Origin of the sequence: Paracoccus sp. MC1854 (assembly GCF_014164635.1) — a bacterium.
Taxonomy (GTDB): Bacteria; Pseudomonadota; Alphaproteobacteria; order Rhodobacterales; family Rhodobacteraceae; genus Paracoccus.
Map to the genome: position 1 here is coordinate 167,718 of NZ_JACJFU010000002.1, position 54,693 is coordinate 222,410.

56 protein-coding genes and 2 tRNA genes (2 of these 58 running past the window's edge) are annotated in these 54,693 nt (G+C 68.3%); 21 read left to right on the top strand and 37 right to left on the bottom strand.

Annotated features, from left to right (window positions below; all coding sequences use genetic code 11):
- A protein-coding gene (gene betC, locus H5395_RS02835) for a choline-sulfatase (protein WP_182791017.1) crosses the window boundary here: on the top strand, positions 1-271 show its end. It extends 1,232 nt beyond the left edge of the window; 271 of the gene's 1,503 nt are visible here — the last part of the coding sequence; its start codon lies off the left edge, out of view; the stop codon is at positions 269-271.
- A gap of 140 nt (positions 272-411) precedes the next feature.
- Here betC and H5395_RS02840 read toward each other — a convergent pair whose 3' ends face one another.
- The 15 genes from H5395_RS02840 to H5395_RS02910 form a co-directional block, all read right to left on the bottom strand.
- The gene (locus tag H5395_RS02840) at positions 412-693 is read right to left on the bottom strand and encodes a hypothetical protein (protein WP_182791018.1); all 282 of its coding nucleotides are present in this window, start codon (positions 691-693) and stop codon (positions 412-414) included.
- Positions 694-697: 4 nt separating this feature from the next.
- A complete protein-coding gene (murC, locus tag H5395_RS02845) occupies positions 698-2,122 on the bottom strand; it encodes a UDP-N-acetylmuramate--L-alanine ligase (RefSeq protein WP_182791019.1) in 1,425 nt (474 codons plus the stop codon).
- Complete coding sequence (murG, locus tag H5395_RS02850; protein ID WP_182791020.1) at positions 2,119-3,204, bottom strand: undecaprenyldiphospho-muramoylpentapeptide beta-N-acetylglucosaminyltransferase; 1,086 nt, start codon at positions 3,202-3,204, stop codon at positions 2,119-2,121. The genes murC and murG overlap by 4 nt, the downstream gene beginning before the upstream one ends.
- Positions 3,201-4,367: a putative peptidoglycan glycosyltransferase FtsW gene (locus H5395_RS02855; RefSeq protein ID WP_182791021.1), complete on the bottom strand. Its 1,167-nt coding sequence runs from the start codon at positions 4,365-4,367 to the stop codon at positions 3,201-3,203. The genes murG and H5395_RS02855 overlap by 4 nt, the downstream gene beginning before the upstream one ends.
- A 125-nt stretch (positions 4,368-4,492) precedes the next feature.
- Positions 4,493-4,966, bottom strand: coding sequence for a GFA family protein (locus tag H5395_RS02860; RefSeq protein WP_182791022.1), 474 nt, complete (start codon positions 4,964-4,966; stop codon positions 4,493-4,495).
- A gap of 105 nt (positions 4,967-5,071) precedes the next feature.
- Complete coding sequence (gene murD / locus H5395_RS02865) at positions 5,072-6,475, bottom strand: UDP-N-acetylmuramoyl-L-alanine--D-glutamate ligase (RefSeq protein ID WP_182791023.1); 1,404 nt, start codon at positions 6,473-6,475, stop codon at positions 5,072-5,074.
- Positions 6,472-6,846, bottom strand: coding sequence for a hypothetical protein (locus H5395_RS02870; protein WP_182791024.1), 375 nt, complete (start codon positions 6,844-6,846; stop codon positions 6,472-6,474). Before H5395_RS02870 ends, murD begins: the two co-directional genes overlap by 4 nt.
- Position 6,847: 1 nt before the next feature.
- Positions 6,848-7,927: a phospho-N-acetylmuramoyl-pentapeptide-transferase gene (gene mraY / locus H5395_RS02875; protein ID WP_182791025.1), complete on the bottom strand. Its 1,080-nt coding sequence runs from the start codon at positions 7,925-7,927 to the stop codon at positions 6,848-6,850.
- Between the two features lie 5 nt (positions 7,928-7,932).
- Complete coding sequence (gene murF, locus H5395_RS02880) at positions 7,933-9,318, bottom strand: UDP-N-acetylmuramoyl-tripeptide--D-alanyl-D-alanine ligase (RefSeq protein ID WP_182791026.1); 1,386 nt, start codon at positions 9,316-9,318, stop codon at positions 7,933-7,935.
- Complete coding sequence (locus H5395_RS02885) at positions 9,315-10,802, bottom strand: UDP-N-acetylmuramoyl-L-alanyl-D-glutamate--2,6-diaminopimelate ligase (protein WP_255440475.1); 1,488 nt, start codon at positions 10,800-10,802, stop codon at positions 9,315-9,317. The genes murF and H5395_RS02885 overlap by 4 nt, the downstream gene beginning before the upstream one ends.
- Positions 10,803-10,816: 14 nt before the next feature.
- Positions 10,817-12,619: a penicillin-binding protein 2 gene (locus H5395_RS02890; protein WP_182791027.1), complete on the bottom strand. Its 1,803-nt coding sequence runs from the start codon at positions 12,617-12,619 to the stop codon at positions 10,817-10,819.
- A gap of 5 nt (positions 12,620-12,624) precedes the next feature.
- Positions 12,625-13,065: a cell division protein FtsL gene (locus H5395_RS02895; protein WP_234450781.1), complete on the bottom strand. Its 441-nt coding sequence runs from the start codon at positions 13,063-13,065 to the stop codon at positions 12,625-12,627.
- Positions 13,065-14,027 carry a 16S rRNA (cytosine(1402)-N(4))-methyltransferase RsmH gene (gene rsmH / locus H5395_RS02900; protein ID WP_182791028.1) on the bottom strand — a complete coding sequence of 321 codons (963 nt, stop codon included), beginning with the start codon at positions 14,025-14,027 and terminating at the stop codon, positions 13,065-13,067. Before rsmH ends, H5395_RS02895 begins: the two co-directional genes overlap by 1 nt.
- A complete protein-coding gene (mraZ, locus tag H5395_RS02905) occupies positions 14,027-14,524 on the bottom strand; it encodes a division/cell wall cluster transcriptional repressor MraZ (protein WP_182791029.1) in 498 nt (165 codons plus the stop codon). The genes rsmH and mraZ overlap by 1 nt, the downstream gene beginning before the upstream one ends.
- A gap of 631 nt (positions 14,525-15,155) precedes the next feature.
- On the bottom strand, positions 15,156-16,262 hold the full coding sequence (locus H5395_RS02910) for an Mrp/NBP35 family ATP-binding protein (protein WP_182791030.1): 1,107 nt from the start codon (positions 16,260-16,262) through the stop codon (positions 15,156-15,158).
- A gap of 437 nt (positions 16,263-16,699) precedes the next feature.
- On the opposite strand from H5395_RS02910, the gene rlmJ reads away from it, so the two are divergent.
- The gene (rlmJ, locus tag H5395_RS02915; protein ID WP_182791031.1) at positions 16,700-17,476 is read left to right on the top strand and encodes a 23S rRNA (adenine(2030)-N(6))-methyltransferase RlmJ; all 777 of its coding nucleotides are present in this window, start codon (positions 16,700-16,702) and stop codon (positions 17,474-17,476) included.
- Here the strand turns inward: rlmJ and H5395_RS02920 are convergent.
- The 3 genes from H5395_RS02920 to H5395_RS02930 are packed head-to-tail and all read right to left on the bottom strand — an operon-like array spanning position 17,461 to position 19,185.
- Positions 17,461-17,910 (bottom strand): GFA family protein, encoded by a 450-nt coding sequence (locus H5395_RS02920; protein ID WP_370576356.1) that lies wholly within the window; start codon positions 17,908-17,910, stop codon positions 17,461-17,463. The two genes, rlmJ and H5395_RS02920, sit on opposite strands and share 16 nt — an antisense overlap.
- Positions 17,903-18,259 (bottom strand): chaperone modulator CbpM, encoded by a 357-nt coding sequence (locus tag H5395_RS02925; protein WP_182791032.1) that lies wholly within the window; start codon positions 18,257-18,259, stop codon positions 17,903-17,905. The genes H5395_RS02920 and H5395_RS02925 overlap by 8 nt, the downstream gene beginning before the upstream one ends.
- A complete protein-coding gene (locus H5395_RS02930) occupies positions 18,256-19,185 on the bottom strand; it encodes a DnaJ C-terminal domain-containing protein (protein WP_182791033.1) in 930 nt (309 codons plus the stop codon). The genes H5395_RS02925 and H5395_RS02930 overlap by 4 nt, the downstream gene beginning before the upstream one ends.
- 163 nt (positions 19,186-19,348) lie before the next feature.
- Between H5395_RS02930 and H5395_RS02935 the strand changes: the two genes are divergently transcribed.
- Both H5395_RS02935 and H5395_RS02940 read left to right on the top strand, forming a co-directional pair.
- A tRNA-Met gene (locus H5395_RS02935) sits at positions 19,349-19,425 on the top strand.
- A 58-nt stretch (positions 19,426-19,483) separates the two neighbouring features.
- Entirely contained in the window at positions 19,484-20,425 is a 942-nt protein-coding gene (locus H5395_RS02940) for a glycosyltransferase family 2 protein (protein ID WP_182791034.1), read from the top strand.
- A gap of 60 nt (positions 20,426-20,485) precedes the next feature.
- On the opposite strand, the gene bfr is transcribed toward H5395_RS02940, so the two are convergent.
- From bfr to H5395_RS02955, 3 genes are all read right to left on the bottom strand, one after another.
- A complete protein-coding gene (gene bfr, locus H5395_RS02945; protein WP_182791035.1) occupies positions 20,486-20,971 on the bottom strand; it encodes a bacterioferritin in 486 nt (161 codons plus the stop codon).
- A 17-nt stretch (positions 20,972-20,988) separates the two neighbouring features.
- The gene (locus H5395_RS02950; protein ID WP_182791036.1) at positions 20,989-21,243 is read right to left on the bottom strand and encodes a bacterioferritin-associated ferredoxin; all 255 of its coding nucleotides are present in this window, start codon (positions 21,241-21,243) and stop codon (positions 20,989-20,991) included.
- Positions 21,244-21,358: 115 nt separating this feature from the next.
- Positions 21,359-21,535, bottom strand: coding sequence for a hemin uptake protein HemP (locus H5395_RS02955; protein WP_182791037.1), 177 nt, complete (start codon positions 21,533-21,535; stop codon positions 21,359-21,361).
- A 214-nt stretch (positions 21,536-21,749) separates the two neighbouring features.
- On the opposite strand from H5395_RS02955, the gene exbB reads away from it, so the two are divergent.
- Genes exbB through H5395_RS02970 form a run of 3 tightly spaced genes read left to right on the top strand, consistent with a single transcriptional unit; the run spans position 21,750 to position 24,135 of the window.
- Entirely contained in the window at positions 21,750-22,733 is a 984-nt protein-coding gene (gene exbB, locus H5395_RS02960; RefSeq protein ID WP_182791038.1) for a tonB-system energizer ExbB, read from the top strand.
- Complete coding sequence (exbD, locus tag H5395_RS02965) at positions 22,733-23,191, top strand: TonB system transport protein ExbD (protein ID WP_182791039.1); 459 nt, start codon at positions 22,733-22,735, stop codon at positions 23,189-23,191. Before exbB ends, exbD begins: the two co-directional genes overlap by 1 nt.
- Positions 23,188-24,135 carry an energy transducer TonB gene (locus H5395_RS02970; protein ID WP_182791040.1) on the top strand — a complete coding sequence of 316 codons (948 nt, stop codon included), beginning with the start codon at positions 23,188-23,190 and terminating at the stop codon, positions 24,133-24,135. Before exbD ends, H5395_RS02970 begins: the two co-directional genes overlap by 4 nt.
- Positions 24,136-24,256: 121 nt before the next feature.
- Here the strand turns inward: H5395_RS02970 and gltX are convergent, their stop codons facing one another.
- Positions 24,257-25,585, bottom strand: coding sequence for a glutamate--tRNA ligase (gltX, locus tag H5395_RS02975; RefSeq protein ID WP_182791041.1), 1,329 nt, complete (start codon positions 25,583-25,585; stop codon positions 24,257-24,259).
- 84 nt (positions 25,586-25,669) lie between these two features.
- Here gltX and H5395_RS02980 point away from each other — a divergent pair, with 84 nt between their 5' ends.
- From H5395_RS02980 to yihA, 5 genes are all read left to right on the top strand, one after another.
- On the top strand, positions 25,670-26,077 hold the full coding sequence (locus tag H5395_RS02980; protein WP_182791042.1) for a metallopeptidase family protein: 408 nt from the start codon (positions 25,670-25,672) through the stop codon (positions 26,075-26,077).
- Entirely contained in the window at positions 26,074-27,045 is a 972-nt protein-coding gene (locus H5395_RS02985) for a 1-phosphofructokinase family hexose kinase (protein WP_182791043.1), read from the top strand. Before H5395_RS02980 ends, H5395_RS02985 begins: the two co-directional genes overlap by 4 nt.
- Before the next feature lie 99 nt (positions 27,046-27,144).
- Positions 27,145-29,001 (top strand): membrane protein insertase YidC, encoded by a 1,857-nt coding sequence (gene yidC / locus H5395_RS02990; protein WP_182791044.1) that lies wholly within the window; start codon positions 27,145-27,147, stop codon positions 28,999-29,001.
- On the top strand, positions 28,998-29,756 hold the full coding sequence (locus tag H5395_RS02995) for an MOSC domain-containing protein (RefSeq protein WP_182791045.1): 759 nt from the start codon (positions 28,998-29,000) through the stop codon (positions 29,754-29,756). Before yidC ends, H5395_RS02995 begins: the two co-directional genes overlap by 4 nt.
- Complete coding sequence (yihA, locus tag H5395_RS03000; RefSeq protein WP_182791046.1) at positions 29,753-30,403, top strand: ribosome biogenesis GTP-binding protein YihA/YsxC; 651 nt, start codon at positions 29,753-29,755, stop codon at positions 30,401-30,403. Before H5395_RS02995 ends, yihA begins: the two co-directional genes overlap by 4 nt.
- A 3-nt stretch (positions 30,404-30,406) precedes the next feature.
- On the opposite strand, the gene H5395_RS03005 is transcribed toward yihA, so the two are convergent.
- Positions 30,407-31,168, bottom strand: coding sequence for an ABC transporter permease (locus tag H5395_RS03005; RefSeq protein ID WP_182791047.1), 762 nt, complete (start codon positions 31,166-31,168; stop codon positions 30,407-30,409).
- Between the two features lie 156 nt (positions 31,169-31,324).
- On the opposite strand from H5395_RS03005, the gene H5395_RS03010 reads away from it, so the two are divergent.
- Both H5395_RS03010 and H5395_RS03015 read left to right on the top strand, forming a co-directional pair.
- Entirely contained in the window at positions 31,325-33,103 is a 1,779-nt protein-coding gene (locus H5395_RS03010) for a capsule biosynthesis protein (protein ID WP_182791048.1), read from the top strand.
- Between the two features lie 9 nt (positions 33,104-33,112).
- A complete protein-coding gene (locus H5395_RS03015) occupies positions 33,113-33,787 on the top strand; it encodes an ABC transporter ATP-binding protein (protein WP_182791049.1) in 675 nt (224 codons plus the stop codon).
- On the opposite strand, the gene H5395_RS03020 is transcribed toward H5395_RS03015, so the two are convergent.
- Positions 33,784-35,154 carry a phosphomannomutase gene (locus H5395_RS03020; RefSeq protein ID WP_182791050.1) on the bottom strand — a complete coding sequence of 457 codons (1,371 nt, stop codon included), beginning with the start codon at positions 35,152-35,154 and terminating at the stop codon, positions 33,784-33,786. The genes H5395_RS03015 and H5395_RS03020 overlap by 4 nt on opposite strands.
- Before the next feature lie 128 nt (positions 35,155-35,282).
- Between H5395_RS03020 and H5395_RS03025 the strand changes: the two genes are divergently transcribed.
- Genes H5395_RS03025 through H5395_RS03035 form a run of 3 tightly spaced genes read left to right on the top strand, consistent with a single transcriptional unit; the run spans position 35,283 to position 37,140 of the window.
- Positions 35,283-35,690, top strand: a complete 408-nt coding sequence (locus H5395_RS03025) for a ketosteroid isomerase-related protein (RefSeq protein ID WP_182791051.1) — start codon at positions 35,283-35,285, stop codon at positions 35,688-35,690.
- On the top strand, positions 35,687-36,268 hold the full coding sequence (locus tag H5395_RS03030) for a GNAT family N-acetyltransferase (protein WP_182791052.1): 582 nt from the start codon (positions 35,687-35,689) through the stop codon (positions 36,266-36,268). Before H5395_RS03025 ends, H5395_RS03030 begins: the two co-directional genes overlap by 4 nt.
- The gene (locus H5395_RS03035; RefSeq protein WP_182791053.1) at positions 36,265-37,140 is read left to right on the top strand and encodes a carbon-nitrogen hydrolase family protein; all 876 of its coding nucleotides are present in this window, start codon (positions 36,265-36,267) and stop codon (positions 37,138-37,140) included. Before H5395_RS03030 ends, H5395_RS03035 begins: the two co-directional genes overlap by 4 nt.
- Here H5395_RS03035 and ttcA read toward each other — a convergent pair.
- From ttcA to rpmH, 4 genes are all read right to left on the bottom strand, one after another.
- Complete coding sequence (gene ttcA, locus H5395_RS03040; protein WP_182791054.1) at positions 37,131-38,015, bottom strand: tRNA 2-thiocytidine(32) synthetase TtcA; 885 nt, start codon at positions 38,013-38,015, stop codon at positions 37,131-37,133. The genes H5395_RS03035 and ttcA overlap by 10 nt on opposite strands.
- 109 nt (positions 38,016-38,124) lie before the next feature.
- Complete coding sequence (gene yidD, locus H5395_RS03045; protein WP_182791055.1) at positions 38,125-38,364, bottom strand: membrane protein insertion efficiency factor YidD; 240 nt, start codon at positions 38,362-38,364, stop codon at positions 38,125-38,127.
- Positions 38,361-38,753, bottom strand: coding sequence for a ribonuclease P protein component (rnpA, locus tag H5395_RS03050; protein ID WP_182791056.1), 393 nt, complete (start codon positions 38,751-38,753; stop codon positions 38,361-38,363). The genes yidD and rnpA overlap by 4 nt, the downstream gene beginning before the upstream one ends.
- A gap of 83 nt (positions 38,754-38,836) precedes the next feature.
- Positions 38,837-38,971 (bottom strand): 50S ribosomal protein L34, encoded by a 135-nt coding sequence (gene rpmH, locus H5395_RS03055; protein WP_073061402.1) that lies wholly within the window; start codon positions 38,969-38,971, stop codon positions 38,837-38,839.
- Positions 38,972-39,229: 258 nt separating this feature from the next.
- Here rpmH and H5395_RS03060 point away from each other — a divergent pair, with 258 nt between their 5' ends.
- Both H5395_RS03060 and H5395_RS03065 read left to right on the top strand, forming a co-directional pair.
- Positions 39,230-40,630 carry a HAMP domain-containing sensor histidine kinase gene (locus H5395_RS03060; RefSeq protein ID WP_182791057.1) on the top strand — a complete coding sequence of 467 codons (1,401 nt, stop codon included), beginning with the start codon at positions 39,230-39,232 and terminating at the stop codon, positions 40,628-40,630.
- Between the two features lie 77 nt (positions 40,631-40,707).
- Positions 40,708-40,784: transfer RNA gene (locus H5395_RS03065), tRNA-Arg, on the top strand.
- 120 nt (positions 40,785-40,904) lie between these two features.
- Here H5395_RS03065 and adh read toward each other — a convergent pair.
- The 5 genes from adh to H5395_RS03090 all read right to left on the bottom strand — a co-directional run bounded on the left by adh (position 40,905) and on the right by H5395_RS03090 (position 45,576).
- Entirely contained in the window at positions 40,905-42,431 is a 1,527-nt protein-coding gene (adh, locus tag H5395_RS03070) for an aldehyde dehydrogenase (RefSeq protein ID WP_182791058.1), read from the bottom strand.
- Positions 42,432-42,508: 77 nt separating this feature from the next.
- Positions 42,509-43,507: a GAF domain-containing protein gene (locus H5395_RS03075; protein ID WP_182791059.1), complete on the bottom strand. Its 999-nt coding sequence runs from the start codon at positions 43,505-43,507 to the stop codon at positions 42,509-42,511.
- A gap of 49 nt (positions 43,508-43,556) precedes the next feature.
- The gene (locus H5395_RS03080; protein ID WP_182791060.1) at positions 43,557-44,366 is read right to left on the bottom strand and encodes a metal ABC transporter permease; all 810 of its coding nucleotides are present in this window, start codon (positions 44,364-44,366) and stop codon (positions 43,557-43,559) included.
- Positions 44,366-45,076, bottom strand: a complete 711-nt coding sequence (locus tag H5395_RS03085) for a metal ABC transporter ATP-binding protein (protein ID WP_182791113.1) — start codon at positions 45,074-45,076, stop codon at positions 44,366-44,368. Before H5395_RS03085 ends, H5395_RS03080 begins: the two co-directional genes overlap by 1 nt.
- A gap of 44 nt (positions 45,077-45,120) precedes the next feature.
- Positions 45,121-45,576 carry a Fur family transcriptional regulator gene (locus H5395_RS03090; RefSeq protein WP_182791061.1) on the bottom strand — a complete coding sequence of 152 codons (456 nt, stop codon included), beginning with the start codon at positions 45,574-45,576 and terminating at the stop codon, positions 45,121-45,123.
- A gap of 77 nt (positions 45,577-45,653) precedes the next feature.
- On the opposite strand from H5395_RS03090, the gene H5395_RS03095 reads away from it, so the two are divergent.
- Positions 45,654-46,568 carry a zinc ABC transporter substrate-binding protein gene (locus H5395_RS03095; RefSeq protein WP_182791062.1) on the top strand — a complete coding sequence of 305 codons (915 nt, stop codon included), beginning with the start codon at positions 45,654-45,656 and terminating at the stop codon, positions 46,566-46,568.
- Here H5395_RS03095 and ptsP read toward each other — a convergent pair.
- Positions 46,565-48,802 (bottom strand): phosphoenolpyruvate--protein phosphotransferase, encoded by a 2,238-nt coding sequence (gene ptsP / locus H5395_RS03100; RefSeq protein WP_182791063.1) that lies wholly within the window; start codon positions 48,800-48,802, stop codon positions 46,565-46,567. The genes H5395_RS03095 and ptsP overlap by 4 nt on opposite strands.
- A gap of 54 nt (positions 48,803-48,856) precedes the next feature.
- A complete protein-coding gene (locus tag H5395_RS03105) occupies positions 48,857-50,113 on the bottom strand; it encodes an aspartate kinase (RefSeq protein WP_182791114.1) in 1,257 nt (418 codons plus the stop codon).
- Positions 50,114-50,591: 478 nt separating this feature from the next.
- Here H5395_RS03105 and H5395_RS19315 point away from each other — a divergent pair, with 478 nt between their 5' ends.
- Positions 50,592-53,093: a Hint domain-containing protein gene (locus H5395_RS19315; RefSeq protein WP_182791064.1), complete on the top strand. Its 2,502-nt coding sequence runs from the start codon at positions 50,592-50,594 to the stop codon at positions 53,091-53,093.
- 64 nt (positions 53,094-53,157) lie between these two features.
- Here H5395_RS19315 and H5395_RS03115 read toward each other — a convergent pair whose 3' ends face one another.
- Complete coding sequence (locus H5395_RS03115; protein ID WP_182791065.1) at positions 53,158-53,580, bottom strand: DUF1178 family protein; 423 nt, start codon at positions 53,578-53,580, stop codon at positions 53,158-53,160.
- Positions 53,581-53,639: 59 nt separating this feature from the next.
- Positions 53,640-54,693, bottom strand: partial view of a 3-deoxy-D-manno-octulosonic acid transferase gene (locus H5395_RS03120; RefSeq protein WP_182791066.1) — the 3' portion only. It continues 152 nt past the right edge of the window; only the last 1,054 of its 1,206 coding nucleotides appear in the window; its start codon lies off the right edge, out of view; the stop codon is at positions 53,640-53,642.

A 54,693-nucleotide genomic window follows, 5' to 3' on the forward strand; every position in this document is an offset into this window, starting at 1 on the left:
CGAGCGGGCGAACCTTGCGGCCGATCCTGCCCATGCCGGAACGCTGGCGCGCCTGCGCGCGCGGGCCGAGGCGCAGTGGGACCTTGCCGCCTATGACGCCGAGGTGCGCCAGTCCCAGGCCCGCCGCTTGATTGTCTACGAGGCGCTGCGGAACGGCGCCTATTTTCCCTGGGATTACCAGCCGCTCATGGACGCATCCGAGCGCTACATGAGGAACCACATGAACCTGGACATCCTTGAAGAAAGCAAACGCTTCCCGCGCGGGGAGTAGGACTTTAGGCGGCCCTGAACATTCTCGGGGCCGTCTTGATCGAGGCAGCCGAAGGCAATGAGAGCCCCTCCCTACGCCTTTCTGACGGTCTCAGATATCGCGGCAGGCGATGGGGGCGGAAAGCCCCCCTGCTGCGGTGGTCACAAGCGCCGCCGGTGCGCCTCCCAGAACCCGGCGATGGCGCCAAGCACGACCGAGACGATCCCCGGCACCACCACGAAGAAGATGATCGACGACCGGCGCAGCTGGTCGTCGCCCGTCAGCACGTCGCGGGTCAGGTTCCAGCCGATGACCGCGATCACGCCGATGAGGATCATCACGGCGAGCAGCCCCGCCAGGCCGAAGCGCCTGCCGGCGAGCCAGGCAAGCACTCCCGGCAGAGTCACTGCCAAGGCCGCCGGCAGGGCATAGTCCCCGATCATGCCCTCAGGCCGCCTTCAGCGTCAGCCGTTCGGGCAACCCGTTGGCCCAGGCGCTGATCGTCCCGGCGCCGAGGCAGACCACCATGTCGCCCGGCCGCGCCTGTTCGCGGACGAGCCGTTCAAGGTCCGATTCGTCCATCACCGCGCGGGCGTGGCGGTGGCCGTGGGCGATCAGCCCGGCCACGAGATCGTCGCGCGAGGCGCCGGGGATCGGGTCCTCGCCGGCCGAATAGACCTCGGCGATGGCGACGACGTCGGCCTCGTTGAAGCAGGTGCAGAAATCGTCGAACAGGCTCGACAGCCGCGAATAGCGGTGCGGCTGGTGGACCGCGATCACCCGGCCCTTGGTCGCCTGCCGTGCGGCCTTCAGGACGGCGGCGATTTCCACCGGGTGGTGGCCGTAGTCGTCGATGATGGTGACGCCATTCACCTCGCCCACCTTGGTGAAGCGCCGCCCCACCCCGGCGAAAGCCGCCAGGGCATCCCGGATTTGCGCGCGTTTCAGCCCGAGGTGCCGCGCCACGGCAATCGCAGACAGCGCGTTCGAGACGTTGTGGTCGCCCGGCATCGGCAGGGTGCAGCCCTCGATCATGGGGACCTCGCCGGTCTCGTCGCGCTCGCCCTGCAGGGCCACGTCGAAATGGGCGATTCCGTCCTCATAGCGCAGGTTCACGGCGCGCACGTCGGCCTGGGCGTTGAAGCCGAAGGTCACGACGCGGCGGTCGGTGACGCGGCCGACGAGGCTCTGTACCTCGGGGTGGTCGGTGCAGCAGACGGCGAGGCCATAGAAGGGGATGTTCGACACGAAGTCGGTGAAGCCCTTGCGCAGCGCGTCGAAGGACCCCCAGTGCTCCATGTGCTCGGGGTCGATGTTGGTGACGATGGCGATGGTCGCGGGCAGGCGGTTGAAGCTGCCGTCCGATTCGTCGGCCTCGACCACCATCCACTCGCCCGCGCCCGCCCGCGCGTTGGACCCATAGGCGTGGATCACGCCGCCGTTGATGACCGTGGGGTCCAGCCCGCCCGCATCCAGCAGAGTCGCCACCATCGTCGTGGTGGTCGTCTTGCCGTGGGTGCCCGCGATGGCGATGTTGGATTTCAGCCGCATCAGTTCCGCCAGCATCTCGGCCCGGCGGACGACGGGCAGGCCGCGGCGTCGCGCCTCCTCAAGCTCGGGGTTGCCCTTCCTGATGGCGGTCGAGATCACGACCACGCCCGCGTCCCCGATGTTCTCGGCCCGCTGACCCTCGAAGACGGTGGCGCCCAGCTTTTCCAGCCGGTCGGTGATCTTGGACCGTTTCGCGTCCGAACCCTGAACCGTGTAGCCCAGCGTCATCAGCACCTCGGCGATCCCGGACATGCCGATGCCGCCGATGCCCACGAAATGGATCCGCCCGAGTTCTCCGGGAAGCTTGGTGGCTGCGTTCATGGGGTCAGTTCCGTCACAAGGTCATGCAGGCGGGCCGCCGCGTCGGGGCGGCCCAAGGAGAGCGCGGCTTCCGCCATCCGGCGGGCGCGGGATGCGTCCGTCAGGATCGCCCGCAGATCGCGCGTCAGGCTGTCCGCGTCCAGCACGGATTCGGGCAAGACGACCGCTGCGCCGGTTTCCGCCAATGCGCGGGCGTTGGCGGTCTGGTGGTCGCCCGCAGCCGCCGCATAGGGAATCAGGATCGCGGGCCGCCCGATCACGGTGATGTCGGCGATGGACGACGCCCCGGCCCGGCTGACGACAAGCTGGCAGGCCGCAAGCCGTTCCGGCACGTCGGTGAAGAAGGGCTGCACCTCGGCCCGTATCCCCGCGTCCGCATAGGCGCGGGTGACGCGCCCGGCATCCTCGGCGCGGGCCTGATGGCTGACCTGCAGCCGCGCACGCAACTCGTCCGGCAGGGCGGCCACGGCGGCGGGCACGGTCTGCGACAGTACCCGGGCGCCCTGACTGCCGCCGATCACCAGCAGCTTCAGCGCGCCGTCGCCAGGCGGCTGATAGGGGGCGCCTGCCCGGTCCAGCACGGCCTGCCGCACCGGGTTGCCGACATGCAGGCCCCTGACCCCCTTCGGCAGGTCGGTCGGCCATGTGCCGCAGGCGACCCGGTCCACCCGGCGGGCGAAGATGCGGTTCACCCGGCCCATGATGCCGTTCTGCTCATGGATCATCCGCGGCAGGCCCAGCGCCAGCGCCGCCCCCATCGCGGGAATCGTCGGATAGCCGCCGAAGCCCACCACCACCGCAGGACGATCGCGGCGCATGACGCGGACGGCCCCCGCAAGCCCCTGCCCGATCCGCAGCGGCGCGGACAGCTTGCCCAGAAGCCCGCCCCGCGCCGTGGTGGCGGAACGCAGGATCTCTCGCGTGACCTCGGGCGGGAAGCCCCCGGCATAGCGCGCGCCCCGTTCGTCAGTGGACAGCTTCACCCGCCAGCCCGCGGCCAGCAGCCGTTCGGCCAGCGCCTGCGCGGGGAACATATGCCCGCCAGTTCCCCCCGCTGCGATCAGGGCGAGCCTTCCGCTCATCGGCCCGGCCGCCCCAGCACGTCCGCCAGGGCGTTCTGCGGCCGCGTCCGGGTCAGCGCCAGCAGCATCCCCAGCGTGATCCCCGAGGCGATCACCGACGAGCCGCCATAGCTGACGAAGGGCAGCGTCATCCCCTTGGCCGGCAGCAGCCGCACCGCCACGCCCATGTTGATCAGCGCCTGCACGCCGAAGGCGCAGGCAAGCCCGGTGCCGGCGATGCGGGCAAAGGGGTCGCGTTCCTCCAGCAGCCGCCACAGCGAGCGCACGACGATGGCGCAGTAAAGCGCGATGATCGCCATGACCATGACGAAGCCGTATTCCTCGGCCGCGACGGCGATGATGAAGTCGGTATGCGCGTCCGGCAGCGACCATTTGACCGTGCCCTCGCCGACGCCGACGCCGAAGAAGCCGCCCTCCTGGATGGCGTTGGTGGCATAGCCGATCTGAGTGCGGGGATCGACGTCATTCGACAGGAAGCCGTTGATGCGACGGGCGAAATGCTCGCTGTTGGCATAGGCGAACATGCCCCCGATCCCGGCCAGCCCGACCGTGCCCGCGATCAGCACCACCGGCGCACCGGCGACGAAATACATCACCAGCCAGGAAAACAGCACCAGCGATGCCTGGCCGAAGTCCGGCTGCAGCGCCAGCATGACGATGACGGCGCCCGCGATGAAGAACGAATAAAGCTTGCCCGGCGGCCCGCCCACCGCCTGGGCCGAGGCCATGAACCAGCCGCAGATCGCGATGAAGCCGGGCTTGAGGAACTCGGACGGCTGGACGGAGGCAAAGCCGAGCGACAGCCAGCGCGTCGCGCCCTTACCGAAATCGGTGCCGATCGCCGGCAGCGCGGCGACGGTCAGGAACGCCCCGATGAACAGCAGCACGCCAAGGCGGCGCACCTGCACCGGCGACAGCATCGAGATGACCAGCATCACCCCCAGCGCCATGCCCCCGAAGGCGGCTTGGCGGGTGACATAGTAGAAGGCGGGCAGGTTGTTGCGTTCCGCCAGTGGCACGGATGCGGCGAGGCCCAGCAGCAACCCCAGCGCGAACAGCGCCAGCACGCTGGCCAGCGCCCACTTGTCCACCGTCCGCCACCAGCGTGGAAGAATGGGGTCGCCCACGCGCACGGGCGTGGCGCCGTAGACCATCTCGGTCATGGGTTCACCGCTGTCACTGCCTCTGCCTGCGTCCGGTTCGGCCCGGATCTGGGCAGGAAGATAGCGCGGAAGGCGCGGTGAAGCCAGAAATGTTTGCGCGATCAGCCGCCCTGCCCGCCCGGCCGTCAGGAACCGGAGGGCTGCGCCTGCCGCATCGCATCGCGGCGTGCCAGCGCCGCCGCGGGCCAGTGTTCCGAGGCGCGGTAATAGCCGGGCATGGCCGGCACGCCCTCGGGCAGGATCACCCAGGGCCGTCGGGTGGTCACATAGATGTGGATGTCGGGCGGCACCGCGCCGGGATCGTCCAGCGTACCGGTGCGGACAAAGGCGACTGCCCGCCGCATCCCACCATAATGGCTGAGGATCGTCGTGCGGCAATTGGCGCATGCCACGAGGATCTGCCCCTTGCCCGAGGCCGAGGGGATCGTCCGCTCCTCGACCGGCCCGGACAGATGGACATGCGCGGTCTCGATCAGCGCATTGACGGCGAATGCGCTGCCGGTCTCTCGCTGGCACCAGCTGCAATGGCAGCAGTGGGTGAACAGCGGCGGCTGGTCGAGCCGGTAGCTCACCGCGCCGCAGACGCATCTTCCGTTCATCGGCCCCTCCAGTTTGCCGCCGCCAGCCTGCATCCGGCGATGACGCCCGGCAAGCCGCAAGGGCTTCTTTCTGGCCCAAATACCTCTGGGGGAGGCCGAAGCCCCCTAACGCGGCAAGGCCTGAACCAGCGCCGTGAAATGCTCGCCGCGTTTCTCGAAGTTCGGATACTGATCGAAGCTGGCCGATGCCGGGGCGAGCAGCACCGTGTCCCCGGGCTCGGCCTCCGCGGCCGCCCGGGCGACGGCGGCCTCCATCGTCTCGACGACCTCGTGAGGGGTGTCCGAAAGTTGCAGCGCGAAGTCGCGGGCCGAATGGCCGATCAGGTAGGCCTTGCGGATATGCCCGAACAGCGGCGCCAGAGCGGCGATGCCGCCGTCCTTCCCCATGCCGCCCGCGATCCAGCGGATGTTGTCGAAGGCCATCAGCGCCTTTTCCGCGGAATCGACGTTGGTGGCCTTGGAATCGTTCACCCAGCGCACGCCGCCGATCTCGGCCACCGTCTGGCTGCGGTGCGGCAGGCCCGCGAAGCTGTGGAAGGCGGTCTCGATGTCGCGCGGGGCAAGGCCGATGCTGCGGCAGGCGGCATAGGCGGCGCAGGCGTTCTGGTGGTTGTGGGCGCCGGGCAGGCCCGTGATCCCGCGCAGGTCGATGGAGGCCACCTGCCGCCCCTTGCGCCATTCCGACAGGAAGCCCTTGCGCGCCGACACCGACCAGCCGAAGCCGTCGAGCTTGTCCTCGACCGAGACGCGGATCACCCGGTCGTCCTGCGGCCCCTGCCCCATCTGGTTGGCGAGGTAGCGCCCCTCGTCCTCGTCCACGCCGATCACGCAGCGGTCGGGGCCGCCTTCCGAGAACAGCCTCCGCTTGGCCGCGAAATAGCCGCCAAAGCCGGAATGTCGGTCCATGTGGTCGGGCGACAGGTTGGTGAACACCGCCACGTCCGGCGTCAGCGCGCGGGCAAGGTCGGTCTGGTAGGAGGACAGTTCCAGCACCACCACCTCGCCATCCACCGGCAGTTCCAGCGAGAGGGCCCCGGTGCCGATATTGCCGCCCATCTGGGTGGGCCGGCCCGCGGCCTGCAGGATATGGTGGATCAGGGCGGTCGTCGTGGACTTGCCGTTCGAGCCGGTGACGCAGATCACCCGCGGGGCCACATCGAACGCATCCCAGTCGAGCGCGCCGAAGCTGCGGAAGAACAGGCCGATGTCGTTGTCTACCGGCACGCCTCGGCGCAACGCCTGCGTGATGGCCGGATGCGGGCGGGGGTAGAGATGCGGGATGCCGGGCGAGGTGATGAGCGCGTCGATCCGGTCCCGCCAGCCAGCATCGCGGGTCAGGTCAGTGAGCGTTAGCCCTTCGGCCTCGGCCTGCGCCCGCGTCTCGGCGCTGTCGTCCCAGGCGACGACATTTGCGCCGCCCTCGCGCAAGGCGGCGGCGGTGGCCCGGCCGGAGCGGCCGAGGCCAAGGACGGCGACGGTCTGGTTCTGAACGCCTTGCACGGGGATCATGGTGACATACTCATGGCGAGTTCGCGGACTTCAGTGATGACGATCCCCATGACGAGGCAGATAGCGAAAAGGAATGGCAGGGCAAGCAACTTGGCCAAGCGTCCCCAGCGCCTTACGGGCGGGCCGATCTTCTCGCCTATCAGCACTATAACGGCGAAACTTTGGGCAAGCGCCAAGAGGATAAGGACAAGAGCGGCCAAGGCGGCGACTGCACCGTCCAGCCCGATGGTAGCGAGACCAAACTCGCCGGCCATCTCATCCCAATTTAGCCCATCCCTGCTGGCCACCAAGCCGGCAGCGGCACTTACACCGATCAACCGTGTCAATCGTGCGCAGACTTCATCGACAGCGTTGAGAGAATTCGATGCCATTCTAGCGCAGCTTCAACGTGCTGAGCCCGATCAGCGCCAAGATCACCGCGATGATCCAGAAACGGATGACGATCTGCGGCTCGGCCCAGCCCTTCTTCTCGAAATGGTGGTGGATCGGGGCCATCAGGAAGACGCGGCGGCCCGTGCGCTTGAAATGGGCGACCTGGATGATGACCGACAGCGCCTCGACCACGAACAACCCGCCGACGATGGCAAGGACGATCTCGTGCTTGATGCAGACCGCGATGGCGCCAAGCGCCCCGCCAAGGGCGAGCGAGCCGGTGTCGCCCATGAAGACGGCGGCGGGGGGGGCGTTGTACCACAGGAACCCCAGGCCGCCGCCAATCAGGGCGGCGACGAAGACCGCGATCTCTCCGGTGCCGGGGACGAAGTGGACGCCGAGGTAGTTGGCAAAATTCGCGTTGCCGACGAGATAGGCGATGATCCCGAAGGTGCAGGCGGCGATCATCACCGGGCCGATCGCCAGCCCGTCCAGCCCGTCGGTCAGGTTCACCGCGTTGGCCGCGCCCACGATCACCAGCATGGCGAAGGGGATGAAGAAGATACCGAGGTCGATCAGCACGTTCTTGAGGAAGGGCAGCGCCAGTTGCCCCGACAGCGGGTCCGGGTTCAGCCAGGCGACCGCGATCCCGGCCAGCGCGCCGATCGCAAGGCCGATCGCCATGCGGATACGGCCCGAAAGTCCCGCGTGGTGCTGCTTGGTCACCTTGGCATAGTCGTCCGCGAAGCCGATGGCCGCGAAACCCGCCGTCACCAGCAGCACGACCCAGACATAACCGTTGTCGAGCCTCGCCCAAAGCAGGGTCGAGATGAACAGCGCCGACAGGATCAGAATGCCACCCATCGTGGGCGTGCCGCCCTTGTGGACGTGGTCCGGGCCGATCTCGCGCAGGGGCTGGCCCTTCTTCTGCTTGACGCGCAGCCAGTCGATCAGCGGGCGGCCGAAGATGAAGCCGAAGATCAGCGCGGTGAAGAAGGCCGCGCCCGAGCGGAAGGTGATATAGCGGAACAGGTTGAAGACGCCGCCATTGTCGGACAGATCCGCCAGCCAGTAGAGCATCGGGTTTACCCCTTGTTGTTATCTGATGCGGGCGTCTGCCGCGCCCGGCGGATCGCGTCAACCACGCTTGCCACGCGCGAGCCCTTCGATCCCTTCACGAAGACCACGTCTCCGTCGCGGACCAGTTCGCTCGCGCGGGCGCAGAGGTCGGCGGCGTCCTCGGACCAGATGCCGCGCCTGTCCTCGGGCAGCGCGTCCATCAGGTGGCGCATCCGGGGACCGCAGGCATGGACCAGCGCAACCCCCTGCATTTGCGGATAATCGGCGATGCCACAGTGCAGGGCAGTCTCGTCCTCGCCCAGTTCCAGCATGTCGCCGAGGATGGCAACCCGACGACCGGGCGGCATCGCATCCAACGTAGCGAGGCCCGCCGCGAGGCTGGTCGGGTTGGCGTTGTAGCTGTCGTCGATCAGCATGATCCCGCCGATCCGTTCGACTCCGCCCCGGCCCTTGTAGGGGCGCCAGTCGGATAGATTCTTGGCGGCGGCCCTGGGGTCAGCACCCAGCGCGGTGACAGCGGCCAGCACGCCCACCGCGTTCATGGCGAAATGCGCGCCTGCGGTGGCGATGGTGAAGTCCAGCGTCTCGCCCAACACGCGGGCGCGGACGTGGGTTTCTCCTTCCGTGACCGCCGAGGACAGGGGCTGCGCTACGCCGCCCTGGCCAAAGCCGACGACGATGGCGCCGGCACGGTCGGCAGCGTCGCGCAGGATCTGCGTCACGGGCAGGTCCTCGGGGAGGATGGCGTGGCCCGCAGGTTCAAGCCCCTCGAAGATCGAGGCCTTTTCCACCGCGATGCCTTCAAGGCTGCCGAAGGCCTCCATGTGGGCGGGGGCGACGGTGGTGATCATCGCCACATGGGGGCGGGCCATGCGCGACAGGGGCGCGATTTCCCCCGGATGGTTCATGCCGAGTTCGAGGATCGCCCAGTCAGTATCTGCCGGCATCCGCGCCAGGGTCAGTGGCACACCCCAGTGGTTGTTCAGGCTTGCCTCGGCGGCATGGACCCGGCCCTGCCCGGCAAGCGCGGCGGCGGCCATGTCCTTGGTCGAGGTCTTGCCGACCGAGCCGGTGATCGCCAGCACCTTCGCGGCGCTGCGGACCCGCGCGGCGCGGCCCAAGGCTTCCAGAGCGGGCAGGACATCGGGGACGATGAGCAGCGGCGCATCCGGGGGAACGCTCTCTGGGATGCGGCTGACCAGCGCGGCGGCGGCCCCCTTTTCCAGCGCCTGCGCCACAAAGTCGTGGCCGTCGCGGGCATCCTTCAGGGCCACGAACAGATCGCCCCGACGAATCGTTCGGGTGTCGATGGAAATACCCTCGGCCACCCAGTCGGCAGTCGCGCGGCCGCCGGTCGCGGCGGCGGCATCCTGCGAAGTCCAGAGGCTCATATCATGCCGTCCAGCGCAGCGACGGCGACCGAGGCCTGTTCGGCGTCGTCGAAGGGGAAGACGTCCGAGCCGATGATCTGCCCCGTCTCGTGCCCCTTGCCCATGATGAGCAGCGCATCGCCCGGTTCCAGCGCGTCCACGGCGCGCAGGATCGCCTCGGCGCGGTCGCCGACCTCGGTCGCATCCGGGCCCGCGCCCGCCATGACCTCGGCGCGGATGGCGGCGGGGTCCTCGGTCCGGGGGTTGTCGTCGGTGACATAGACCACGTCGGCGTGCTGCCGGGCGGCCTCGCCCATCAGAGGGCGCTTGCCCCGGTCGCGGTCGCCGCCCGCGCCGATCACGGCGATGATGCGGCCCATCACATGAGGACGCAGGGATTGCAGCGCCGCGATCACGGCGCCGGGCTTGTGGGCGTAGTCCACGAAAACCGCCGCACCGTTCTGGCGCTGGGCGGCAAGTTCCATCCGGCCGCGCACGGTGGTCAGGCAGGGAAGCGCGGCGATGACGCGGGATTCGTCAGACCCGGTGGCAAGGCACAGGCCCGCCGCGCACAGGACGTTTTCCGCCTGGAAGCCGCCGATCAGGTTCAGGCGGATCAGGTGGGTCCGGCCTTTCACGGAAAACCGCAGCTCCTGCCCCGTCGCGTCATAGCGCTGGGCAAGGATGCGCAGGTCGCAGCCCTCAGCCCGGCCGTAGGTCATAAGCCTCAAGCCACGGTCGCGGGCGATCTGCGCGGCCTCGCGCCCGCGCGCGTCGTCGGTGCAGATGACCGCCGCCGCGCCGGGTTCGAGGATGTGGTTGAACAGCAGCGCTTTGGCGGCGAAGTAGCTGTCGAAGTCATGGTGATAGTCCAGGTGGTCCTGGCTGAAGTTGGTGAAGGCCCCCGCCGCGACCCGCACTCCGTCCAGACGGCGCTGGTCGAGGCCGTGCGAGGATGCCTCCATCGCCGCATAAGTCACTCCGGCGTCAGCCGCTTCGGACAGCACGCGGTGCAGTGTTACCGGCTCGGGCGTCGTGTGGGCCAACTTCGCCGTATAATCCCCTTCCACGCCCATGGTCCCGAGGCTGATCGCTTTCAGCCCCAGCGCCTGCCAGATCTGGCGGGTGAAGTTCGTGACCGAAGTCTTGCCAGAGGTCCCCGTGACCGCCACGACCGTCTCGGGCTGCGTCTCGAACCACAGTGCAGCCGCGCCGGCCAGCGCCGCGCGAGGGTCTTCGGCCACGACCAGCGCGGCAGGAAATGCAGCAAGCTCGGCCGCCGCGATCCCGGCGCCCTGCCTGTCGGTCAGGATTGCCGCCGCTCCCTGCCGCAGGGCATACTGGATGAACTCGCCCCCGTGCAGCGCCGATCCGGGCAGCGCCGCGAACAGATGCCCGTCTCGGACATGGCGCGAATCCACCGAAAGGCCGGTGATCCGGGGATTGCTTCCATCTCCTGCCCGCAGCCCCAACCGGGACAGGCTCATGGCCTTGTCGTTCTCCATGGTCCCCTCGGTCCTTATTTCGCCGAGACCCTTACGGCATCGGCCGGACGGGGTTCAATGACGGGCAGGTCCACCCCGTCGGGCTGCAGGCCCAGCGTGGGTGACAGCCGCTGGATCAGGGCGGCCGCGACCGGCGCGGCGGTGGCGCCGGCGGTCCGCATCTCGCCCCCGCCCGCGGCGGACACCTTGGGCTCGTCCAGAGTCACCACCAGCACATAGGCCGGATCGTCGGTCGGATACATGGATGCAAAGGTCGAAACGTTGCGGTTCTTGTAGTAGCCGCCATTGGGGCGGGGCTTGTCGGCGGTGCCGGTCTTGCCGCCGACCTGATAGCCCGCGACCTCGGCCTGCCGCGCGGTGCCGTTGGTCACGACATGGCGCAGCAGATCCCGCGCCTGCTTCGCCGCAGCCGGCGACAGGACCTGTTCGCCCTGCACGGGCTCCTTGCGGTGCACCAGCGTCGGGCGCACCCGGCGGCCGTCGTTGGCGATGGTGGCGAAGGCGGATGCCAGATGCAGCGGGCTCGCCGCCAGCCCGTGGCCGAAGGACACGGTGGCCGCCGTCACCGCCGGCCAGCGCGATGGCACGATGGGTTTGCCCGTCGGTGCCTCGGTCATCTCGACGGTGGTCGGCTCGAAGAAGCCCAGGTCCTTGAGGAACTTCTGCTGCCGTTCCGCCCCCAGCATCTGCGCGATCCGTACGGTGCCCACGTTCGAGGACTTGCCCAGCACGTCGCGCACCGACAACTGGCCGCCATAGTTGTGAAAGTCGTGGATCAGGTATTTCCCGATCTTCATGGGCGAGGAGGCGTTGATCATGGTGTTGCCGTTGACCAGCCCCTCGTCGATCGCCTGAGCAATGGGGAAGATCTTGAAGGTCGAGCCAAGCTCATAGACCCCCTGCACTGCCCGGTTGAACAGCGGGCTGTCCGAGGGGTCGCCCTGGGTCAGTGGCCGCGGCCGGTCGTTGGGATCGAAGTCGGGCAGGCTTGCCATGGCGACGATCTCGCCCGACTTCACCTCCATCAGGATGCCGGTCGCGCCCTTGGCGTTCATGACCTTGATGCTGTTGCCCAGCACTTCCTCCATCGCCGCCTGCGCGGTCAGGTCGATGGACAGCTGCAGGGGGGCGCCCGCATTGGCCGGGTCGCGCAACCAGCGGTCGAAGGCCTTTTCGACGCCCGCCATGCCCAGCACCTCGGCGGAACTGACGCCTTCCGCCCCGAACTGGGAACCTCCGAGGATATGGCTGGCGAGCCGCCCGTTCGGGTAAAGCCGCATCTCGCGCGGGCCGAAGACGAGGCCCGGCTCGCCGATGTCATGGACGGCCTGCATCTGTTCGGGGGACAGCTTCTTCTTGATCCAGACGAACTTGCGCTCGCCGGTCAGGTCACGCTTGAGCCTCTCGGCATTCAGGTCGGGAAAGATGCGGGCCAGCTTCTCGGCAGCCGTCTCGGGGTCCACGAGGTCGTGGGGGTGGGCGTAAAGCGCGTGGGTGGACAGGTTCGTGGCCAGCACCCGCCCGCGCCGGTCCACGATGTCGGCTCGCTGCGAGATGATCTGCGCCCCCGAGGCATGGGCGCGGGGTTCCACCGGCTGGCTGCTGGCCAGAGCCCCCATCCGCAGGCCCACCGTGCCGAAGGCGACCATGAAGCCCAGCACCATCAGCTTGATCCGCCCCTCGGCCCGGCGGCGGGCGCGGCCCTGGATCTCGGCATGGCGGCGGGCGCGCTGCTCGGCCTCGATCTCGTCGGGGTCCTGTCCGGCCTGCCGGGCGCTGAGGATGCGGGCCAGCGGGCGCAAGGGGGTGCGGATCATGGCGGTCACTCCTGTTCCGGGGCGGGATCGGCGGACGGCTCGAAGCCGGGGGGCGCGGGGCGCGGCATCGGCGCCCCGCGGTTGTTCGACGGCGTGCGGGGCACCCAGCCGGCCATCGATTCGCCGGGCGTGAGTTCCGTGGGCGGCGCGACCGGCTCGGGCGGCGGATAGTCGATGTTGCGGGCAGAGCCGAACTGGTTGGCCTGCACGGGCGCCAGCCGCAGCCGGTCAAAATTCATGTCCACAAGCTGGCTGAGGCGGTCGGGACGGTTGAGATAGGCCCATTCGGCGCGCAGGACGCCCAGGTTCTCGCGCAGGCTCGCGATCTCGCGCTGGACCACCTGCATCCGGTCGATCTGCGCCTGGGTGCGATAGTTCTCGCGGTAGGCCCAGAAGGCGAGGCCCATGACGGCCATCATGGCCAGAAGATACAGCAGCGGCCGCATCAGCCGTTCCCCGGCAGGCGCGGCAGGCCCAGCGCATCCGCATCGGTGCGGCCTGTAGGCGCGTCGGTGCGGATCGCGACGCGCAGGAAGGCGGAACGGGCGCGGGGGTTCGCGGCCAGTTCGGCCGCGTCGGCGCCCACCGCGCGGCGGAAGGGCAGCGTGAAGGCGGGGGCGTCCTGCCGCACCTCGGGCGCGTAGCGGCTGCCGCCGCCCGCCGCGTTGGCGCGGACCTGCATGAAGCGCTTGACCACGCGGTCTTCCAGCGAATGAAAGCTGACCACCGCCAGCCTGCCGCCGGGCTTAAGCGCGCGTTCTGCAGCCTCAAGCCCGGAAAGAAGCTGGCCGAACTCGTCGTTCACCCAGATGCGGATGGCCTGGAAGCTGCGGGTGGCCGGGTGGCTCTGCCCGGGCTTGGGGCGCGGCAGGCAGGACTGGACGACCTCGGCCAGTTGCGCGGTCGTCGTTAGCGGCCGCGCGGCGACAATGGCGCGGGCGATGCGGCGGGCGGCGCGTTCCTCGCCATAGTGGTAAAGGACGTCGGCGATGCGGGACTCCTCGGCGCGGTTCAGCAGGTCGGCGGCAGTGGGACCGTCCTGCGCCATCCGCATGTCCAGCGGCCCGTCGCGCAGGAAGGAGAATCCGCGCTCGGGCTGGTCGAGCTGCATGGAACTGACGCCGAGGTCCAGCACCACGCCATCGACCGGCGCGCCCGCCAGTTCGTCGAGATCCGAGAAGGTGCCCTGCACCAGCCGCAGCCTTTCGCCATAGCCGCTCGCCCATGCGCGGGCCATGTCGAACACCGCCGGGTCGCGGTCGATGCCGATGACGCGCTCGGCCCCGGCCTCAAGCAGCCCGCGCGCATAGCCGCCCGCGCCGAAGGTGCCGTCCACCCATGTGCCACGGACAGGGGCGACCGCCGCCAGCAGGGGGTCGAGCAGGACAGGGACATGCGGCGCGCTCATCAGCTTTCAGCGGGAGGCAACAGCGACAGCGGGTCAGCGCCGGGTTCCAGCGCGGGCATCCCGGCCTCGATCTTGCGCAGGTCGGCCTCATGCGTCTCGGGCGTCGTGACCTTGAGGTAGTCGCCCTGCGCCATGAAGAAGGCGCGGTCGCCCAGTCCGATCTTCTCGCGCAGGCGCTGGGGCAGGACGAGGCGGCCGTCCGAATCGATCTCGGCCTCGTCCGACAAGCCGTTCATCAGGGTTTCCAGATAGCTGCGCTCGGCCGAGCCGCGGGCCATGCGGCTGATGCCCTCGTCAATCTCTTCAATCGCTTCCATGGTATAAAGTCGAAGATGCGTCCAGTCGGCGAAGCCATAGACGATGACCATCTGCGCGCGCTGGCGGGATTCAAAATCGGGGTCGGCGGCTTCGAAGACGCGCCGGAAGCGGGCGGGGATCGAGATGCGCCCCTTGGCGTCGATCCTGACCTCTTCCGAGCCTCTGAACCTGCGCGCCAAGCCCTGCCACCTTCCACTGTCCCTCGCCGGAACCGCAAGGCCCTGAAACGAGAAAGGGCGGATCGGGCCGCTGCCACTGCCCGATCCGCCGCCCTCGTCCCATCTCTGGGCCCCGAAGTTTCGGGGATCGCCCGGTCTCATGCGCCACCTCGGGGGAAGGTGCTGCTCGCGCGCGGCCAGGTCGTTTTTCGGAAGGCGGGGTGCCTGTATGAAGCCTGCCTATGGCTTGGGGTCTTGGTGCCCCTTCACTGCCCGTCATCCGTGATGAAGGGATGCCATGGGAAAGCATGGGAAGCAATGGGCTTCTGGGGGGAAAGATGAGGTGCCGGATCAGGCCCATTAGAACGTGAAGCGAACACAAATTCGAAGCCATTGATTCGTGGTCAGCTTTTAGTTGAGCGGAAAGATTCCTACACAAGATGTTGTGGCGGCCGGGGTGTGGCAGGATAGCTGCAGATTAGCCCGTGCAAGGGAAAAACAGCCGCGACTCACTTTGAAATGCTCGTTACGGCCCTTGTGATCACAGCTTTTCACGGGTGCGAGATTCGGATTTGGTGTGCCGGGCGAAAGGCGTCCCGTGCTTTCCCGGGCCGTGTCCGCGCGGCTTTCCCGCGCTTTCCCAGAAGGCCGCTCAGGCCATCCCGCCCCGGACCAGCCGTTGCGCGAGATCGGCATAGGCATCAGCAATCGGCCCCTGCCCCAGGGCCACCGGCTGGCCCGAGTCGCCCCCGAGTCGCACCGACAGGTCCAGCGGCACCGAACCGAGGAAGGGCAAGCCGCGCGCCTGCGCCTCGGCGGCGACCCCGCCATGGCCGAACAGATGCGCCTCGTGCCCGCAGTTCGGGCAGACATAGGACGACATGTTCTCGACCAGCCCCAGAATTGGGGTCTTCAGCTTGTCGAACATGTCGATGGCGCGGCGGGCGTCGATCAGCGCCACGTCCTGCGGGGTGGACACGATGATGGCACCCGTCACCGGCGCCTTCTGGCACAGGCTCAGCTGGACGTCGCCGGTGCCGGGGGGCAGGTCCACCAGCAGCGCGTCAAGCTCGCCCCATTCCACCTGGTTCAGCATCTGCTGCAGTGCGCCCATCAGCATCGGGCCGCGCCAGACGACGGCCTCGCCTTCCTTCATCATCAAGCCCAGCGACATCATGGTGACGCCATGGGCGCGGATGGGAATGATGCGGTCGTTCTCGCTGCGGGGGCGGTCGGTCACGCCCAGCATCCGGGGCTGGCTGGGGCCGTAGATGTCGGCATCCAGCACCCCCACCCGCCGCCCGGCGCGGGCCAGCGCGACGGCGAGGTTCGTCGTCAGCGTGGACTTGCCGACCCCGCCCTTGCCCGAGCCGATGGCAAGGATGCGGTCCACGCCGGGAATTGCCTCCGGGCCGGCCTGCGGTGTGGGGTGACGGCCGAGCTTCAGGCTGGGGGGGGCGCCTGCGCCGGGGTCCGCCCCCTGACCAGAGCGGGCGGTGACCTGCGGCGCGCGGCCGGCCTGCGCGGTGGTGACGATGCGGACCCTTGAAAACCCGAGAGCGCGCAACCGCGCCTCGGCATCCTTGCTTGCGCTGTCCAGCGCACGGGCAAGGACCGCATCCGGGGCCTCGATGACGAAGCTCACCTCATCATCCGTGATGGTCAGGGCGCGCACAAGGTCGGCATCGACGAGATTGCTGCCGCCCGGAACGGGGATGGCCGAAAGTTCCTGCATGACCCTGTCGCGATTCGCCGTCATCCTGCCGCCCATCCTTCTTGCTGTCCTTGGGGCGATATAGGCGCTGGCATCTGCGGGAACCAGACGCCGGGAAAATGCTGCTTTGCAGCATTAAGAAAAAAGTTCCTGATTTCCGTTGCGTCACACACATAGGTGATACATCTTCCGATTGTATGATAACAAGTTTCTGCGAACTTCTAGGAAGCGAACAACCCTGAGGCGGTTCAACCATGCGTCTGCAGCATAACAGATAGGCGGAAAAAGCCGTTGTGCATTTGCAGCAACCGGGCCATCTTACGGACATGGATCGCAGCCGACCTCCTCCCCGGTAGCGATCCGATTGCAACGCCGCCCTCTCCTCCTCCCTGGGCGCGTTGTCGGCGGCGACCCCTCTCCTCCTCCCCGGGGTCGCCGCTTCCTCTCTTTCCATCGGTGACAGCGGCGGCTAGGCACGCGCCATGTTGTCCTATCAGCACGCCTTTCATGCCGGGAACCTGGCGGATGTGCACAAGCACGCGCTGCTTGCGACCGCATTGGCGCGGCTGACCGGGAAGCCCAAGCCCCTCAGCTATATCGAGACCCATGCCGGCCGCGGGCTTTACAACCTGCGTGCCGAAGCCGCACTGAAGACCGGCGAGGCGGAAGTGGGCATCGTCAGGGCGCTGTCCTCGGGCTGGCTGCCGCAGGACCACCCCTTGCGCGAGGCGCTGGCAGCCATCCGTGCGCAGCATGGCCCCGATTCCTATCCCGGTTCTCCGCTGATCGCAGCGCATTTCCTGCGGCCGCAGGATGCCGCCCATCTGGCGGAACTGCACCCGGCCGAACAAGCCGCGCTGGCCGAGGTCGCCGGTTTCGCGCGCCTTCACCATCAGGACGGCTTCGCCATGGCCAACGCCCTGATTCCGCCGACGCCCCGGCGCGGGATGCTGCTGGTGGACCCGAGCTACGAGGTCAAGCCCGACTATGACCGCATGTCCGACTGGATCACCCGCATGGCGCGCAAGTGGAACGTCGGCGTGATCGCCCTGTGGTATCCGGTCCTGACCGACGACCGCCACCGCCCCATGGTCGGGGCGCTGGCCGCCACCCATCCGCAGGCGCTGCGGTCCGAGGTGCGCTTTCCCCCGGCCCGTCCGGGGCATGGCATGGTCGGATCGGGGATGTTCGTCATCAACCCGCCCTATGGGCTGGATACCGAGGCGGACCGTCTTGCCGCCCTTTACGCGGGACTGTAGCGCAGCATACCGGCCCGTCCGCCGCCCCCGTCCGAGGGGTGATGCACCCCGTCAGAAACCGGCAGTTCAAGGAAATCGAAGGGACTCACCACGTCCAGGCAGGCGGCGCTGACGGCAACCTGCCCCGGCACCGATCGGCGCTCGTGATGGGTGTTGATGCCGCAGCACCGGCAGAAGTGATGCGCCGCGACCCCGGTGTTGAAGCGATAGGTCGCAAGGCGATCAGCGCCCGAGAGCAGTTCGAACCCGCCCTCGGCAACAGTGACCGAGATGCTGCCCCGCATCCGGCAATAGGAGCAGTCGCAGCACCGGGCCGAGGCGAGGCCCTCGGCCAGCCTCACCCGGAAACGCACCGCCCCGCAATGGCAGCCGCCCTCGGCCGCGGCGAGGTCCAGAGGCGGGCCGCCGGGACGCAGGCGGACGCCGTCACTCACCCTGCACCCGCAGGATGCGGGTTTTCCGGATCACGCGGCGCAGCCGGGCACGGGTCTCGGGCGGCTCTTCGGCCAGGGCACCCAGCATTGCCTGCATCTCTCCCTTCAACCCGTTCAACTGGTCGATGAGCGACAGCACCAGCGCAAGCCCATCAGGGTCGAGCCGGAAGATCTCTTCAAGGTCCACGGCAAGCTGCAGGCGGGCCGCGTCGATCTCGCGGAAGCGCGGCTCGGCCGCGCCCAGGACGGGCTGGACGATCCCCGCCTCGGTCAGCACCGCAAGCGCCTCGTCCGAGAGTTCGGGGATCAGCGCGAGGATCTCGTCCCGGGTCATCGAACGGCGGGTCATCGTGCCTTCCCTCCCTGCGCGCGGGGATCATAGGCGTGATCCTTGCGCCAGTTCTCGACAAAGCGGGCCAGCCCGTCGTCGATCTTCGGCGGCATGACCACGCGCAGTTCCACATGCTGGTCGCCGCGCCGGCCGCCCGCGCCCGCCAGCCCCCGTCCGCGCAACCGCAGCTTCTGCCCCGAGGAGGCGCCCCGCGGGATCGTCAGCATCACCGGCCCGTCGATCGTGGGCGCCTCGACCTTGCCGCCCAGCACCGCCTCGTCCAGCGAGATCGGCAGCACCGTGGTCACGTCGTCGCCCTCGCGCCGCCAGTCGGGATCGTCGCGCACGGTGATCGCCAGCAGCGCGTCCCCCGCGGGGCCGTTGCCCATCCCGGCGCCGCCCTTGCCGCGCAGCCGGATGGTCTGGCCGTCGCGGGTTCCGGGCGGGATCGTCACGTCCAGCACATTGCCGTCCGGCAGGGTGATGCGCGTGGTGCCGCCCCGGGCCGCGGTCATGAAATCGACCTCCAGCGTATAGCGATGGTCCTGCCCGCGCATGTCGAAGCTGCGGGCGCCGCCGAAGCCGGCCTGCCGGGTGCCGCGCCCGCCTTCCCCGAACAGGTCGGCGAAGACATCCGAGAAATCGCCGTAATGCGCCTGCCCGCGATACGGATTGTCGGGCGATTCCGAGAAATCGCGGTAATAGCGGCGCTGCGGGCGTTCCTGCCCCTGGGCATCGATCTCGCCCCGGTCGAATCGGGCGCGCTGATCGGGGTCCTTCAGCAGGTCGTAAGCCGCCGAAGCCGCCTTGAAGCGGTCATGCGCCTTCGGATCGTCGGTCAGGTCCGGGTGATCGGTCTTGGCGATCTTGCGATAGGCCTTCTTGATCTCGGCGTCGCTTGCCGTCTTCGACACACCCAGCGCGGCATACGGATCGTCCGCCATCTGCAACCCCTTGCTATCCCTGCTTCAACGCCCCGCGGCGCGCCCGGTTTCCCTGCACGACCCTGCCCTGCCCGGCAAGGGCCGCATGGCGGTTGGCCGCGAATCCGCTTGACGCATGGCCTTGGTGGCCCTAAATCGCCCGCACCTCTCGCGGGATGCTTGGGGCGGAGTAGCTCAGTTGGTTAGAGCAGCGGAATCATAATCCGCGTGTCGGGGGTTCAAGTCCCTCCTCCGCTACCACAATCGCTTGTCATGCAGGCCTCGCGCGATCACCTCCTCCTGAACCTGCGAGACTTGAATGACGCAAGCGACGCACAGGCCGGCAAGCTGGAGCGTGGTGGCAACCGTGCGTGCAAGCGCCCCTGTCTGCAACCTCTTCGCCCGCCATTATCTAGCCAGAGGCGCACGTCAAGTCTTCCTGTTCCATGACGACGCGTCGGTGGCCTGCAATGTCGCGCTCCACGGGGTCCGGAACACCGTCTGCCAAGGTCGATGGTGGAGGCGAGGCCGGCCGGACGCGCTGGAGGATCGCCAGGTCCACAACGCAACAAAAGCCAAGGCCTGGTGCGAAACGGACTGGCTCCTGCATTGCGACGTGGATGAACTGATCTGGTCCGCGCAGGATGTGGGCGAAGTGCTGGGCCTGATCCCCGATGACGTCGGCGGCATCGTCATCAACACCGCCGAGGCGGTCTATGCCGCCCCGCCAAGTCAACACACAATGTTCAGGACGCCTTTCTTCAAGTTCTTCTTCGACGAACGGGGAAGGCCGAGAGCCTATCGCGCCATCTCGCAGCAGGCCTATGGCGATCTTTGGAACGCTTCAAAATATGGCTTGTGGGGGCATATCCTCGGCAAGTCCTTCATCCGGGCAAAGGCGGATGTCGGACGCATGCCTTTGCACCACAAGAAGCAGGAGCGGATCAACGGCTTTCTGATGCGGCAGCAGGCGCCGCAATTGGTGCTGCGGCACTACGACACGCTATCGCCCGAGATGTGGAAGGAAAAGCACCTGCGGCGCATCCGCAGCGAGGTCTCGGTTCCGATGGCAGGACGGTTCAGAGAGCGTCAGCAGGCACTGATCGCCGAGGCGGAAGCAAGGGACGGCAATGCGGGCCTCGACCAGCTTTACCTGCGAATGTCCACGCTGCCGCCCGGCATCCTGGCGGAATGCCTCACCGAAGGCTTCGTGCGGGTGATCCGGCCCGAGGCGCATCTGCTTGCCCAGGACCACAGCTGACGACTGTGAAATGAAAACGCCGCCCGAAGGCGGCGTCCGCAGCTTCTTGGTCGTCGCCGCTCACTCTGCCTTGTCGGCGGGCCTTGCATTCAACTGGCCGTAGTTCTGGGCACCGATCTCGTCCATCAGCGACAACTGCGTTTCCAGAAAGTCGATATGGCCTTCCTCGTCCTCGATCAGGTCGTCGAACAGGGATTTCGACACCTGGTCGTTCACCTGCGAGCAATGCTGCCGCGCCTCGAGATACAGGTTGCGGGCCTCATGCTCGGCGGCGAGGTCCGCTTCGAGCGTTTCGCGCAGGTTCTGACCAATCCGCAGCGGGTCCAGCTTCTGCAGGTTCGGATGCCCTTCAAGGAAGATGATCCGCTCGATCAGGCGATCGGCGTGATGCATTTCCTCGATCGATTCCTCGCGCGACTTCTTGGCGATCCGGCCATAGCCCCAGTCGTCCTGCAGGCGGTAATGCAGCCAGTACTGGCTGACGGCCGTCAGCTCGGACCTGAGCGCGGCATTGAGATACTCGATGACCTTCGGATCACCCTTCATGGACAGCCCCTCTGCTTTCAGACCGCCGCCCGCTGCCGCAATCCGCGCAGAACCGCCGGCACCTGCCTTGGGTCTGCATCGACGGCAAAGCCATCGGCGGCGCGCATCGTCGCGACGAACAGTTTCATGCACCCGCCGCAATCCGCGCGCTTGCCGAGCGCGTGGTAGATCTTGCCGGGCGTCACGATCGTATCAGCATCCGAGGCGCGCATCCAGCCGACCGCGGCGCGGATCTCGCCATCGGTGATCCCCATGCAATGACAGACGATCATCGGGCTGTTTCCTGTTGTCCGATCGTGGCAGGGGCCGGGAAGCCGGGGGAAAGGATGACAGGGTGCATGGGGCCGGGCTTTCGTGGGTGGCTGGGCATGCGGGGGGCGTCCCCAGTCACTTGGTCAGGATCAGCTTTCCGGCGCGCGTGATTCGCAGCGTATAGATCTGATCGGCCAGCGCGATCTGGGCCAGATGCCCGCCCGCGGTCAGGGCCGTCGCGTCATGCAAAGGGGCCTGCAGCCGGACCTGGACAGGCGTGGGGTCGTTACCATGGAAGGTGAGGTCGTTCATCTGAGCCTCCAACTTAAGTGAGCTTTTCGCTCGGGTATGTCAGAGTGTTTACGTCAGGATTGACCTCTGTCAATACGATTCCTTCACTTAGGTACAGCGCTCTGGGCGGGAGATTACAACTTTCCCCTACAGGAATACAAATAGTTGACAAGAAATGTCAGAGTCTGTTTGGACCGCAGGGAATGCGGCTTTGCCGCTCAGCAAGGTTTGTTCCATGATGTTTGCCCTTCCTCGCGCTGCCCTGCTCCGGCTTTCGCTTGCGCTTGCCGTTGCTGCCGGAAGTGGCGCGCCTGCCGCGCTGGCGCAGGATGTTCCCTTGTCCCCCGCGCCGCAGGTGGTGCCCGCGCCTGTGGCGACGACGCCCGCTGCGCCCTCCGCGCCGCAGGTCGCGCCCCCTGCGGCCATCGCGGCGGGCGAGCCCGGCACCGCCGCCTCGCCGTCCATCGGAACAGATGCGCCTGCTGCCGATGATTCGACCGAGCCGGACTCGAGTCCTCTCGGGGCGATCCCGGCCCATGCGCTGCCCCATGACCTGTCGCCGATGGGGATGTACCGGCAGGCCGACATCGTGGTGAAGGCGGTGATGATCGGCCTTGTCTTCGCCTCGATCGTCACCTGGACGGTGCTGATCGTGAAGATGATCGAATACCTGACGGCGATGCGCGCCATAAACCAGGGCGCACGCCGGATCGAGGCGGCCGCCAGCCTGCGCGCCGCCTTGGGCTCGGCCGACGGGCGCGGCCCCGAGGACCGGATGCTGCGGGCGGCGGCGCGCGAGCTGAACCGATCTGCCGAAGGGTTGTCCACCGACGGGGTGCGGGAACGCATCGGCTCGCACTTGGGCCAGATCCAGGCACGGGCGGCGCGGCACATGGGGCGCGGCACCGGGGTTCTGGCCACCATCGGCTCGACCGCGCCCTTTGTCGGACTGTTCGGCACCGTCTGGGGGATCATGAACAGCTTCATCGGCATTTCCGAGGCGCAGACGACCAACCTCGCCGTGGTCGCGCCGGGCATCGCCGAGGCGCTGCTGGCGACCGCCCTCGGCCTTGTCGCGGCCATCCCGGCCGTCGTCATCTACAACTTCTTCGCCCGCGCGATCACCGGCTACAGGTTGCGCCTGAACGAAACCGCGGCAGGGGTCGACCGGCTGGTCAGCCGCGACCTTGACCGCGCGGCGGCGGGGTTCGCGGTCTGATGGCGGGGGGCATCCGGAACCAGCCGAATGGCGACGACGATCTGGTGGAAAACCACGAGATCAACGTCACCCCCTTCATCGACGTGATGCTGGTCCTGCTGATCATCTTCATGGTGGCGGCGCCCCTGTCCACCGTGGACATCAACGTGGACCTGCCGGTGTCGAACGCGCCGGTATCCGGTCGTCCCGACACGCCCGTCTGGCTGACGGTGGGACCGGACCTGACGCTGTCGCTGGGCAACGAGACGATCGCCCCCGACGCGCTTGCGGCCGAGCTTGCGGAGGCGACCGGGGGCGACCTCGAAACCCGTATCTACCTGCGAGCCGACCAGGCGGTGGCCTATGGCGACCTGATGGAGGTGATGAACCGCCTGCGCGATTCGGGCTACCTGAAGATCGCCCTGGTCGGAATGAACCGCGCCAGCGCACCGCCGGCGGCGCTGGCGGCAACGCCATGAGCGGCGGGCGCCTAGGCAACGCGGGGGCGTGGCTGGCGGTGGGCGCGCTGGTGCTGTCGGCCCATGTGGCGGCCGCCGCCTGGGCCATGCGTCAGCCCGGCCAGCCCCTGCCCGCCGTGCCTGACGCGATCCTGCTGGACCTCGCCCCGCCGCCTGCGGGCGAGGAGGCGCCGGAGACCGACGCCAACGAAGAAACTGCCGACCCGCCACGGGAGTTCACCCCCGAGCCTGTCGATCCGCTGCCCCCGCCTGATTTCTCTGAACTGGTGCCGCCGGAACCCGAATTCGTCCCACCCGGGGTCGAGCCGCTGACGCCCCCCGATTTCGCCGAGATGCCCCCCCCCGAGCCGGTGCCGGAGTTCGAGCCCCCCCCGGTCGTGCCCCTGCCTCCGCCCGACTTCGCCAGCCTCACGCCGCCGCCCGAGGCCACCCCCGCCGCCGTCCCCCCGCCGCCTCGCCGCCCCGAGCGGCTGATGCGGCGCGAGGAAAGACGGGAAGAACCGCGAGAGGAACGCCGTCGCGAAGCCCGGCGCGCGCCCGAACAGCCCCCCGCGGAACGCAGCGATCCGCGCCGCGAGCAATCCCAGCCGTCGCGTTCGGGCCGGCAGGGCCGCGGCGCGGAAAGCGGCGCGCGGCAGGCTCCCGCCACAGCAGCCGGCGCCTCTCGGCAGGCACAGGCCAGTTGGGAACAGCGCGCCGGCGCCACGGTCAGCCGGCACATGAGCCGCACCCGCATCCGCGGCAAGGGCGGCACCGTGCAGGCCACCGTGACTGTCAGCGTAGCCGCCAACGGCGCCACCAGCGCCCGGCTGGCGCGGGGAACCGGCGATCCCCAGATCGACGCGGCGCTTGCCCGACAGGCGGCCCGGATGCCGGGCCTGCCGCCGCCGCCCACCGGCCGGTCCTTCCAGTTCACCCAGCCCATCGCGATCAGGCTGCGGTGACAACTGCGGCACGGGCCGGAGCGCGCCGAGGGGCTGTGCGGGATCTGTCCCTCGCAGGCGCTGAAAACCGCCCGCAAGGCACGGGCGCTTGAAGGCCGCGTCTTGCGGAAGCGGCGGCTGCTCAGCCTTCGGCGGCGGGCACCCTTTGCAGCAGCGGCATCAGGTCGGCCATCTCGGGGCCGTGATCCATGCCGGTCAGGGCCTTGCGCAAGGGCATGAACAGCCCCTTGCCCTTGCGGCCCGTGGCGGCTTTCACCGCGCCCGTCCATTCACCCCAGGTCGCTCCGGTCCAGGGACGGGCGGGCAGCATCGCCAGCGCCTGCGGGATGAACTCGGCGTCCTCGGGGTCGATCAGTGGCTGCGCGCCGTCGCGCATCAGGCTCCACCACTCGCCCAGATCGTCCAGCTTTGTGATGTTGGCCCGCGCAACCGACCAGAACCGCTCGGCAATGTCGCCGGGCACGCCCATGGCGGCGATCCGGTCGCGCACCGCCTCGAACGGCAGGTGCTGGTTGCGCTCGCGCGTCAGCGGCCACAGGTCCTCGGCGTCGAACTTGGTGGGCGAGGCGCCGAACTGCGACAGGTCGAAGCCCTCGGCCAACTCGTCAAGGCTCATCCGCAGGGTCACCGGCTGGTTCGACCCCAGCCGCGCCATCAGGGACAGCAGCGCCTCGGGGGCGACGCCCTGCTCGCGCAGGTCGCGGAGCGACAGGGTGCCCAGGCGCTTGGACAGTTCCTCGCCCCCCGGGCCGGTCAGCAGCGAATGGTGTGCAAAGCGCGGGGGTTCCCCGCCCAGCGCCCGGATGATCTGGATCTGCGTCGCGGTGTTGGTCACATGGTCCGCGCCGCGCACGATGTCGGTCACGCCCATGTCCACGTCATCGACCGAGGACGCGAAGGTATAAAGCACCTGCCCGTCATGCCGGATCAGCACCGGGTCGCTGACGGAGGCCGCGTCGATCGACACGTCGCCGATGATGCCGTCGGGCCACTCGATCCGCTCCTGGTCCAGCCGAAAGCGCCAGTAGCCCTCGCGCCCCTCGGCCCGCAGCCGCTCACGGTCCTCGTTGGACAGCGCAAGCCCGGCGCGGTCATAGACCGGCGGTTTCCCCATGTTGAGTTGCTTCTTGCGCTTCAGGTCCAACTCGGTCGGCGTCTCAAAGACCTCGTAAAGCCGTCCGGCCCCGCGCAGCGCATCTGCGGCCTCGGCATAGCGGTCCAGCCGGTCGGACTGCCGCTCGGTCCGGTCCCATTGCAGCCCCAGCCATTCCAGATCGCGCTGGATGCCGTCGGCATATTCCTGCTTCGACCGCTCGCGGTCGGTGTCGTCCAGCCGCAGGATGAACGTGCCGCCGGTTTTCCGGGCGATCAGGTAGTTCATCAGGGCGGTTCGCAGGTTGCCGACGTGGATATGGCCGGTCGGCGAGGGCGCGAAACGGGTCGTGGTCATCGGCGTCTCCTTGATCCGCCCGCTCTTTCATACCGGGCGATTCTTGTCCATATCGGGGCCTGACCGCCACGACCCGGAGACGTCATGACCGACTGGACCGAGGCCACCGCGCCCTCCGCCGCCGATATCGAGGCGCTGGCACGCGAGGTTCTGGCCGGCCTGCCCGCCGAGTTCGCCGGCCCCGCCGCCCAGGTCATCCTGCGGGTCGAGGACTTCGCCGGCGAGGACGTGCTGGACGAGCTTGAGATCGACGACCCGCTGGAGCTGACCGGGCTTTACGACGGCGTCCCCGAGACCGAGAAGATGGCGAGCCAACCCCAGCATTTCCCCGACACGGTCTGGCTGTTCCGCCGGGCGATCTTGGACGAATGGGCCGAACGCGGCGACGTGGCGCTAGGGGCGCTGGTCCGCAACGTGGTGATCCATGAATTCGCCCATCACTTCGGCTGGTCTGACGGCGACATCGCCAGCATCGACAGGTGGTGGGAATGATCGTCACGCCCCAGCCGCAGGTCCCGATCCTGACCGTCACCCTGAACCCGGCGCTGGACATCGCCACCAGCGCCGAGAAGGTGGTGCCTGACCTCAAGCTGCGCTGCGAGGCACCGGTCTTCGACGCGGGCGGCGGCGGCATCAACGTCAGCCGCGCCATCGCGCTGATGGCCGGGCAGTCCACGGCGGTGGTGGCTCTGGCAGGCCACAACGGCAAGCGGATGCGGGATCTTCTTCTCTGCGAGACGGGGCTTGAGATCCTGCGCCTGGAGGCGCCCGCCGAGACGCGGCAGTCCGTATCGGTCATCGACCGCAGCACCGGCGAGCAGTTCCGCTTTGTCCTGCCGGGGCCTGAGTGGCAGGAGGACGATGTGCGCGAGGCGCTGGACGCGGTGGCCTCGGCCGCGCCCGAGGACGGCATCCTCGTCGTCTCGGGATCGAACCCGCCGGGCGTTCCGGCCGAGTTCCCGATCCTGCTGGCCGAGCGGCTGAACGGCCGCGACACCTGCCTGTTCGTGGACACCTCGGGCAAGGCGCTGGCCGCCGCCGCCTCGGGCCGGGCCGGTCCCATCGCGGTGCTGCGGATGGACGACGCCGAGGCCGAGGGGCTGGCGGGCCGCGCCCTGTCCCGGCGGCAGGACACTGCCGACTTCGCGTCGAGCCTCGTGCAGGCGGGCGCCGCCCGTGCGGTGATTATCGCGCGGGGATCGGACGGCAATATCGTCGCGAACGCGCAGGGACGCTGGCACGCCGAAGCTCCGAAGGTCGAGGTCGTCAGCAAGGTCGGCGCGGGCGACAGCTTCGTCGCGGGCTATGCGCTGGCGGTCGCCCGCGGCATGGCGGAACCCGACGCGCTGGCGCTGGGCGCCGCCGCCGCGGCGGCGGCGGTGATGACGCCCGCGACCGATCTCTGCCGCGCCGAGGATGTCGAGCGGCTTTACGCGGAACGCGTCGTCACCGCCATCTGATCGGCCCGCGCCAGCCCTGAACCTGCTATTCGCTTGACCTTTGCAGGGGGGTCCGGTTGAAGCGGCGCGTATTTCTCGCACAGACCGGGGTCCCGAAGGATGGACGACAACAACCGCAACCTGATCCTTGCCATGGTGCTGTCGGCACTGGTCATGATCGGGTGGTATGCCTTCTTCGCGCCGCCTCCGCCCGAGCCCGTGGCCCCGGCCACGGTGACGCAGACGGCGGCCGGGACGGTCCTGCCGGATGCGCCGGCCGGGCAGGCGCCTGCGCCGACGCTGATCGGGGCGGCCGACGATCCGGTGCTGACCGCGCCACGGGTGCAGATCGAATCGCCCTCGCTCAGCGGCTCGATCTCGCTGGCGGGGGGCCGGATCGACGACATCCTGCTGACCGGCTACCGCGAGACGCTGGACCCGAACTCGCCCTTCGTGCGGCTGATGTCGCCGACGGCGCAGCCGCGGGTCACGACCGAGGGCACGCCCGTCGCCCCCGGCGCGAACCCGGAAATCGTGGTGCAGAAGCCCTATTACGCCGTCTACGGCTGGATGCCCGGCCCCGGCGTGGACCCGGCGCTGGTTCCCAGCCCCGCGACGCAATGGACGGTGGAAAGCGGCGAGACGCTCGCTCCCGGCCAGCCGGTCACGCTGGCCTGGGACAACGGCGCGGGCCAGATCTTCCGCCGCAGCTTCGAACTGGACGACCGCTACCTGTTCACCGTCACGCAAAGCGTCGAGAACCTGGGGACCGCGCCCTTCGTGGCCGCGCCCTATGGCATCCTCGCCCGCCACGGCCAGCCCGACACGCAGAACTTCTTCATCCTGCACGAAGGTGCGGTCGGCATGAGCGACGGCCAGCTGCTCGAGGCCAAGTACAAGGACATGGCGAAGTTCGACGCGGCCGGACAGGAAGGTCCCGCCGAGATCACCCAGGTCACGGAAAACGGCTGGGTCGGCTTCACCGACAAGTACTGGATGACGACGCTGATCCCGGCGCCGGGCCAGCCCTTCACCTCGGTCGTGAAATACGCGCCGGGCGCCGACATCTACCAGGCCGAGACGCGCCTGCCGATGCAGACGGTGGCAGCAGGCACGCAGCTTTCCTCCTCCAGCTACCTTTTCGCCGGCGCCAAGGAGTGGGAGACGATCAATGCCTACCAGCAGACCAAGGGGATCGACCGCTTCGTCGATTCGATCGACTGGGGCTGGTTCTACTTCCTGACCAAGCCGATCTTCCGCCTGCTGCACTGGTTGAATGGCGCCATCGGCAACATGGGCTGGTCGATCATCGCGCTGACCTTCATCCTCAAGGCGCTGGTATTCCCGCTGGCCCGCAAGTCCTATGTCTCGATGGCCCGGATGCGCGAGCTTCAGCCCGAGATGGAGGCGATCAAGGAGCGCACCGGCGACGACCGGGCGAAATACCAGCAGGAGGTCATGGCGCTGTACCGCAACGCCAAGGTGAACCCGGCGGCGGGCTGCCTGCCCTTGCTGCTGCAGATTCCGATTTTCTTCGCGCTGTACAAGGTGATCTTCGTCACGCTGGAACTGCGCCACGCCCCTTGGGTCGGCTGGATCCGCGACCTTTCCGCGCCGGATCCCTCGTCGCTGCTGAACCTGTTCGGCATGCTGCCCTGGGACGCGCCGGCGCAGGGAACGATGCTGCACTCGCTGTCGCTGCCGGTGCTGGCGATCATCCTCGGCATCTCGATGTGGATGCAGCAGAAGCTGAACCCGGCACCCACCGACCCGGCGCAGAAGATGATCTTCGCCTGGATGCCCTGGATCTTCATGTTCATGCTGGGCGGCTTCGCCTCGGGGCTGGTGCTCTACTGGATCACCAACAACGTGATCACGATCATCCAGCAGTACGGGATCATGTCGATGCATGGCCACCGCCCCGACCTGTTCGGCAACATCCGGTCGGGCATACCCAAACGCAGCCCGAAGAAGTGAGCGCGCGGCTCGCCCAAGTCTTCCGCTATCCGGTCAAGTCGGCCGGCGGAGAGGCGCTGGCCGAGGTCGCCCTGACCGCAGGCCAGCCCCTGCCCGGCGACCGCCGCTTCGCGGTGATGCACGCGGCGGCGGTGCAGCATCTCGACGGCGAGGAACTTCGCCGCTGGCTGCCCAAGTCCGCATTCGTGCGCGGGGTCGCCTCCGCGCGCCTGCAGGCAATCAGCGGCGGCTGGGACGGCGACCATCTGGCGCTGTCGCATCCCGATCTGCCCCCGCTGCGCTTCGATCCCACGCGCGACGAAGCGGCGCTGCTGGACTGGCTCTCGCCCTTGTGGGCGCCCAGCGGCAAGGCCCCGGCCGCGAAGCTGGTCGAGGCTCCGCAGGCGCTGACCGACGTGAACCACCCGTGGCTGTCCGTCCTGTCGCTGTCCTCGCTGCGCGATCTGGAGGAGCGGCTCGGCCAGCCCCTGGGCACCCATCGCTGGCGGGCCAACCTGTGGATCGACGGCTGGGACGCTTACGCCGAACGCGACATGCAATTGCACCGCATCCGCATTGGCGGGACCGTGGTGCTGAAGCTGACCGAGCGGATCGGCCGCTGCGATGCGACCAGCGTGGACACCGACACCGGACGGATCGACGTGGACATGCCCAAGGCGCTGCAGGACCGGTTCTGGCACCAGGACTTCGGCATCTACGCCGAGGTTCAGACCGGCGGCACCATCCGCCCCGGAGACGAGGTCGAAGTCCTGTGAAGGTTTCCTTTCCCCCTGCCCCCGAGCTTGAGGCTGAGGCCGCCGAGGCCGGGCGCCTGCTGTTCGCCGGCCCTGTCGATTTCATCAAGGGCGTGGTTGGCATGGACGGCCTGCCCCCAGCCGACCGCCCCGAAGTCTGCTTCGCCGGGCGGTCCAATGTCGGCAAGTCCAGCCTCATCAACGCGCTGACCGGGCGCAAGGGCATCGCCCGCGCGTCCAACACGCCGGGACGGACCCAGGAACTGAACTTCTTCGCCCTCGGCGAGCGCGGCTACCTGGTGGACCTGCCCGGCTATGGCTACGCGCAGGCCCCTGTGGCGGTGGTGCAGAAATGGCAGGCGCTGCTGAAGCAGTATCTGGCCGGCCGCCCGAACCTGCGCCGGGCCTTCGCGCTGATCGACGCGCGCCACGGCATCAAGCCGGTGGACCACGAGATCATGACGCTTCTGGACCGTTCTGCCGTGCCCTTCCAGGTGGTCGTGACCAAGGCCGACAAGATCGGTCGCGGCACGATGGAGCAGACGCTGGGGCAGATCGAGGCCGAGCTGCAGAAGCACCCCGCCGCCTATCCCGAACTGGTCGTCACCTCCTCGGAAAAGGGCGAGGGCATCCCGACCCTGCGCGCGATCATCGAAGGGCTGACCTGAGGGTCAGCGCAGTTCCAGCAGGTCGCGATAGCGCCGCCACAGCAGCAGCAGGCCCGTGACCAGCGTCAGCAGTGAGACGGTGACCACATAACGCTCGCTGACATAGTCGGCCGGATAGACGCCGTAGATGCCGCGCCGCATCAGGCCGACAATATGCACGATCGGGTTCCACCACAGGATGTCGCGCACCATGGATGGCATCACGTCATAGGTGAAGAAGATTCCCGACATCAGGAACAGCGGCCGGGTCAGGATCGACCAGGCCCGTTCCCAGACCGGAAAGCGTGACACCAGAAAGCAGTTCAGCGTCCCGATTCCCGCCCCCAGCAGCGCTGCCAGTGCCAGCGCATGCAGCACGACCGACACGTCGATCACCAGCGGGATGCGCTGGACGATGGCGATGCCGCTGACAACCACGGTGAAGACGATCACATGCAGCACGCTGTTCAAGATCAGCCGCGCGACCAGCGCATCGACAAAGGTGACTGCCGGATAGGCCAGCAGCGGGCGCGAGAAGCGCAGGCTCTGCGCCATCTTGCCCGCAATGTCATGATACATCTGGAAGGGGATGTAGCCCGAGGCATAGAACAGCGGAAAGCTGGTTCCCAACAGGGGGTTGGTGTTCCCCAACGCGTACTGGAAGACCAGCGTCAGCAGGGCGATGCCCAGGATCGGATCGGCCAAGGCCCAGACATAGCCTCCGGGCGAGCGGCCATAGGTGGTCGCGATCTCGCGCAGGATCAGCGCCACGACGGTGCGGACCATGCGGAACAGCCCGTTCGACGGCGCCCGCGGTCGGGCGGGTGGGACTGGCGTCGGCTTTGAGGGCTGGGGGGTGTCGGACATTTTACTGCTGAGGCTGGCGTTCGATGGCACGGCTCTGTAACAACTGCCCGTAATTTGGAAGCAGCGAAAGCCCATATGGCCAGCGATCGTCCGCAACCCGCCCCCCAGGCCGAGCCGCCGGGCCAGAGCCGCCCCGCCGCCCCCGCGCAAGCGACGCCGCCCAACGGCCCCGCATGGCCGGGGGCTCCGGGGGCGCAGGGCGCCGCATCCACGCCCGCCAATACGCCCAAGACCGAACCGGCTTCTGCCCCGCCGCAACCCTCGGGGAAACCGGCTTCGAAACCCGCGCCGGCCGCAGCAGAGGCCGGGAAAGCCGCGGAGTCTGCCAAGCCGCAGGCGGCCAGCCCCGCCGCGAAACCGGCGCCCGTGTCCCCTGCCGCCGCGCCCCAGGCGGCCCAACCCGCAGTGCAGCCCGCTGGCGGCACGGCGGCGGCCAGCGCGCCGCCCAAGGCTGCGGCACAGCCCGCCCCGGCGGCCACGCAGCCGAAACCTGCCGCGCCCGAGCCGACGCCGGGGCGCCTGATCCCGGCCGACGCCGCGACCGCCGCCGCAGCCGCGCGCGCCGCGGCAGCCCGCCCGGCACCCGCGCCTGCGCAAGCGCCGGCCACCGCGGCCCAGCCTGCGTCTGTTCCAGCCGCTCCGCGTCCCGTCGCGCCGCCGCCGGCGCCCCGGCCCGCCTCGCCCCCGCCCCCAGCCGTTCCGCCCCAGGCCGCGGTTTTTCCCCCGGTCGCCGAGCCTGCGCCGGTCGCGCGGCCGAAGCGCCGGCACTGGGTGCTGCTGTTCAGCCTGTTCCTGCTGGTGATCCTGCCCACGGCCCTCTGGGGCGCCTATCTGTGGACGCGGGCGACGGACCAGTTTTCCTCGACCGTCGGCTTCTCGGTCCGGCGAGAGGAAGGCACGCCCTCGATCGACATGTTCGGGGGCATCTTCGGCGGCAGTTCCTCGGGCACGGCTTCGGACACCGACATCCTTTACGAATTCATCCGCTCGCCCGATCTCGTGCAGCGGACGGACGAGACGCTGGACATCCGCGCGATGTTCTCGCGCAACTGGCCGCAGGACTTCGTCTTTGCCTTCAACCCCGAAGGCACGATCGAGGACCTGACCAACTACTGGCGGCGGCAGGTCAGTATCTACTACGACGATTCCTCCGGCATCATCACCGTCAAGGTCAGCGCCTTCACGCCCGAGGATGCCAAGGCCATCGCCGACACGGTCTTTGCGGAAAGCGAGCGGGTGGTGAACAGCCTGTCCGAACACGCCCGCCGCGACGCCACCACGCAGGCCGAGGCCGAACTGGAGAAATCCCGCGCCGTGCTGACCGAGGCGCGCCAGGCGATGACCGCCTTCCGCGTCCGCACCCGCATCGTTGATCCGACCATCGACCTGGGCGCGCAGATGACGGTGATGACCACCCTGCAGGGCCAGCTGGCCGAAGCGCAGGTCGCGCTGGACCAGTTGCGCCAGAACGCCCGCGCTGGCGACCAGCGGATCGTCCAGGCCGAGCTGCGGGTCGCCTCGCTGGAAAACCAGATCGAGCAGGAGCGCGACAAGTTCGGCGGCGACACCCCCGACGGCGAGAATTACGCCGAGATGATGGCGGATTACGAACGCCTGAAGGTCGATCTGGAATTCGCGGAAGGGATGCACCAGTCCTCTCGCATCGCCTATGAATCCGCCCTTGCCGCGGCCCAGCGGCAGACACGCTACCTGGCCGCCCACATCACCCCCACCCTCGCGCAACGATCGCTGGAGCCTGCGCGGCCCTGGCTGCTGGCGCTGGGGGCGGGGATGGCCTTTCTGCTGTGGTCGATCATGATCCTGGTCTATTACAGCGTGCGCGACCGGCGCTAAGGCAGCGCGATGATCCGGCTCGAGAACCTGACAAAGATCTACTACGCCAATGGCCGGCGTAAGGTGGTCGCGGACGGGCTGAACGCGGTGTTCCCGACCGGCGCCTCGGTCGGGCTTTTGGGCCGCAACGGGGCGGGGAAATCGACGCTGCTGCGGATGATCGCGGGAACGGCGCTGCCGACGACGGGCAGGATCGTCTCGGACGGCTCGATCTCCTGGCCGGTGGGTTTCGCAGGCAGCTTCCACCACGAGTTGACGGGGGCGCAGAACATCCGCTTCGTCGCCCGCATCTACGGCGTCGACACGGACGGGCTGGTCGATTACGTCGCCGATTTCGCCGAATTGGGCGACAGCTACCACATGCCCTTCGGCACCTATTCCTCGGGGATGAAGTCGCGGCTGGCGATGGGATGCAGCATGGGCATCCATTTCGACACCTACCTCGTGGACGAGGTGACCAGCGTGGGCGATGCCGAGTTCCGGGAAAAGTCGCAGCGCGTCTTCACCGACCGGATGCAGCGGTCCTCGGCCATCGTGGTCAGCCATTCGATGCCGATGATCCGGCGGCTGTGCAACATGGGCGCGGTGCTGGACCGGGCGCGGCTGACGGTCTTCGACAAGATCGACGACGCCATCGCCTACCATGAACATGTCATGGGCGTGCCGGATACGGTCGGCGACTAGCCCGCCAGCAGGGCCGAGATTTCTGCCACCTTCGCCGCGACAAGCGCGGCGTCGCCGCGGGATTCCACGTTCAGCCGCACCACCGGCTCGGTGTTGGACCGGCGCAGGTTGAAGCGCCACTCCGGGTATTCGAGGCTGATGCCGTCGGTGTCGTCCCGCGCGATGGCCTGCGCCTGCATCGCCGCCAGCACGCGGGCAAGGCTCGCGTCGGGATCGGACAGGCGGAAATTGATCTCTCCCGAGGACGGGAAGGCCGCCATGCGGTCCCCCACCAGCCGCGACAGGGGCTGGCCCGAGCGGCTGATGAGCTGGGCCACCAGTGCCCAGGGGATCATGCCGCTGTCGGCATGGGCGAAGTCGCGGAAATAGTGATGCGCGGACATCTCGCCGCCATAGACCGCGCCGCTTTCCCGCATGGCCTGCTTGACGAAGGCGTGGCCGGTTTTCGATTGCACCGCCTCTCCCCCCGCCCGGGCGATGATGTCGCGGGTGTTCAGAACGACCCGGGGATCGTGGACGATGCGGGCGCCGGGATGGCGGTCGAGGAAGGCCGCCGCCAGCAGCCCCACGACATATTCGCCGGGGATGAAGCGGCCCGTCTCGTCAAAAAGAAAGCAGCGGTCGAAGTCGCCGTCCCAAGCGACGCCGAGATCGGCGCCATGCGCCAGCACCGCGTCCGAGGTCATCGGCTGGTTTTCCGGCAGCAGCGGGTTCGGGATGCCGTTCGGAAAGCTCGCGTCCGGCTCGTGGTTGATGCGGACGATCTCCAGCCGCGCACCGCGCCGGGCGAGTTCCGCCGCGATGGCGTCGAAGGCGGGACCGGCGACGCCGTTCCCCGCGTTCACCAGCGGCTTCAGCGGGCCAAGCGCCGGGGCCTCCACGAAGTCGCAGACGCGGCGGGCATAGTCGGCGCGGGTTCCGCTTGCGTCCGTCACCCGGCCCCGAGCAGTCTCGGGAAACTCGCCCGCCTGCGCCACCTGCGCCAGTTCGGCCAGCTCGGTCGCGGGGTCCAGCGGCGCGGCCCCGCGCTTGACCAGCTTCATCCCGTTATAGTCGATGGGGTTGTGCGAGGCGGTGACCTCGATGCCGCCATCCGCGCCCAGGTGATCGGTGGCGAAATACATCTCCTCGGTGCCGGCGAGGCCAAGGTCCAGCACCTCGACGCCGCCCTCGACCAGCCCGCGCATCAGCGCCGCCACCAGCGCGGGCGAGCTTTCCCGCCCGTCGCGCCCCACGACCACCCGCCGGGTACCCGGACGCATGGCAAAGGCGCGGCCCACGCGCCAGGCGACATCCTCATCCAGTTCGTCGCCCAGGCGGCCGCGCAAATCGTAAGCCTTGAAGCAGGTGATGGTGCGGGCGGTCATGGGCGTTCTCCTTTGGCCGCGCGACCCTGCCCAAAGGACGCCCGCCGCGCAAGCCGTCCGACCTTCGGAGGGGGCTGACCTTCGCGCCCCGCCCCGCTAGTCCTTGGGAAACCACGGAAAGGAAGCCCATGTCCCAAGCCGAGACCAAGCAACTGATCGCCGCCTATTACGACGCCTTCAACCGGGGCGAGCCCGAGGCGATGGAGGCCATGCTGCACGACGAGTTCGAGCATCACGTCAACGAGGGCGGCATCCGCCGCGGCCGCGACGGCTTCGCCGCCTTCAACCGGCACATGAGCGAGACCTACCGCGAGAACCTCACCGACATGGTGATCTTCGCCAGCGAGGACGGCAGCCGGGGCGCCGCCGAGTTCGTGGTGAACGGCACCTACCTGAAGACCGACCCAGGCCTGCCCGAGGCACGCGGCCAGAGCTATCGCCTGCCCGCCGGGACGTTCTTCGCCATCAGGGACAGCAAGATCGCGCGGGTGACGACCTACTACAACCTCGCCGACTGGGTACGGCAGGTTTCGTGATCAGCACGCGCATCCTGACGGGCGAGGCAGTGGCGGGGGCGCTGGACGACCTCGCCCGGCTGCGGATCGCCGTGTTCCGCGACTGGCCCTATCTTTACGACGGCGACGAGGGGTATGAGCGCGAGTATCTGAAAGCCTACACCGTCCCCGGCGCGGTGGTCGTCGCGGCGATGGACGGCCCCCGGATGATCGGCGCTGCCACCGGCGCGCCGATGGAACATCACGCCGAGGATTTCGCAGCCGCCTTCGAGGACCGCCCCGAGCGGCTGGAGGACATCTTCTACTGCGCCGAGTCAGTCCTGTTGTCCGAATATCGCGGCCATGGCCTGGGCCACGCCTTCTTCGATGGGCGCGAGGAACAGGCGCGCAGCCTGGGGCGGCGCTTCTCGGCCTTCTGCTCGGTCATCCGCCCCCCCGACCACCCGGCACGGCCCGCGGATTACCGTCCCCTCGACGGCTTCTGGCGCAAGCGCGGCTACCAGCCGCTGCCGGGCGTTGTCGCCAATTTCTACTGGCGCGATCTCGGGGACGCCGAGGAGACGACCAAGCAACTGCAATTCTGGATGAAACCGCTGTGAGCCGCACCGTCCGCATCGCCGCCGCTGCCTATCCCTTCGACTGGTTCGACGACCTCGCGGCCTATGAGGCGAAGATCGCCCGATGGGTTGCCGAGGCCGCCGACTGCGACCTGCTGGTTTTCCCCGAATATGGCGCGATGGAACTGGCGAGTCTCGGCGGCCCTGAAATTGCCCGCGACCTTGAAGCCAGCCTGCACGAGGTCGTGCGTCACGAGGCCGCACGGGACGCACTCCATGCGCGGCTCGCGGCGGAGCATGGCTGCCATATCCTCGCGGCCTCGGGTCCCGCTTTCCCGACGCGCGGCGGGCGGCCAGTAAACCGGGCGGTGCTATTCGGGCCGCAGGGGAGAATCGGGCATCAGGACAAGCAGATCATGACCCGCTTCGAGCGCGAGGACTGGAACGTGACCGGCGCGCCGGGCCTGCAGGTCTTTGACACGCCCGTCGGAAAGCTCGGCATCATCATCTGCTACGACAGCGAGTTCCCCCTGCTTGCCCGCAAGCTGGCGGAAGCCGGGGCCGAGATCCTCTTGGCCCCAAGCTGCACCGACAGCGTGGCGGGCTTCATGCGCGTCCGCATCGGCTGCATGGCACGGGCCTTGGAGAACCAATGCGTCGTCGTCCAGGCCCCGACCGTGGGCGACTGCGACTGGAACCCCGCCATTGACGAGAACCGGGGGATCGCCGCGATCTACGCGCCCCCGGACGGGTTGTGGCCGGAAACCGGGATCGTGGCGGAAGGGGTGATGGACGCGCCCGGCTGGATCAAGGCAGAAATCGACCTCGACCGCATCGCCGAAAGCCGCCGCAACGGGCGGGTGCTGCCCTTCGCGCATTGGCCGGAAAGCGAGGACGTGCCGCTTCAGTCCTGATCACGCAGCCGGGGCACGTCCCCGGCGGGCGTCGGCGCAGGCGCGAGGTTGGCAAAATCGAACAGCGCCGGGTCGGGCAGATGCGAGGGGCGCACGTTGGTCAGCGCCCGGAACATCACCTGCCGGCGGCCGGGGCTGCGCGCTTCCCATTCATCCAGCAGCTTCTTGACCTGCATCCGCTGCAACCCCTCTTGGCTGCCGCAAAGGTCGCAGGGGATCACCGGATAGTTCATGGCGCGGGCAAAACGCTCGCAGTCGGTCTCGGCGACGAAGGCCAAGGGGCGCAGCACGTTCAGGTCGCCGTCCTCATTCAGCAGCTTTGGCGGCATCGAGGCCAGCCTTCCGCCGTGGAACAGGTTCATGAAAAACGTTTCCAGAATATCATCCCTGTGGTGGCCCAGCACGACCGCGCTGCACCCTTCCTCGCGTGCGATGCGATACAGGTTGCCCCGGCGCAGGCGGGAACACAGGCTGCAATAGGTGCGGCCCTCGGGCACCTTGGCCTTCACGACGGAATAGGTGTCCCGATACTCGATCCGGTGCGGAACGCCGCGTTCCGTCAGGAACTCGGGCAGCACGGTCGCGGGGAAGCCCGGCTGGCCCTGATCGAGGTTGCAGGCAAGCAGATCGACCGGCAGCAGCCCGCGCCATTTCAGCTCATGCAGCACTGCCAGCAGCGTATAGCTGTCCTTGCCCCCCGACAGGCAGACCAGCCAGCGGTCGCCGGGTGTGACCATGTGATAGGTTTCGATCGCCGCCCGGACCTCGCGCACGAGGCGCTTCCTCAGCTTGCGGAACTCGGTGGAGGAGGGCGCGCCGCGGAACAGCGGGTGAATCTCAGTCTCGTCGGCGGTGTCGGTGGCGTCGTCCAGCATCAGGCGGCCCTTGGAAGGTAAGGCGCGGGCATCGCGGGACCCATGCCTCGAAAACGAAAGTCAGCAGCGCAACCAGCAGCAGGCCCGGCAGGATCGCACAGGCGGCCAGTCATCGGCGGGCCGTCCGGGCAGGCGGTACCGGATCATACCCCCAGCCGCCCCAAGGATGGCAACGCGCGATACGGCGCAGCGTCAGCCAGCCTCCGCGCAACGACCCGTGCCGCTCCAGCGCCTCCAGCGCATAGGCCGAGCAGGTCGGCTGGAAGCGGCAGGCATGGCCCACCCATGGGCTGAACAGCAGCCGATAGGCGCGCACCGGCAGCGCGACGATGCGGGCGAGCGGCGTCATCCCCTGCCCCTTCGGCGGGGCTGAGCGCCTGGATCTGGGCTGCGCGGATCGGGACCGGCATGGACGCGGGCCAGCGCGCGGCTGAGGTCGGCGCGCAGATCGGCAAAGTCGCGGGTGGCGGTCGCCTCGGGGCGGCCGACCAGCACATAGTCCCAGCCGCCCTGCCCCTGTACCGGGATCACCTCGCGCGCAAGCGCCCGCAGACGCCGCTTGGCGCGGTTGCGGGCCACGGCATTGCCGAGCTTCTTTGAGCAGGTATAACCAACGCGGATCGCCGTGCCCGCCTCGGCTGGGTCGCGGCGACGGGCCTGCAGCAGAAAGCCCGCCGTTCCCTGACGGCGGGCGGATGCCGCGCGCAGGAAATCGGCGCGGCGGGCCAGGGTCGTCATGGCCGGTCGGCAGGCGTCCTGCGCGTCACCGGCGGGTGCCGGGACGTCAGCGGTCAGCGCCTCGGCCACCGGCTCAAGGCCGATCAGGCCGACAGGACCTTGCGGCCCTTGGCGCGGCGGGCGTTCAGGACCCGACGGCCGCCCTTGGTGGCCATGCGGGCGCGGAAACCATGCCGGCGCGCGCGAACCAGGTTCGACGGCTGGAAGGTGCGTTTCATCGTCTTGCTCCAACAACTGGGACGCGCAGGGTATGGGCCATTGGCCCACGCAGGCGCGCCGGGAATGCGAAGCCCGGCTGATACGGCCGGCAGACCCGCGAGTCAACAGAAACACCGCCGCCCCACCTGTTTTTCGCGACGCAACGGCGCGTCGTCGCACCCTTGGAACCCGGCCAGGATCACATATGTTTGAACATCAGCGCCGCCAAGGGCCGATGCGATTGCCGGCGCCCCGGCTCTGGGACGATACGGAACCACATGACCTTCAACAGCATTTCCGGCCGCTTTGCCCTGCTGACGATCGTGTTCGTCCTGCTGGCGGAAATCCTCATCCTTGTTCCCAGCGTCACCAACTTCCGCCGCGACTACCTGGAAACACGGCTGGAGCGGGCGCAGATCGCCAGCCTCGCGCTGCTGGCGACCGACGAATCCATCGCCGCCGACCTTGAAAGCGAGCTGCTGGAAAACGCGGGCGTCTTCAACGTCGTCCTGCGCCGCGACGACATTCGCCAACTGGTGCTGTCTTCGGCCCTGCCGCAGGCAATCTCGGCCACCTACGACCTGCGTGACCGCAACTGGCCTGCCGACGTCCGCGACACGATGAGCCGCCTGCTGAACGCCCAGCCCGAGGTCATCCGCGTGATCGGAGAGCCGGTACGCGACGCGGGGCAACTGATCGAGATCACGATGGATACCGCCCCCATGCGGGCGGCGATGATCGAGTTCGCCCTGCGCCTGCTGGCGGTTTCGGCCGCCTTCTCGCTGCTGACGGCGGTGCTGCTGAACCTGGCGACGCAGCGGCTGATCGTCCGGCCGATCCGGGGCGTGATCGGTCACATGACCGCCTATGCGGCCTCGCCCGAGGACAGCCGCACGATCATCACGCCAGGAGCCAGAATGGGCGAGGTGCGCGACGCCGAGATCGCGCTGGCAGGCCTGCAGCACACCGTCACCGCCTCGCTGAAGCAGCGGGAACGGCTGGCCCAGCTTGGACAGGCGGTGGCCAAGATCAGCCACGACCTGCGCAACATCCTGACCACGGGCCAGATCCTTGCCGACCGGTTGGAGGAAAGCGCCGACCCGGCCGTGCGGCGTGCCGCGCCCAAGCTGATGGGCTCGATCTCGCGCGCGGTGAACCTCTGCGAAACGACGCTGGCCTTCGGCAAGGCCGAAGAGCCGCGCCCCTCGCTGTCGCTGTTCCACCTGCGCCCGCTGGTCGCGGAAGTCATCGAGGCCGAGGAGCTTGCCAGCGAGGCCATGGGCGAGGCGGCCGTCGAGTTCATCGCCGATATCCCCGCCGGGATGCGCATCCGCGCCGACCGCGACCAGCTTTACCGGGTGCTGGCGAACCTTGCCCGCAACGCGCGGCAGGCGATCGAGGCGACCCGCCAGCCCGGCACCATCGAGATTTCCGCCACCGAGGACGAAAGCCACTGGTGCATCCGCGTCGGCGACACCGGCCCCGGCCTGCCGCAGAAGGCGCGCGAGAACCTGTTCCAGCCCTTCACCGGCGGCATCCGCAAGGGCGGCACCGGCCTTGGCCTTGCCATTGCCGCCGACCTGATCCGGGGCCACGGCGGCCGGCTGCAACTGGCGCGCACAGACGAGACGGGAACCGAGTTCCAGCTCCGCCTGCCGCGCGAGATCGCGGCGGCCTGACGCGCGGAAAAGATCGCGGTGCGCGATTTTTCCGCTTGCATCCCCCTGCGGCTAGCCCTACCTACCCGCCCTACGACGGACCCGTAGCTCAGCTGGATAGAGCACCAGACTACGAATCTGGGGGTCGGGCGTTCGAATCGCTCCGGGTCCGCCATTTCCCCTTTTTGCATGTATCTTCCGCCCTTACGGGCGGTTGGCTGCTTCCTTGGCCCAAGGGCGCACAAAAAATGCCTGCCGCGTTTCCACGGCAGGCAATCGTTTCAGGCGAAAGGCCTCAGAAGAAGCCCAGCTTCGAGGGCGAATAGCTGACCAGCATGTTCTTGGTCTGCTGGTAGTGGTCCAGCATCATCTTGTGCGTCTCGCGCCCGATCCCCGACTGCTTGTAGCCGCCGAAGGCCGCATGCGCCGGATAGGCGTGGTAGTTGTTCACCCACACCCGGCCCGCCTTGATGCCGCGCCCCATGCGGTAGCAGGTGTTCGCATCGCGGCTCCACACGCCGGCGCCAAGGCCGTAAAGCGTGTCGTTGGCGATCTCCAGCGCCTCGGCCTCGGTCTTGAAGGTGGTGACCGACACCACGGGGCCGAAGATCTCCTCCTGGAAGACCCGCATCTTGTTGTGGCCAGAGAAGATCGTGGGCTTGATGTAGTAGCCCGCGGACAGCTCGCCCCCCAGGTCGGCCACATCGCCCCCGGTCAGGATCTCGGCGCCCTCGTCCCGGCCGATGTCGAAGTAGGAGCGGATCTTGTCGTGCTGCTCCTTGGACGCCTGCGCGCCGATCATGGTGTCGGACGCGCGCGGATCGCCCTGCTTGATCGCCTCGACGCGCTTCACGGCCTTTTCCATGAAGCGCTCGTAGATCGATTCCTGCACCAGCGCGCGCGACGGGCAGGTGCAGACCTCGCCCTGGTTCAGCGCGAACATGGCGAAGCCTTCCAGCGCCTTGTCCATGAAATCGTCATCCTCGCGCGCGACATCGGCGAAGAAGACGTTGGGCGACTTGCCGCCCAGTTCCAGCGTCACCGGGATCAGGTTCTCGGCGGCATATTGCATGATCAGCCGGCCGGTCGAGGTTTCGCCGGTGAAGGCGATCTTGCCGATGCGCTTGGACGAGGCCAGCGGCTTGCCCGCTTCCAGCCCGAAGCCGTTGACGACGTTCAGCACGCCCGGCGGCAGCAGGTCGCCGATCAGGTCCATCAGCAGCATGATGCTGCCCGGCGTCTGTTCCGCGGGCTTCAGCACCACGCAGTTGCCGGCCGCAAGCGCGGGGGCCAGCTTCCACGAGGCCATCGTCAGCGGGAAGTTCCAGGGGATGATCTGGCCCACCACGCCCAGTGGTTCGTGGAAGTGGTAGGCGACGGTGTTGTCGTCGATCTGGCTCAGGCTGCCTTCCTGCGACCGCAGCACGCCCGCGAAGTAGCGGAAGTGGTCAATCGCCAGCGGCAGGTCGGCGGCCATCGTTTCGCGGATGGGCTTGCCGTTGTCCCAGGTTTCGGCCGCAGCCAGCAGCTCGATGTTCGCCTCCATCCGGTCGGCGATGTTCAGCAGAACCCGCGAGCGTTCCTGCGGGCTGGTGCGGCCCCAAGCGTCGGCTGCGGCATGGGCCGCGTCCAGCGCCAGGTTGATGTCGGATTCGTCGGACCGCGCGATCTCGCTCATCTTCGCGCCGGTGATCGGCGTGGTGTTGTCGAAATAGCGGCCGGCGTTCGGCGCGACCCACTTGCCGCCGATGAAGTTGTCATAGCGCGCCGCGAAGGGCATGGCGCTGACGCCCTTGAACTCATGCGTCTGGTCGTTGGGCATGGTGTCTCCTCCCAGAGAATGCGGCCCGGCTCCTCGTTTCCGGACGGGCACATGGTGCAAAGCCCGAAGGCTTGCGGTCAACCGCCGGGCGGGACATCGGCCCGCCCGACTGTCTCGATTCCGGGACGCGCGCCTTCGGGCGCGATCCCCAGGCGGCTCATCCGGCGGTAAAGCGTGGCGCGGCCGACGCCCAGCGCGCGGGCGGCGGCGGAAACGTTGCCTTCAGCGCGGGCCAGCGCCCGGATCACGGCGGCCCGCTCGGCGCGGTCGAACCCGCCTTCGCCGCCCTCTGCCTCGGCCAGCAGGTCCGACAGCGGGCGCGGCTTCAGCGCGCCGGTCTTCGGCAGCCCCAGCGCCCGGCGAGCGGCGCGGGTCGCACCGATGGCGAGGTCGTCGCGGTCAACGGCGACCAGCGCCTCGGTCCCCTCGCCTGCCACCACGATGCGGGCGCCGGGGAAGGCCGCGCGGAACCAGGCGACCTCGATGGCGCGGGCGGACTGGCCGACCATGGCGGCGATCAGGGCGTTGATCCCCTCGGTCGCGTCGGCCCGGGCGCTGGAGACGTCCAGCGCTGCGATGATCTGCCCCTCGGACCCGTGGATGGGCGCGTCGATGCAGCTCATCCCCGTGTTCGAGGACAGGAAATGCTGGTCGCGGTGGATGATGACGCCGCGCCCTTCGGCAAGGCAGGTGCCGACGCCGTTGGTGCCCTGCGCGGCCTCGGACCAGTCGGCGCCGGGGGCGAGCGCCCAGGCGTCGAAGACCGCCGCGTCGGCGGCCTGGGCGCGGCGGTCCAGCAGGATGCCGTCCGCGTCCGTCAGCAGGACGGCGCAGCCCGAGCCGCTGACGAGACGGTAAAGCTCGTCCACCGGTTGGGCCGCGACCGACAGGAAGGCGCCCATGGCCTCGCGCCGGGCGGCGAGTTCCGCCGTTGTCAGTCGTTGCGCCCGGACAGGGGCGGCAGGGTCCAGCCCATGCCGCAGCGCTGACCGCCGCCAGCTTGCCGTCAGCGGCGTCAGGTCGTTGGACGCGCAGGTCCGCTCGATCACGCGGTCGGCGTGATGGCGTGTCTCCATGATTCGGCCTCTCCCTGCGGGCAGTATAGGCGCGGGGGCTGACGTTGGGTCAGGAAAATCCCCGGGCGGCGATGCGGCGGCGGGTCAGGGTCAGCGCCGTGACCATGGCGAACAGCGCCACCGCCGCGCAGACGATGGTGGGGCCGGTGGGCGTGTCCAGCCGGAAGGCCGCGCCGAGGCCCAGCAGCCCGGCACCCGAGCCGATCAGGACGGTGATGGCCACCATCGCTTCGGGGGAACGCGCCAGGGGACGGGCGGCGGCGGCGGGGATGATCAGCATGGCGCTGATGAGAAGCGCGCCGACGATGCGGATGCCCGCCGCGACGACCAGCGCGAGGGCGATGTTCAGCGCCCATTGCTCGGCCCGCGGGCGGATGCCGTCGGCCACCGCCATCTCGGGCGACAGAGTTGCCAGCAGCAACGCCGACCAGCGCCAGGCGATCAGCGCCGCGACCAGCGCCGCGCCGCCCCAGATCAGGGCGAGGTCGGCCCATGTCACCGACAGGATGTCGCCGAACAGATAGGCCGACAGGTCCGTCCTCACCCCCTGCACGAAGCTGACCGCGACCATGCCCGCGGCCAGCGCCCCGTGCGACAGGACGCCCAGCATCGTGTCCACCGACTGCCGCCCGGCCATTCCGGCGACCACCGCCGCCATGACCAAGGCGACCACGATCACTGCCGGGAACAGCGGCAGGGCGAAGGCCAGCGACAGCGCCACCCCCAGCAGCGCCGCATGGGCCGTGGCGTCGCCGTAATAGGCCATGCGCCGCCAGACGACAAAGCAGCCCAGGGGCGCGCAGGCGAAAGCCAGCCCGATCGCGCCCATGGCCGCGCGCAGCATGAAGTCGTCCAGCATCAGGCGGCGTCCTCGTGGCTGTGGGCGCAGGGCTGGCCGTCATCGTGGCTGTGGGTGTGATGGTGACGATAAAGCGCCAGCGCCCCTGCCCCGCCCCCGAACAGGCCCAGATAGGCGGGCGAGATCGAGACGGTCTCGGGCGTCCCCTCGCAGCAGATATGGCCGTTCAGGCAGATCACGTGGTCCGAGGCCCGCATCACCACCTGCAGATCGTGGCTGACCATCAGCACGGCGCAGCCGGTCTCGCGGTTCACCTGCTCAATCCGTTCGTAGAAGGCGGCGACCCCCGGCTGGTCCAGCCCCGCGGTCCCTTCGTCGAGGATCAGCAGGTCCGGCCGATTCAGCAGCGCCCGGGCCAGCAGCAGCCGCTGCATCTGCCCGCCCGACAGTCCGGCGAGTGGACGCGCCTGAAGCCCCGCCAGCCCGGCGCGGTCCAGCGCCCCGGCGATGGCGGCCGGGTCGCGCCGCTGCGGCAGGTTCATGAAGCGCCCCACCGTCATCGGCATGGTCGGGTCGATCGCCAGCCGCTGCGGCACATAGCTGAGCCGCAGGCCCCGCGCCCGCGCCAGCCGGCCCGCATCGGGCCGCACCGCACCGATGATCACCCGCATCAGCGTGGTCTTGCCCGATCCGTTCGGGCCGACCACCGTGACGATCTCGCCCCGCCGGATGGTCAGGTCGATGGCTGTCAGGACTGGTTGACCGCCCATCGCGACCGACACGCCCGCCAGCGTCACAAGGGGTTCGCCGCCGGTCACGCGGCGGTCCGGCAGTCGGCGCAAAGCCCCTCGGCCTCGCGCACGGCGGTTTCGATGGCGAAGCCCGCGCCTTCGGCCGCGCTTTCAAGCTGGCCCTGCGCGGGTTCGGCCGAGGCTTCGATCACCCGATGGCACTGGCGGCAGATCAGGAAGGCGGGGACATGGCCCTCTCCGCCTTTCGTGCAGGCGACAAAGGCGTTCAGCGTCTCGATCCGGTGGACGAAGCCCGCGCGGCGCAGGAAGTCCAGCGCGCGATAGGCGACCGGCGGCTGACTGCCCAAGCCTTCGGCCCGCAGGCGGTCGAGGATTTCGTAGGCGCCCAGCGCCCGGTGCCCTTCCAGCAGGATCTCCAGCACGCGGCGGCGCACCGGGGTCATTTGCAGGCCTTCCTCGGCACAGGCGGAATCGACATGGGCCATCGCCCTGGCAATGCAGCGGTCATGGTCATGCATGGCGCCCCTCGCGATTATTGACGGCAGAAACGTTATACTATAACTCGCCGGAATGTTCCAGACCGGAGTGGAAGATAATGCCACGATCCCTGCTGTTCGCGGCGCTGACCGCCGTCCTCGCCCTTCCGGCCGGGGCCGAGCCGCCGAAGGTCGTGGCCGACATCGCCGCCGTCCATTCGCTGGTGTCGCAGGTGATGGAAGGGGTGGGCCAGCCCGACCTGCTGATCCCGCCCGGCGGCTCGCCCCATTTTTACGCGCTGAAGCCCTCGGATGCGAAAAAGCTGCGCGAGGCCGATATCGTTATCAAGATCGGGCCGCAGCTTTCGCCCTGGATGGACCGGCCCCTGACCTCGCTGGCCGGATCGGCCCAGCGGCTGCGGCTGCTGGAACAGCCCGAAACGATCACCCTGCCCATGCGGACCGGCGCCACCTTCGAGCCGCATGACCATGGCGAGGAGGACCATGACCATGCGACGGGCGGCCCCCTCGATTCCCATGCCTGGCTCGACCCCGAGAACGGCAAGATCTGGCTGGGGGTAATCGCCAGGGCGCTGGCCGGCATCAACCCGGAAAACGCAGCTCGCTACCACGCCAATGCCGCGGCGGGCGTCGCGCAGATCGAGGCGGCGGTCGAGGATACGCGTACCATCGTCGCCCCCCTGCAGGACCTGCGTTTCATCGTCTTCCACGACGCCTACCAGTATTTCGAACACCGCTTCGGCCTGACGGCGGTGGGCGCCATCGCGCTCAGCGATGCCTCGCCCCCCGGTCCCGCCCGCATCGCCGAGCTGCGCGACCGCGTGGCCGATCTGGGCGTCACCTGCGCCCTGACCGAGCCGCAGTTCGACCCCGATCTCATGGGAACGGTGTTCCGCGGGCGCGGCGTGAAGACCGCCGTCGTGGACCCGGCCGGGGACTCGATTCCGCTCGGGTCCGGGATGTATCCCGAACTGATCCGCTCGGTCGGAAAGGCGCTGGCCGCCTGCCGCTAGATGAGACCCAGGAACCGGGCAACGACCGGACGCAGGGTCACGGTGCCCGCCGCGCGCTCGGTGTCGATCAGGGCCTTCAGCGCGGCCAGGTCGGTGCGGCGCAGCAGCGCCTTGACCGGCCCGATGGAGGCCGGGCGCATCGACAGGACCCGCAATCCCAGCGCGGCCAGGGTAGCGGCCTCGGCCGGCCGGCCGGCATCCTCGCCGCAGAAGCTCAGTGGCACGTCGGTGGCGGCGCAGCGGTTCACGATCATCTCGATCAGATCCAGGAAAGGGGCCGACAGCGTGTCATAGCGCTTGCGGACCCGCTCGTTTTCCCGGTCGGCGGCGAAGAAGAACTGCTTGAGGTCGTTGCCACCGATCGAGATGAAATCGCAGGCGCGGAAGAACGCCTCGGGCGCGAAGGCAAGCGACGGGGTTTCCAGCATGGCCCCCACCCTCACGCCGGTCGGCGGCGCGTGGCCCATCGCGGCCTCGCGTTCCATCTGCGCCATCAGCATGGCGCGGGCCTCGTAGAATTCGTCGCAATCGGCGACGAAGGGGAACATCACATGCAGCTCGCGCCCCTCGGCCGCGCGGATCAGCGCCTGCAACTGCATCTGCAGCACGCCGCGCTTTTCCAGCCCCACCCGGATCGCGCGCCAGCCCATCGCCGGATTCGGCTCATCGATGCGTTTCATGTAGGGCAGCACCTTGTCCGACCCGATGTCGAGCGTGCGGAAGATCACCGGCTTGCTGCGGGCGTTGTCCATGACGCGCAGGTACAGCGCCGCCAGTTCGCTGCGGCGGGGAACCCGGCTGCGGATCAGGAACTGCAGTTCGGTGCGGAAAAGCCCCACCCCCTCGGCGCCCGAGCCTTCAAGGCTGGGCAGGTCCGCCATCAGCCCCGCGTTCATCATCAGCCTGACCGTCGTGCCGCACAGCGCCCGCGCGGGCAGGTCGCGCAAGCCCGCATAGCTTTTCTGCGCCTCGGTCTGCATCGCGATCTTGTCGCGGAAGGCCGCGGCGACGGTTTCCTCAGGTCGCAGATGGACAAGGCCGGTGTCCCCATCGACCAGGATCGGGTCGCCGTTCAGCGCGTCCGAGGTGATGCGCGCGGCGTGGATCACCAGCGGGATCGCCAGCGCGCGGGCCACGATCACGGCGTGACTGCCGACCGAGCCTTCCTCGAGCACGACGCCGCGCAGGCTGCGGCCGTATTCCAGCAACTCGGCCGGGCCGATGTTGCGGGCGACGAGGATCGGGTCCGCGGGCATCGGGATCCCGGTATTGCGGCCCTGCCCCGTCAGGATCCGCAGCAGCCTGTTCGAAAGGTCGTCAAGATCGTGCAGCCGGTCGCGCAGGTAAGGGTCGCCCGTGCTTTCCAGCTTGGCGCGAGCGTGGGACTGTTCCTTTTCCACCGCCGCCTCGGCGGAAAGGCCAAGGTCGATGTCCTCCTCCATCCGCCTCAGCCAACTGCGCGAGCGGGCGAACATCCGGTAGGCTTCCAGCACCCCCTCGCCGTCGCCGCTGACCAGATCGGCGCTGTCGACCATGTCGTCCACGGTCTGGCGCAGCATGGCCACGGCCTCGGTCAGCCGGGCGCGTTCCTTTTCGGGGTCGTCGCCGACGGGATTGGTGATGACGACGCGCGGTTCGTGCAGCCAGACATGGCCCTCGGCCGAGCCCTCCTGCCCGGTGGACCCGCGGAAGACGAGCGGCAGGCGATGGGCCGAAAGCTGCGCGCCGTTGCCCAGGAAGGCGCCCAGTTCCGCCATCTCGGCCAGAACCATCGCCACGACTTCCAGCCCGTAGATCTCGTCGTCGGAATATTCGCGCGCCTCGCGCGACTGGACGACCAGCACCCCCAGCTTTTCGCCCACGCGCTGGATCGGCACGCCCAGGAACGAGGGGAAGACCTCCTCTCCCGTCTCGGGCATGTAGCGGAAGCCGGGCTCGGCGGGCGCGTTGGCCGTGTTGATCGGCCGCCCCGTGCGGGCGACCCGGCCCACCAGTCCCTCGTTCAGCCGCAGGCGGGTCTGGTGGACGGCCTGCCGCCGCAACCCTTCGGTCGCGCAGAGTTCAAGGGTGTCGGGATCGCAGAACAGGTAGATCGAGCACACCTGCGTCCGCATCGAATCGGCTATGTGATGCGTGATGCTGTCCAGCCGCGCCTGCCCGTCGCCGGGGGCGGCCAGCGTGTCGCGCAGCCGCCTGAGCAGCTTGCGCGATTCGCTTTCCGTCCGCTCGGGCATGGGTGGCGCGTTCCTTTCCGCGATCACGAGCGGGCCGTGACCGACGCGCGTCAATCAGGCTTTTTCCAGCTCAAAGGCATCATGCAGTGCCTGAACCGCCAGTTCCATATACTTGCGGTCGATCAGCACCGAAATCTTGATCTCGCTGGTTGAGATGACCTTGATGTTGATGTTCTCGTCGGCAAGTGCCCGGAACATGCGCGCGGCAACGCCCGCGTGGGACCGCATCCCGATGCCCACGACCGAGACCTTGGCCACTTCGGTATCGACGGCCAGGTCGTCATAGGCGATCTTGCCGTTTTCGCGAGCCTGTTCCATCGCCTTGCGGGCGCGTTCGACCTGGTTGACCGGCACCGAAAAGGTCATGTCCGTCACGGCGCCCGGATGATCCTCGTAGTCGCGTTCGGAAATGTTCTGGACGATCATGTCCACGTTGACCCCCGCTTCGGCCAAGGGCTCGAAGATGGCGGCCGAGATGCCGGGGCGGTCCTCGACCGTGACCAGCGTGATCTTGGCCTCGTCGCGCGAGTAGGCAATGCCGGAAACGACCCTGGATTCCATGATTTCATCCTCAGCACAGACCAGCGTGCCGCTGGTTTCGTCGGTTTCGTCAAAGGACGACAGCACCCGCAGGCGCACGTTGAAACGCATCGCCAGCTCGACCGAGCGCGTCTGCAGCACCTTGGCGCCCAGCGAGGCCAGTTCCAGCATCTCCTCGAAGGCGATGCGGTCCAGCTTGCGGGCCTTGTCGCTGATGCGCGGATCGGTCGTATAGACGCCGTCCACGTCGGTGTAGATGTCGCAGCGTTCCGCCCCGAAGGCGGCGGCGAAGGCCACGGCCGTGGTGTCGGACCCGCCGCGCCCCAGCGTGGTGATCCGCCCGTCCGGCCCGATCCCCTGGAAGCCCGCGACCACGGCGACCTTCATCCCTTCGGCGAATTTCTGATCGACGTTCTCGCGCGGGATCGACAGGAACCGCGCCGCCCCGTGCTGGGCGGTGGTGTTGATCGGCACCTGCCAGCCCTGCCAGCTTCGCGCCGGCACGCCCATTTCCTGCAGCCGCAGCGCCATCAGCCCGGCGGTCACGTTCTCTCCGCTTGCGACCACGGCGTCATATTCCCGCGCGTCGTAAAGCCGCGAGGTGCCCTCGACCCAGCCCACGAGTTCGTTGGTCTTGCCCGACATGGCGCTGACGATGACGATGACGTCGTAGCCGCGTTCGACCTCGCGCTGCACCTTTCGGGCGGCATTCGCGATGCGGTCGAGGTCGGCCACCGAAGTGCCGCCGAATTTCATCACCAGAAGCGGCACGCGGACAGCCCCCCAGTCGCAGGTTTCGGACGGCAGGCTCTTAGGGCCGCGCCCGCGCAAGGGCAAGTGCGGCATCCTTGCAACTGGATGGCAGGCCGATGTTTTTGAGGGTTTTCTGCTTAAACGGGCAATGCTATGTCTTTTTCACTTTAAACGGGCATCACGCCCAACGATTCGACCGCAGTTGTGGTTCGCAGTCTGAAAGCAAGCATGATTCGACCACTTGGCTGGACCTGCATTCATTCAGCCTCATCGAACGTCGGCCCTTTGCCCCTGCCGTATAGGCGACACGTCGCCGGTGCGCCATTTCGATGGGGGACTGCCCCTGAAACGCAGCCTCGGGGATTCATCTCTCCCCCTAACGTCCTGTTCGGCAACCTGCCGGGCCGAACCGAAATCGCGCAAGGCAGATGCTCTTGCAGATCGACGGCCCGCTTGACCGGGTCTCAACCGTGATACTGCCGAAAGGGAGTGAGGAATGCCGACGACGTGGAATGCGATTTATCTGGGTGATCTGGTGAGGGGAACTCCAGCGACCGACATCGTCCTGGATCCGACCGAGGGAAGCGGTTCTACTCGCAACACGATCAGCGAGAACGCCAACCTTCTTGTAAACAGGAGCTTCGGCACCACTGCCGATCCTTTGCACAAGAACATCTTTGCTGTGACTGGCATTAGTCGAGGTGGTGAGGCGACGTTGTTGGAGCAGGACAACAGCGTTGCCAATGACCAGATCAGCGTTGACCTGAACCGCAGTGGAACGCCCCAATTAATGACATACGACGGGTTGACCGTCTATAATTCGACAATCCAGTTTCACGACGGCAGCACGGCCAGCTTTCCCGTGCTCATCTTCCAGACAACAACCGGCGAAACCTTTCTGGCGCCGTTCATCGACCCGGCCGGGAACCAACCTGTTTTGAACTCCGACGCGATCGTGTCGGTCAGGCTTGGCACTGTCACAGATATGGACTCGGACGGTCTGGTGTTTAACCGCGCCGCCAATGCCTTTGCCGACGGACTGGTCGATGGAACATCGGGCAACGATTCGATCACCTCCACCTATCTTGAAGCGGGTGCCGACAGGATCGACAACAGCGATGCAACCGCAGGGTATGGCCGCAACAATACGAACGACGACCTTGTACGCGGCTTTGCCGGCAACGACACGATCCAGTCGGGCGAGGGCAACGACACTGTTTATGCGGGCACGGGCAACGATGTCGTCAATGGCGGCAATGGCAACGACCTGATCTATGGTTATGGCAACGACAGCCAGGCCGCGAACGCAAGCGAGGCGGGCGCCGACAATCTGGATGGCGGTGCCGGGAACGACTCGCTTTATGGCGGCGCAGGGACCGATACGCTGACCGGCGGCACGGGGCGCGACTCGCTCGATGGCGGGGCCGACAATGACACGCTCTACGGCGACGATGCCGCAGGCACCGGCCCCGGCGACATCGACACCATCTTGGGCGGCGGTGGCGACGACCTGATCGTGGGCGGCGCGGCGGGCGACAGCCTGAACGGCGGCACGGGCAACGACACCATCTACGGCGACGATACCCTTGGCACCAGTTCGCTGGGCGGGGCGGACAGCATCGATGCAGGCACGGGCGACGACTCTGTTATCGCGGGGATTGGCAACGATACCGTCACCGGCGGGCTGGGTGCCGACACCCTCTACGGCAATGCCGGCGACGACACGATCTACGGCGACGACATCAACGGCACCGACAGCCTCGGCGGCGCGGACCGCCTGTTCGGCGGCGAGGGCAACGATTCGATCCTCGGCGGCTTCGGCGACGACTCGCTGGAAGGAGGCGCCGGCAACGACATCCTGCAGGGTGGCGCCGGCCGCGACACGCTTCTGGGCGGCGAGGGCGCTGATCTGCTCGAGGGCGGGGACGGAAATGATTCGCTGGTTGGCGGCGCGGGCGCGGACCGCCTGTTCGGCGGCGCAGGCGACGATGTGCTTGAAGGCGGGGATGGCAACGATACGCTGGATGGCGGCACAGGCAACAACATGCTGACCGGGGGTGCCGGCAGTGACGTGTTCGTCGTCCGCACGGGAGACGTGATTACCGATTTCACAGTCGACAGCCTCACCGGAGACAACGATCAGGTCGACCTCGGCAGCTATTACAACGATGCCAACCTTGCGATCCTTAACGCCTCGCGCGCGGCGCAGGGGCTTGCAACCTACCAGAACGCGCTTGGCTGGTTGCATGCGGACCAGGCTGACGACGGGGTGTTGAACAGCATCACGACCGCAAACGGCTTCCAGCAGGCGTTTACGCTGAGCATTCGCAATAATAACACGGCGGTGGCGGGCGACAGCCTCACGAATGACAGCGTAGCAGTTCTCTGCTTCGGCGCCGACGCGCTGATCGACACGCCCGAGGGTCGGGTTCCCGCAGGCGACCTTCAGGTCGGGATGCTGGTCACGACAAGGGACGCAGGCCCCCAGCCGATCCGCTGGATCGGGCACCGCCACCTGACCGAGGCCGAGCTTGAGGCCGCGCCGAACCTGCGCCCGATCCGCATCAGGGCGGGCGCGCTGGGCCGGAACACGCCCGCGGCCGACTTGGTGGTGTCGCCGCAGCATCGGGTGCTGGTCCGCTCGAAGCTGGCGCAGCGGCTGTTCGGCGCGCCCGAGGTTCTGGTCGCGGCCAAGCAGTTGCTGCTGGTCGACGGCATCGACGTGGCCGAGGATCTGAAGGGCGTGGATTACGTCCACTTCCTGTTCGACGACCATCAGGTGGTCTGGTCAAACGGCGCCGAAACGGAATCGCTGCACCCGGGGCGCAACGCGCTGAACATGGCGGGCGAGGCCGGGCGCGAGGAGATCTTCGCGATCTTCCCCGAACTGCGGGACGAAAGCGTCAGCTATCCCGCCGCCCGCGTGATGGCGTCGGGCCGCATGGGGCGCAAGCTGGCGATGCGGCACGTCCAGAACAACAAGCCGCTGGTGTCCTGAAGGACATCGGAAGGGCATCAGAAAGACCGGCTTTCCGCCGGTCTTTTCTATTGCCGCAGGCGTCTCAGCTCAGCTTGCGGGTGACGCGGAAGGGCAGCGGCGCGACCGGCACGCCGTCTTCCAGCAGCTTGCGCGCCTCATCCGGCCGCGCCTCTCCGTGGATCAAGCGGTGCGGGATCTCGCCGTCATGCATCTGCCGCGCGGTTGCCGCGAAGCTCTCGCCGACATAGTCGGAGTTTTCCTCGACATGCCGGCGCAGCATCGTCATCGCCGCCTCGAGCGCCGAGCCGGGCTGGTCGAGCGGCCGCGCGCCCGTCTCGTCGCGCGAGGGCACCGCCGGGGCCATCGGCGCCTTTTCGACGGTGGGGCTGCCGCAGATGGAACAGTTCACCTGCCCTTCCGCGTTCAGCCTGTCAAAGCCCGCAGCCGAACGGAACCAGCCGTCGAAATCGTGCCCCTTGTCGCAGCGCAGTGCATAACGGATCATGCGGTTCAACCCTCCAGGGCGTTGAATATAGGCATTCCCCGAGGGCGGCGGAAGGCGGATCAGGCGGGCGGTGCCAGCGCCAGCAGCCGGGCGACAAGGTCTGCCGGATCGGGCGCGGCGGCGTCCAGCGCCCGCCGCGCCGCCTGTCCTATCGCATGGCGACGCGGGGGATCGGACAGGATCGCGGCCAGTTCGCCCCCCAGCGTATCCGCCCGGACCTGCCGCGCTGCCCCCTGCGCGCCCAGCAGCGCATAATCGGCGCTGAAATTCGCGACATGCGGCCCGTGCAGCAGCGCGCAGCGCCAGGCGGCGGGTTCCCACGGGGTATGGCCGCCGCGGTCGGACAGGGAACCGCCGGTCAGGCAGGTGCCCGCCGCCCTGTAGGCTTCGGCCATGACGCCCAGCCGGTCGACCAGCAGGACCGGCGGCTCGCCCGCCTCGGCGATGCCGCGGTCGCCAAGGCGGGCGACCTCGAAGCCCTGCGCGGCGATCAGCCTCGCGACCTCTTCGGCCCGGCGCGGGTGGCGGGGGGCGAGGATCAGCCGCAGCCCCGGAAAGCGCGCCAGCAGGCTCGCATGGGCGGCAAGGATCGGCGCTTCCTCGCCCTCGTGGGTCGAGGCGGCGAGCCAGACGCGATCCCGCCCGGGTGCGTCCTGGGGCGGCCGGATCGCGGCGGGGCCGAGCAGCTTGAGGTTCAGCCGTGGCGCGATTGCCCCTTCCGGCAGGCCAAGCGCGCGCAGCCGCACCTCGGTCCCCTTGTCCTGCGCCGACAGCAGATCCAGCCCCTCCAGCACCGGGCCGATGAGACCGCGCGCCCTGCCCCAGCGCCGGGCCGAGCGTTCCGACATCCGTGCCCCGATCATCGCCTGCGCGATGCCCCGGCGGCGCGCGAATGCGGCGCGGTTGGGCCAAATCTCGTTCTCGACCGTCAGCATCAGCGCGGGCCGGGCGGCGTCGAGGAAGCGGGCGACGGCCCCCGGCACGTCCAGCGGCGCCAGCCGCGCGGGCAAGCCCCAGCCCTGCGCCACCGCCCGGCCGGTTTCCGTATTCGCCGTCACAAGCAGCGGGCGTTCGGCGGCCAGCGCCTCGATCACCGCATGGGCCGAGTTCAGT

Coding starts and splice junctions, on each gene's coding strand:
- H5395_RS02840 (WP_182791018.1), bottom strand. CDS start 693: ATGATCGGGGACTATGCCCTGCCGGCGGCCTTGGCAGTGACTCTGCCG.
- murC (WP_182791019.1), bottom strand. CDS start 2,122: ATGAACGCAGCCACCAAGCTTCCCGGAGAACTCGGGCGGATCCATTTC.
- murG (WP_182791020.1), bottom strand. CDS start 3,204: ATGAGCGGAAGGCTCGCCCTGATCGCAGCGGGGGGAACTGGCGGGCAT.
- H5395_RS02855 (WP_182791021.1), bottom strand. CDS start 4,367: ATGACCGAGATGGTCTACGGCGCCACGCCCGTGCGCGTGGGCGACCCC.
- H5395_RS02860 (WP_182791022.1), bottom strand. CDS start 4,966: ATGAACGGAAGATGCGTCTGCGGCGCGGTGAGCTACCGGCTCGACCAG.
- murD (WP_182791023.1), bottom strand. CDS start 6,475: ATGATCCCCGTGCAAGGCGTTCAGAACCAGACCGTCGCCGTCCTTGGC.
- H5395_RS02870 (WP_182791024.1), bottom strand. CDS start 6,846: ATGGCATCGAATTCTCTCAACGCTGTCGATGAAGTCTGCGCACGATTG.
- mraY (WP_182791025.1), bottom strand. CDS start 7,927: ATGCTCTACTGGCTGGCGGATCTGTCCGACAATGGCGGCGTCTTCAAC.
- murF (WP_182791026.1), bottom strand. CDS start 9,318: ATGAGCCTCTGGACTTCGCAGGATGCCGCCGCCGCGACCGGCGGCCGC.
- H5395_RS02885 (WP_255440475.1), bottom strand. CDS start 10,802: ATGGAGAACGACAAGGCCATGAGCCTGTCCCGGTTGGGGCTGCGGGCA.
- H5395_RS02890 (WP_182791027.1), bottom strand. CDS start 12,619: ATGATCCGCACCCCCTTGCGCCCGCTGGCCCGCATCCTCAGCGCCCGG.
- H5395_RS02895 (WP_234450781.1), bottom strand. CDS start 13,065: ATGCGGCCGCTGCTGTATCTTCTGGCCATGATGGCCGTCATGGGCCTC.
- rsmH (WP_182791028.1), bottom strand. CDS start 14,027: ATGAGCGCGCCGCATGTCCCTGTCCTGCTCGACCCCCTGCTGGCGGCG.
- H5395_RS02910 (WP_182791030.1), bottom strand. CDS start 16,262: ATGACGGCGAATCGCGACAGGGTCATGCAGGAACTTTCGGCCATCCCC.
- rlmJ (WP_182791031.1), top strand. CDS start 16,700: ATGTTGTCCTATCAGCACGCCTTTCATGCCGGGAACCTGGCGGATGTG.
- H5395_RS02925 (WP_182791032.1), bottom strand. CDS start 18,259: ATGACCCGCCGTTCGATGACCCGGGACGAGATCCTCGCGCTGATCCCC.
- H5395_RS02930 (WP_182791033.1), bottom strand. CDS start 19,185: ATGGCGGACGATCCGTATGCCGCGCTGGGTGTGTCGAAGACGGCAAGC.
- H5395_RS02940 (WP_182791034.1), top strand. CDS start 19,484: ATGACGCAAGCGACGCACAGGCCGGCAAGCTGGAGCGTGGTGGCAACC.
- bfr (WP_182791035.1), bottom strand. CDS start 20,971: ATGAAGGGTGATCCGAAGGTCATCGAGTATCTCAATGCCGCGCTCAGG.
- H5395_RS02950 (WP_182791036.1), bottom strand. CDS start 21,243: ATGATCGTCTGTCATTGCATGGGGATCACCGATGGCGAGATCCGCGCC.
- H5395_RS02955 (WP_182791037.1), bottom strand. CDS start 21,535: ATGAACGACCTCACCTTCCATGGTAACGACCCCACGCCTGTCCAGGTC.
- exbB (WP_182791038.1), top strand. CDS start 21,750: ATGATGTTTGCCCTTCCTCGCGCTGCCCTGCTCCGGCTTTCGCTTGCG.
- exbD (WP_182791039.1), top strand. CDS start 22,733: ATGGCGGGGGGCATCCGGAACCAGCCGAATGGCGACGACGATCTGGTG.
- H5395_RS02970 (WP_182791040.1), top strand. CDS start 23,188: ATGAGCGGCGGGCGCCTAGGCAACGCGGGGGCGTGGCTGGCGGTGGGC.
- gltX (WP_182791041.1), bottom strand. CDS start 25,585: ATGACCACGACCCGTTTCGCGCCCTCGCCGACCGGCCATATCCACGTC.
- H5395_RS02980 (WP_182791042.1), top strand. CDS start 25,670: ATGACCGACTGGACCGAGGCCACCGCGCCCTCCGCCGCCGATATCGAG.
- H5395_RS02985 (WP_182791043.1), top strand. CDS start 26,074: ATGATCGTCACGCCCCAGCCGCAGGTCCCGATCCTGACCGTCACCCTG.
- yidC (WP_182791044.1), top strand. CDS start 27,145: ATGGACGACAACAACCGCAACCTGATCCTTGCCATGGTGCTGTCGGCA.
- H5395_RS03005 (WP_182791047.1), bottom strand. CDS start 31,168: ATGGTCCGCACCGTCGTGGCGCTGATCCTGCGCGAGATCGCGACCACC.
- H5395_RS03010 (WP_182791048.1), top strand. CDS start 31,325: ATGGCCAGCGATCGTCCGCAACCCGCCCCCCAGGCCGAGCCGCCGGGC.
- H5395_RS03015 (WP_182791049.1), top strand. CDS start 33,113: ATGATCCGGCTCGAGAACCTGACAAAGATCTACTACGCCAATGGCCGG.
- H5395_RS03020 (WP_182791050.1), bottom strand. CDS start 35,154: ATGACCGCCCGCACCATCACCTGCTTCAAGGCTTACGATTTGCGCGGC.
- H5395_RS03025 (WP_182791051.1), top strand. CDS start 35,283: ATGTCCCAAGCCGAGACCAAGCAACTGATCGCCGCCTATTACGACGCC.
- ttcA (WP_182791054.1), bottom strand. CDS start 38,015: ATGCTGGACGACGCCACCGACACCGCCGACGAGACTGAGATTCACCCG.
- yidD (WP_182791055.1), bottom strand. CDS start 38,364: ATGACGCCGCTCGCCCGCATCGTCGCGCTGCCGGTGCGCGCCTATCGG.
- rnpA (WP_182791056.1), bottom strand. CDS start 38,753: ATGACGACCCTGGCCCGCCGCGCCGATTTCCTGCGCGCGGCATCCGCC.
- rpmH (WP_073061402.1), bottom strand. CDS start 38,971: ATGAAACGCACCTTCCAGCCGTCGAACCTGGTTCGCGCGCGCCGGCAT.
- H5395_RS03060 (WP_182791057.1), top strand. CDS start 39,230: ATGACCTTCAACAGCATTTCCGGCCGCTTTGCCCTGCTGACGATCGTG.
- adh (WP_182791058.1), bottom strand. CDS start 42,431: ATGCCCAACGACCAGACGCATGAGTTCAAGGGCGTCAGCGCCATGCCC.
- H5395_RS03075 (WP_182791059.1), bottom strand. CDS start 43,507: ATGGAGACACGCCATCACGCCGACCGCGTGATCGAGCGGACCTGCGCG.
- H5395_RS03080 (WP_182791060.1), bottom strand. CDS start 44,366: ATGCTGGACGACTTCATGCTGCGCGCGGCCATGGGCGCGATCGGGCTG.
- H5395_RS03085 (WP_182791113.1), bottom strand. CDS start 45,076: ATGGGCGGTCAACCAGTCCTGACAGCCATCGACCTGACCATCCGGCGG.
- H5395_RS03090 (WP_182791061.1), bottom strand. CDS start 45,576: ATGCATGACCATGACCGCTGCATTGCCAGGGCGATGGCCCATGTCGAT.
- H5395_RS03095 (WP_182791062.1), top strand. CDS start 45,654: ATGCCACGATCCCTGCTGTTCGCGGCGCTGACCGCCGTCCTCGCCCTT.
- ptsP (WP_182791063.1), bottom strand. CDS start 48,802: ATGCCCGAGCGGACGGAAAGCGAATCGCGCAAGCTGCTCAGGCGGCTG.
- H5395_RS19315 (WP_182791064.1), top strand. CDS start 50,592: ATGCCGACGACGTGGAATGCGATTTATCTGGGTGATCTGGTGAGGGGA.
- H5395_RS03115 (WP_182791065.1), bottom strand. CDS start 53,580: ATGATCCGTTATGCACTGCGCTGCGACAAGGGGCACGATTTCGACGGC.